This window comes from Mycobacteroides abscessus ATCC 19977, from assembly GCF_000069185.1.
In the GTDB taxonomy this organism is placed as follows: Bacteria; Actinomycetota; Actinomycetes; order Mycobacteriales; family Mycobacteriaceae; genus Mycobacterium; species Mycobacterium abscessus.
In genome coordinates, this window is record NC_010397.1 from 509206 (window position 1) to 565773 (window position 56568).

Below are 56568 nucleotides of genomic sequence, written 5' to 3' on the forward strand. Positions count from 1 at the left end.
GCGAGGGCCAGCAGCGGAAGCCCGCCCAGCAGAATCGATGTCAACCCATAGATGGGCACCCATTGTCCCGCGCGGGGCGGTCGGTAGTCGGGCCAGGGATGACGGGCTTTACCGGATTTGACGGCCGGTGAGCCCTTCCAATACTGGCCGTTCTTGACCCGCCCGACGACCCCGGAAGCCGGTGCGACGTCGGCGTTCTTGCCGACGACCGCGCCCGGCAGCAGGGTGGTGCGGGCGCCGACGGTGGCGTCGTCGCCGATGACGATGGGGCCGACGTGGAACTTATCGCCATCAACCCAATGCCCGGAGAGATCGACCTCTGGTTCGACGGAACTGCGGTCTCCCAGCTCCAACCAGCCGGTGACCGGTGGTGAAGAATGCAGATCGACGCCATTGCCGACGCGCGCCCCCAGCGCGCGGGCGTAGTAAACCATCCACGGTGCGCCGGAAAGGTTCTCGGCACCACTGGCGGTGGCGAGACGGTCGGCGATCCACACTCGCAGGTGCACGCTGCCGCCGCGCTCATAGGTGCCGGGCTTGACGCCCGACAGTAGCAATCGTGCACCGATGACGGTGATACTCATGCGCCCCACGGGGGTAATGAACAAGACGAAGGCTGCCAGCAGTACCCACCAGTTGACGGTTACCAACCATGGCACCCCGCTGAATGTCGCGAACACATTGTTGGCCAGGGCAAGCCATGTCGCCCATTGCAGGCCCGTGAGAGTGGTGAGCGGAATGGTCGCCACCAACTGAGCCAGCTCGGCAAGCCGTGGTACAGGTTTGACGACGCGGGGCTCCACCTCGATGGGAGGTGCCAGCTCATCGAGATAGGTGGCCAACGATCCGAGTCGCGGCTGGTCGTACAGGTTGGCGACGGTTACCTGCGGATAACGTTGCCGCAGCGCCGCAACCAGCTGAGCGGCGGACAACGACCCGCCGCCCAGCGCAAAGAAATCGGCCTCCGGTCCGTCGACGGGGGCGGCCAGGATGTCCCGCCATAGACCGGCGAGCCACCCCATGGTGCCGCCCAGTTCGGGTGCTTCGTCATCGGCCCCGGCTCCCGGTGGCGGCCAGGGCAGGGCGTTGCGATCGACCTTTCCGGATGTGCGCGTGGGCAGCTCATCGAGTTTGACCAGTCGCGGTACCAGCGCGGCCGGAAGCGACTCGGCCAGGCTCGCGCGGGCTGCGGCGATATCGAAGTTCGGATCCGCGCTGGCGATATAGCCGACCAGCAACGGGGTGCCGCTGGCGGTCTTGCGCACCGCGGCCGCACCTGCGCTCACACCGGGCAGGTTGACCAGCGCGGCATCCACCTCGCCCAGTTCGATGCGGCGGCCACCGACTTTCACCTGGTCGTCGGCGCGGCCCTGGAAGTACAACCCGTCCGGTTCCAGGCGTACCAGATCTCCGCTTCGGTAGGCTCTCGACCAACCCAAAGTATCGAGCGGAGCGTACTTTTCGGCATCCTTTTCTGGGTCCAGGTACTTGGCCAGGCCGATACCGCCGATGACCAGTTCGCCGACCTCGCCGTAGCCGACCTGGTTGCCGTGAGGGTCCACGACCGCCAGATCCCAACCGGGCAGCGGCAATCCGATGCTGACGGGACTCACTCCGTCGAGCCTGGCCGCGCATGCCACCACGGTCGCCTCGGTGGGCCCGTAGGTGTTCCAGACCTCGCGTGTGGCACCGTCCTCGCCGGTGGCCAGCCGTTCGGCCAGGTCGGGTGGGCACGCCTCGCCACCGAAGATCAGCAGTCGCACCGCCTCCAGCGCCTCGGCCGGCCACAGCGCGGCCAGAGTGGGCACCGTCGAGACCACGGTGACATCGCGCGAAACCAGCCATGGACCCAGATCCATGCCGCTGCGCACCAGTGAACGGGGCGCCGGAACCAGGCAAGCGCCGTACCGCCACGCCAACCACATCTCCTCGCACGAGGCGTCGAAGGCCACGGACAGTCCGGCAAGTACCCGATCGTCCGGACCGATCGGGTTGTCCTGCAAGAACATCTGTGCTTCAGCATCGACAAACGCGGCTGCGTTGCGATGAGTCACCGCCACCCCCTTGGGGGTGCCGGTGGAACCCGAGGTGAAGATGATCCATGCGTCGTCGCGGGGCGTCGGTTTGGCGGCCCGCCACCCACGCGACGATCCGGGTCCGCGAACCAGTCCGTCGGGAGTGATCACGGCGGCCACCTGTGCCTCGCCGAACACCAGCGCGGCGCGCTCGTCGGGGTCGTCGGCATCGACGGGCACGTAGGCGGCGCCCGCTGCCAGGGTCGCGAGGATCGCCACATACAGCGAGTAGCTGCCCGACGGCATCCGGATACCGACGCGGTCACCACGCCCGATGCCGCGGGCGCCGAGCCATTCGACGCTCGCTTCCATGTCGACGATCAGCTCCGAATAGGTGAGCTGAATGGTGCCGTCGTCGATGGCCGGCGCATCGGGATTCTCCGCGGCGGTGGCGTAGAGGATGTCGATCAGAGTCCGCGCCGCGGGCGCCGACCTACCGAGCAGATATTGCGGGGGTACCGGGTGCGCCGGGGCTTGCTGGGCGACGGGTTGAGCCGCGTGCTCAGGCGCCGAATCCGGTGCCTCTTGGTGCGCGCGGCTCATGGGTGACTCGTCGGGGCCGGTCACGCTGCTCCTCGTAGTTTCCGCGATCGGATGGGCTGCCGCAGCGAAGCCTATCGGTCCGGCCCCAGCGAGGCTCGTCGCCGCGCGGATGTGGGGTCATGGTCGGGGACGCCCCTCGCGCGATCGAGTTTGCGGTCGATGTGTTGGGCCTGCTGAGGGCTGTGGGGACGCCTATGGAGCCGTGCGCCGGGTCTTGTACAAGCTAGCGACCGTGGTGACGAGCAGGGTCACCACGATCACCGCAAGGCTTGCCAGCGTGGGAATCTCGGGCACGTGTACCGGCTCGCCGCCGTTGATGAACGGCAGTTCATTTTCGTGCAACGCGTGCAGGATCAGTTTGACGCCGATGAAGAACAAGATGAACGCCAACCCCTGCGATAGGTACACCAGACGCTTAAGCATGTCGCCGAGCAGGAAGTACAGCTGACGCAGACCCATGAGAGCGAACACATTGGCCGTGAATACCAGGTATGGCTCTTTGGTGAGCCCGTAGATGGCGGGGATCGAGTCGAGGGCGAAGAGCAGGTCGGTGGTACCCAGTGCGACGATCACCAAAAACATCGGTGTCATCAGTCGCGTTCCGTTTTCCCGCACCCACAAGCGCAGACCGTCCCACTTATCGGTGGTCCGCAGGTGCTTGCGGGCGAACTGCACTACGGCATTGTCGGCGTCGTCGTCGTGTTCGGTATCGCGCGCGAGGTTGATGGCGGTGTACACCAGGAACGCGCCAAAAAGGTAGAAGATCCAGGAGAACTGGTTGATGGCCACCGCGCCCAGGGCAATGAAGATGCCGCGGAAGATCAGGGCCAGGATGATGCCGACCAGCAGGGCTTCTTGCTGATAGACCCGGGGCACTTTGAAGCTGGCCATGATGATCAGGAAGATGAACAGGTTGTCCACCGACAGGCTGTACTCGGTGAGCCAGCCCGCGTAGAACTCCAGCCCGTACTGGCTCCCGTGGAAGAACCACACCCACAGGCCGAAGGCCACCGCAAGCCCTACGTAGATGCTGAGAGCGGTCGCGGTTTCGCGTGTCGAGGGCTCGTGGGGTTGTCGGCCGATCACGATGACGTCGACCAACAGGATCGCGACCGTGACGGCCAGGGTGATGATCCACTCGAGCTGGGACACCTGCATTTCAGAACCTCCGGTCGTCAAAACGCCGGAGGTCTCTTCCGCCGGCAGATGGCCGGCCCGCGGCACCGACCGGACCGCCAATGGCCGATGTGATGACGACACCGCAGCGAAGGAATACTCCCCTCCAGTAGTCAGTGTGCCCTACAGGCGTGGGTCATCGGAAATCGGGCCGGACGGCCGAGCTGACGTTGCGGGTTTGAATCATCGTGCGCAAGGCGGTTGACGGTGGCGGGGGCCGACGGGCACACTGCCGTCAGGTCATGAGAACCAGCGACAAGCCCTGGCTAGCTGGTCGGCAACCCTCCACCACGGTGGGGTGCTCCAGGTGACGACCTGGCCGCGCTCAACCGTGCGTGGCAAGCGTGGACTCGCCGGGCGGGTCCGGTGAGATGGGATGTCACATGTCAGTGTCCACACAAGCGGTGTCCGGGCAGCCATTCGCGCGGGTGGTCGGAGCCGACACCAAAGTTCCTTTGGCTCACGGAGGCTGGGTCAGATACGCAAACTTTGATTACGCTGCCAGCGCGCCCGCACTCTGCGATGTCGCGGACCGGGTCACCGAACTGCTGCCGTATTACGCCAGCGTGCATCGCGGCGCGGGCTACGCCTCACGGGTCTGCACCCGGCTCTATGAGGGGGCGCGGGAAACCGTCGGCCGTTTTGTCGGCGCCCGCGCCGACCACCACGTGATCTTTACCCGCAACACCACGGATTCGCTCAATCTGCTGGCGTCTGCGGTGCCAGGCGAGGTAGTTGTGCTCGATATAGAACACCACGCAAACCTGTTGACCTGGCAGCGATATGGCGCCCGGGTAGTGGCGCACCGAACGACCGTGCCGGATACCGTTGCCGCGTTGGACGAGGAGCTGGCGCGCCGGCCGACCGCGCTGCTGGCCGTCACCGGCGCGTCCAACGTCACCGGTGAGGTACTTCCGCTCGGCGAACTCGCGGCGGCAGCCCACCGGAACGGAGCGCGGATCGCCGTCGACGGTGCGCAACTGGCTCCGCACCGACGAATTGACCTGGCAGCAGCCGGGATTGACTACTTGGCGTTCTCCGGGCACAAGCTGTACGCACCGTTCGGTGCAGGAGTCCTTGTGGGGCAAGCTGACTGGCTTGACACGGCGCGGCCCTATCTGGCCGGTGGAGGCGCTGTCCGCAATGTGGATATCGATGAGGCGCAATGGTTCACCGGCCCGCAGCGGCATGAGGCGGGTACGCCCAATGTGGTCGGGGTCGCAGCGATTGCTGCCGCGTGTGAGGCGCTGACCGTCCTCGGCGACCTAGGTCACGCCGAGGACGCGCTCACCGTGCAACTGCGTGATGGGCTCGAGGCGATTGAAGGCGTTGATACGCTGCGTATTTGGGAGGGCGATCGCGACGTACTGGGCATCGTGTCTTTTACGGTCGCCGGGTATGCGCCGTCGGTTGTCGCCGCCTACCTGTCAGCCGAGCACGGTATCGGGCTGCGTGACGGACGATTCTGCGCGCACCCGCTGTTGGCCAGACTCGGCGCGCCGGGTGGTGCGCTACGGGCGAGTATCGGGCTGGGCACCACGGCCGGCGACATCGCGCGCCTGCTCGGCGCGATCAACGAACTCGTCCGGCGCGGACCGGGCTTGGCCTACATCGAGCGTGACGGTCAGATCGGACCGGTGGACGATCCGCGCCCGCTCCCGGATTTCCTGGCGGCCTGAATCCGCAATCCACATATCCGTAACTATTAATACGTGGTACTTTCAGTTCGACACATAACGGGTCGGACTGACAAGGACGTCTAATGACTAGTGCGCGTGTGCGGGACGGCGAAGCCCGCGGGCTTCGCCAGGGTGTTCCCGACCATGAGGTCGTGATCATCGGCGCCGGCTTCGGGGGTATCGGTGCCGGAGTCGAATTGACCAAAAGGGGGGTCCACGACTTTGTGATCTTGGAGAAATGGGGGGCTGCCGGCGGCACCTGGCACGCCAACAAATACCCAGGCGTCGCAGTCGACATACCGACTTTCATCTACAGCTTCTCCTACGACCAGAAGACGACCTGGTCGAAGTTCTTCACACCCGGAGACGAGCTAGAGCAGTACGCCAACGAACTCGTCGACAAGCATGAGCTGCGCGGCAAGATTCGATTCAACACACGGGTGGTGCGCCAGGATTTCGATGAGTCCCAGAATATCTGGGTGCTCACACTGGAGGGCGGCGGCGTGGTCACCGGCCGGCACGTCATCGCAGCCACCGGAGGGCTGGAGCAACCCAAGCTCCCGGAGATAGACGGTATCGACTCCTACAAGGGCGTGCTTATGCATACAGCGCTGTGGGACAAGGATATTGAGCTCGCTGGAAAGCGAGTAGCCGTCATCGGGACCGGTGCCACGTCGCTACAGATGGTTCCGGAGATCGCGCCACAGGTGGGTCATCTGACGGTGTTTCAGCGCACACCTATCTACGTGGGGCCCAAACCGGACTGGCGATACAACGGGTTCTGGCGGGCACTGTTCGGCTTCCCGGGCGTGGCCAAGGCCATTCGGCACGCCATCAATCTCAGCACCGCATACATTCCGGATGCCGTTTTCAAGCTTGATTCCAAATATGCCGAATCCGTATCGATGGCGCTGGCAAACAGGATTCGGGCGTGGATGCGTACCCAGGTCGACGATCCGGTGACTCGGGAAAAGTTGTTGCCCTACTACGGATTCGGATGCAAGCGGCCCTCGTTCTCCAATACCTATCTCAAAACCTTCAACCGTCCCAATGTGGCACTGGTGACCGAACCGATCCAGCGGATCACCGAGAAGGGACTGCTGACAGCAGATGGTGTCGAACATGAAGTGGACGTGCTGATCTGTGCCACCGGATTCGCCATCTGGGATCACATGCCCGCCTTCCCCACCACGGGGCGGGGCGGCAAGGATCTGAAGCAGTTCTTCCAAACCAATCGTTACCAGGCGTACCAGGGCGTTTCGATTCCCGACTACCCCAACTTCTTCCTCGTTCTGGGGCCGTACGGATACGTTTTCGGGCCGTATCACATGCTCATCGAGTCGACGACGACGCACGCGGCCCGCGTTATCGCAGAGACCAAGAAACGTGGTGCGACCACCGCCGAAGTCAAGCAGGACGTGCACGACGCGTACTTCCATAAGATGCACGAGCGCAACAAAAACCACCTGTGGCTTTCTCCTGCCTGCTCGACCGCCAATACGTATTACATCGACAATCACGGTGATTCCCCGTTCCGTCCTGGCGGTTTCGGCGAGATGTACTTCCACAACAAGTATTTCCGGCTGGACAACTACCGTTACGGCACCGAGACGATCGCGCCGGCGGTAGAGTCCGCGCCAAAGCGTAAGCGCAACAAGGAGGTTGTGAGATGAGGCTGCTACCCGCACCCAAACCAGGACTTGTGGTGGTGACCGGCGCCGGCAGCGGCATCGGCCGAGCCATCGCGATCCAATTCGCCAAGGGCGGGGCGGAGGTGGTGGCCTCCGATGTCGACCTGACGACGGCCCAGGAGACAGCGCAGATCATCCATGGGAAGGGGCACCGGGCGGTGGCCTTCCAGCTCGATGTCACCGATCCGGCCGCATGGGAACGGTTCGCTGAGCAGGTGCGGGCCGAGTACGGCGTGCCCGATGTTCTGGTGAACAACGCGGGCATCATGGTCGGCGGGCGTTTCTTTGATCTGGAACAGGAGCACTGGGAAAAACAGTTCCGGGTCAATGTCTTTGGTGTTGCTTATGGCGGCCGTGTGTTCGGTAAGCAGATGGCTGAACGTGGCCGTGGGGGCCAAATCGTCAACATCGCCTCGGCGGGAGCCATCACCCCGACGCCGCTGTTTCCCGCTTACTCGGCGTCGAAGGCTGCCGTCAAGATGTTGAGCGAGTGCATGCGGATGGAGCTGGGCCCCAAGGGGATAGGTGTATCTGCGGTATGTCCGGGTTTCATCAACACCAATATCGGTGTCAATGCCACCGTGGCCGGTCTTGATGTTCGCGACGATGTGCGTGAGCGGGCCAACAACATGATGAGGGCCTTCCAGTCCTCTGCCCCGATGCGGGTCCTCGACCAGTTGATCGGTCCTCCCCAGGTGGCGCGCGCGGCGGTCCGTGCGGCGCGATACAACTTCGCGGTGGCCCCGGTGCGCCCCGAGGCGTGGCTGGGTTACTTCCTGAGCAGGCTCCTGCCCGGACTGAATCGGCACTTCATGTATCCGATTCCGTATTGGCTCGGGCTGGATATCGACACGCTCATACCGAGGCTGCAGCGCCTGATCGATAACGTGGCCGAGCGCACCCCGACACCCCGGCTGACCGAGACCGAGCAGTCGCCCGTCTGATCGAGACTGATCCGCTCACCGGGAATTCAACGATGGCCCCGGCCGGCCCGCGTGGGTACCGTTGCGTCTGTGTCGACACAACATCAAACGTTTCGGGTCTTCACTGACGATGCCGCCGGATGGCTGGAACTGACCGGCGGAACGGGTGTCACCGCGCGTGTCAACGCCCCGGACCTCAAGCAGGCACAACGGGCCCGGCATTCCCTGCGAACCTCGCGTAAGGACGCCCCTGCCGTCATTTTGGACGTGTACGTGCATGTTGAGGCCGATTCACGGTCGGCGCGCAAGCATTTCGCGAGCCTGAGGGTACCGGCCGCGGTGTCGTATGCGGGCACACCGGAAGGGTTGGCGGGTCTGATCGCGGACATCTATCTGGCTGGGGTGGCCGATGGGGTCACGCTGATCCCGGTGTCGCCCACCACAGACATCGGATGTGCCGCTCGCCGGGTGCTGGCACTGTTACCGCAGCGCATCCCGCTGGCTGCCTAGGGGCGCGTTGTCGGGGGTCCCGATCACCACTCGATCACCAGTTGTCGTAACCGCCCTCGGGGCCGAGCATGCGTTCCAGCCGCGTGCGGTTGATCTTCGCAAGTTCATTGCGGGTCACCTTGCGTTCGGTGTCCGCGTCGTGATGCATGCGATCGGAGATGGCCCGCAATACCGATGCACCGTCCTGTCCGCACATATGCATGACGAAACGATGGCCGAAGTGATGTTCGTACCGATGGGCGGCGGCCCGTAACGCAGCCATCATGCCCGGTGTCTCATCGCGGATCGCGCACTGCTCGGCGTGTGAACGCACGCTTCCCGGCCGTTTGCCCAGCGGCGGATAGGCGGTCAGCATCTCGTTCAGCGATTCCTCTGAGAGCGCGAACAGTTCGTTGTCTGCGCATCGGAACAGCGCATCGTGGTCGGCGAATGGACGAGTCGCTGCGACCTTCCTGGCCCATGTCACGCTGCCACAACACTCGTACAGCGCATGCACGGCTCGGGTATCGGGCATCTGATTGAACGTGTCGCGGCCGATGCCCTGATGCATCAACATGTGACCATGATTCGACGGGTGACCTCTGTTCGCTAGAGGGTGACCGCCAATTTTGCAGGAGCTTAACGCGACGTAACATTGCGGCGAGCAATGCTGGGGAAGGAGCGGGGGACAGTGACGGATCCGGCCTGGCAGCAGTACCCGCAGGAACAGTGGCCCGTCGACGAGCCCATCCCTTATCCCGAGGATCCGAAGCCTCCGAAATGGCCGTGGATAGTCGCCGGTATCAGCGTTCTGGCGGTGCTGGCGATAGCGTTGACGTCGATCCTCGTCATCACCCGCCGCACCGAGGTGGCGGCGCCGACCACAGTGACCGTTACCCCGTCCACAACATGGACCGGGCCCAATGACGTCCCGCTACCGTCCATAACGACGACAGAGCCGCCGCCGCCCTCGCCACCTCCGCCGAATCCCAGCACCGGGGTGGAGACGCCGACAACCACCGAGGCGCCTCCGGTACCCACCACGACGGAAGCGCCCCAGCCGGTGCCGACGACAGGCCAGGGGCCGGGCGGTTCGGGACACGGCAGCAAGAGTGTCACCTACAGCGTCGGCGGCTCCGGCAGCCAGGTCAACGTCGCCTACATGACGGACACGGAGTACGTGCGGGTCGCGAACATCTCACAGCCCTGGGCGGTGACGGTGACGCGGACTCAGCGGGACAAGCCGCTCATCATGAATGTCACCATGGTGGGCGAGGGGACGATCAGCTGTTCGATCACCGTCGACGGAGTGACCGTGACGGAAAGCACCGATGTGTTCGCCGTCGTGTGTCAGGCGCCGATGCCGGGTTAGTGCCCCTGTGTCTTGAGACGCTCGAATGACGCGAGTACCTCGGCCTCGGCCTCGGCGCGGCCCACCCAGTCGGCGGCCTCGACGAATTTGCCGGGTTCCAGATCCTTGTAGTGCACGAAGAAGTGCTTGATCGAATCCAGCTCGAAGCTGGATACATCGCCGATGTCCTGGATGTGGTCCCAGCGTGGGTCGCCCGCGGGCACGCACAACACCTTGTCGTCGCCGCCGCCGTCGTCGACCATCTTGAACATGCCGACGGGCCGCGCCTCGACGATCACACCCGGGAAGACGGACTCGGGCAGCAGCACCAGTGCGTCCAGCGGATCGCCGTCCTCGCCCAGCGTGTTTTCGATGAAGCCGTAATCGGTGGGGTACGCCATAGGGGTGTAGAGGAAGCGGTCCAGACGCACTCGTCCGGTCTCGTGATCGACCTCATACTTGTTGCGCTGACCCTTGGGGATCTCGATGGTGACGTCGAACTCCACACCCGCTCCTTGAATGTCGGTGGTACTTGGCAGTCGTCTTCGCGCAAGCGCTCATCCAGCGCGCACCAGGATAGCGATACCCTGCAGAGCATGGTCACCGCCAGGGCACTTGATCCGCGTCATTGGCGGCGCTCTACCCACGCTCTGCTTGCCGTCGCCGTCGTATTGGCGATTGCCGCGCTGGTGCTGCTGGCGTCCCTGACCACGGGGGCCTCCACCGCGCATCAGTTGCAGAGCGCCGATCCGGAGCCGGCGCTGATTACCCCGGCGCCAGGTGTGGTGCCGGTTTCCGATTCGGCACCGATTCCGACGGCGGATGGTTTGGCTCAGGCGCTGGACAGGGCGTTGTCCGACCCGGCACTGGGCATGTTCACCGGCCGGGTTACCGACGCGCTGACCGGCCGTGAGTTGTGGCAGCAGGGCTCCACGGTGCCGATGGTGCCGGCCTCGACCAACAAGGTGTTGACCGCCGCGGCGGCCCTGCTCACTCTCGAACGCGACGCCAAGCTGACCACTTCGGTGGTGGCCGATACTGCCGGGCAACGCGGACTGGTGACACTGGTTGGTGGCGGCGATCCGATCGTCAGCGCGGCACCGGCAGGCACCGACACCTGGTACCGCGATGCCGCGCGAATCAGCGACCTCGCCGACCAGGTGCGCAAGTCCGGTGTCGCCGTCACCTCAATCACCGTTGATATCAGCCGATTCGGTGGGCCCTCGATGGCGCCCGGGTGGGACCCGGCCGATATCGAAGGCGGCGATGTCGCGCCCATCCAGGCGGTGATGCTCGATGCCGGACGTACGCAGCCGACCGACTATGACTCGCGCCGTTCCACCACTCCCGCCCTGGACGCGGGCCGGGCGCTCGCCGCCGCGCTCGGTGTGGACCCGGAGGCGGTGCGCCTTGACGCGGCCCCTCCGACGGCGAAATCGATTGCCTCCGTGCAATCGGCGCCGCTGATGGAGCGGCTGCGGGAGATGATGAACGCCTCCGACAACGTCATGGCGGAAACCATCGGCCGGGAGGTGGCCCTGGCCACCGGGCGTGCGCAGACCTTCTCCGGCACGGTGGACGCCGTGACAAGTCAATTGCGCAGTGCGGGGATCGATCTCACGGACCTGACATTGCGTGATTCCAGCGGACTGTCGGTGGACGACCGGGTTACCGCGCGCACGTTGGACGAGGTGATCGGAGCCGCCGCCGGCCCCGACAAGCCGAAGCTGCGACCACTTCTCGATGTGCTGCCCATCGCCGGTGGCAGCGGCACCCTGTCCGAGCGCTTTGTCACTCAGAACCAAACCTCGGCGGGGTGGTTGCGGGCCAAGACGGGATCGCTCACCGGTGTGAACACGCTGGCCGGGGTGGTCACTGACGTCAGCGGGCGGGTACTGACCTTCTCTCTGATGCAGAATCACGCCACCGCGCCCACCGCACGTAACGCGGTGGACAACACGGCTGCCGTGCTGCGGTCCTGCGGATGTAGCTGATGGCTGAGTCGGGACGGGTCGTGCAGAGCGGCGGCGTTGGAACCAAGAGTCCCGAGTTGACGGTTGGCCGCATGGTCAACTGGGAATTCGCCGCGACCGTAGGCGTCAAGTTGGCGCGGCCGGCACCGCCCACCACCGAGTACACCCGGCGGCAGGCCATCGCCGAGCTGTCAGATGCGGCGCGGCGAGCGGAGACACCAGTACGTGAGGTCACCGGTCTGGCGGACGGGCTGCTCGTGCCCGAGGCACGGGTCATCGATCGCCCGGGCTGGATCTCCGCCGCAGCGCAGTCCATGCGATTGATGGCCGGCGGTGGCGAGGGGGCAACCGGGTTCTTGTCGGGCCGTGTCACCGGGGCACAGACCGGTGCCGTGCTGGCCTTCGTCTCATCGGGGATTCTCGGTCAGTACGACCCCTTCACCGCGGACGGCGCGGGCGCGCTATTGCTGGTGTATCCGAACGTCATAGCCGTCGAACGCCAACTTCGAGTGGTCCCCAGCGACTTCCGGATGTGGGTGTGTCTGCACGAGGTGACACATCGGGTGCAATTTTCGGCCAACCCGTGGCTGGCCGACTACATGTCGGGGACCCTCGCGACACTCGCCCACGAGCAAGAGGAGGACGTGGCCGGCATGCTGGGCAGGCTGGCCGACTTTGTCCGCTCGTCCAGAAGTCAGGGGCACAACGGCATCGTCGAGCTACTGCGTGCCATGCAGTCCGACAGCGGTCGGGACGCCCTGGACCGTCTGTTGGTATTGGGCACCCTGCTGGAGGGGCATGCCGATCACGTCATGGATGCGGTGGGCCCGGCCGTGGTCCCGTCGGTGGCGTCCATCAGGTCCCGGTTCGAGGCCCGGCGTTCACGCAAACAGCCGCCGCTGCAGCGGATCATCCGTGCGCTCATCGGCATGGACGCGAAGATGCGCCAGTACACCCGGGGCAAGAAGTTCGTCGACCACGTGGTCGGAAAGGTCGGCATGGAGCGCTTCAACACCATCTGGCGCGATCCGCAGACCCTGCCCCAGCCTGCCGAGATCGAGGATCCGGACCAGTGGATCGACCGAGTTCTCTAGCGCTGCGCGGGGCAGTCAAAGCATTTGCTGCTCAGTACCTTCCGGACGTGACGGAAGTGGCGGTTGCTCTTTCGGGTGGTGCGGATTCATTGGCCCTGGCGGCTGCCGCCGTCGCGCGGGCTTGGTCGGTGACGGCCCTTATCGTCGATCATGGTCTGCAGCAGGACTCCGCGCAGGTCGCGGCGCGGGCACGCAGTCAGGCGCTGGCCTTGGGATGTTCTGACGCGGTTGTTCTTTCCGTGACGGTCGACGGCGTGGGCGGTCTTGAGGCGGCGGCCCGCAGTGCGCGGTATGCGGCGCTCGAACAGGCCAGGGACGGAAGACCGGTGCTCCTTGCCCACACTCTCGATGACCAGGCCGAGACGGTGCTCTTGGGGCTCGGTCGAGGATCCGGCGCGCGTTCCATCGCCGGAATGCGCCCCTGGGATGATCCGTGGGGGCGACCATTTCTGGATCGTCGTCGTACCGAGACCCGTTCTTACTGTGATGAATTGGCGATCACCGCCTGGGAAGACCCACACAATGTGGATTCCCGCTTCGTGCGGGTACGCCTGCGCCACGAGGTGCTACCGCTGCTCGAGGAGGTGCTCGGTGGTGGAGTGGCCGAGGCGCTTGCTCGTACCGCGCTCTCATTGCAGGACGACGGCGACGCACTTGATGCGCAGGCCCGTGCGGCTTTTCCGGGCGCACAGGGCCTGGCGATCTCGGATCTGCGCGGCCTGACACCCGCGGTCCGGCGTCGGGTTATCAGGCTCTGGTTATTGGCCGGCGGTGCACAGGACTTGAACGACAACCAGATTCGGGCGGTGGACGCGTTGGTCACGCAGTGGCGGGGGCAGGGCGGCGTGGCCGTGGGCGCCGATCTGCGCTACCAGCGACTGGTGGCGTCCCGATCCGGGGAGCAGCTGGTGCTTTCGGTACACGACGTCGCTAGGTGATCGCGAAGTCGCCGCGTATCGGTGACGTGAGTGTGCGGCGATAGTCCACCGGCGGCCAGGGCCACAGTTCTGGCACTCCGTCGGCGCCCAGGTACCAGCTGTCGCATCCGGTGGACCACACGGTGTTGGGCATCGCCCGGCGCATCTGGGTGTTGAACGTCTCTGCGGCATGCGCCGTCGGAGCGACTGACTGCATTCGACCGGAACGAATTTCGTCTATCCAATGCATCGCGAACTTGACCTGTGTTTCGGCGATCGAGATGAGCGAGTTGTTGCCGATCGGACTGTTGGGCCCGATCAAGAGGAAGAAGTTCGGGAACCCGGCGAGTCCCACGGCTCGATAGGCGCGGGGTCCGTCGCTCCACGCGTCACTGAGCTTGATGCCGTCGCGTCCGAGGACCTCCATCGGGCGTAGGTATGAGTGCGCGTCGAAACCAGTGGCGCACACCAGGATATCCAACTCGTGTAGGACTCCGTCGTTGGTGATAACACCCTGCGGCACAACGCGGTCGATTCCGCCGGTGAGCACCGAGACATTGGGTCGCTGTACCGCCTTGAAGAATGGCACCGACATGACCAATCGCCGGCACAGTGGTTCATAGTCGGGATGCAGCTTTTCGCGCAGTGTCGCGTCGCGGATGAGCAGCCGATGCGACGCTCGTACGAAGCCCTGGATGAGCTTGCGACGTGCGCCCGGGATCACCACCGAGCCGCCCACTCCACGTTCGAAGTAGAAGCGCCACAACAGATAGGAGATTCTATTGAGGACAGGTATGCGTGACCAGATGGATTTCGACAGCGCCGAGTAGGTGAAGTTGGGAACCGGCGCGACCCACTGTGCGGAACGTTGGAACACCGACAAGTGCTGCACCTGTTCGGCGAGTGCTCCGATGATCTGTACCCCGGAGGAACCGGTCCCAATGAGCCCGACCCGCTTGCCGATGTACGGCACCGAATGATCCCAGCGTGCGGAGTGAAAGCAGGGTCCGGCGAAACTCTGCAATCCTTCGATTTCAGGGAGGCGCGGCAGATGCAGCACTCCGGTGGCGCCCACCACGACATCGGCGATATCGCGACCGCCGTCGGAAAGTTCTAGTTCCCAATGGGATTGGCCTGGCTCATCGACCCATTCGGCGCGAGTCACGGCGGTGCCGAAGCGGATATTGCGGCGCAGGTCCTGCTGGTCGGTGAATCTCACGAAGTACTGGTGTATCTCCGATCCCGGTGAAAATCCCTTACTCCAGCGGGGGTTCGGGGCGAACGAATATGAGTAGTAGCGTGAGGGCACATCGCATTGCAGGCCGGGGTAGGTGTTGTCCCGCCAGGTACCGCCGACCTCGTCGGCCTTCTCGTAGACGGTGAAGTTGGTGATGCCGCGATGCCGGAGGGTGGAGGCCATGCAGAGGCCCGACATGCCCGCGCCGATCACCACCACGCGGATATCGCGGGATCGTGTCTTTTCGACCGCTGTGTAAGCGCCATTGCTCACGTTTCCATAGTGGCCTATTTCGTAAACAAAGTCACTAGGCAATCGGGATGAGCGGCTTGCGCGAGGACAGCCCGGGGGAGGTCGGCTTGGAGAGCTTGTGTACTCCATGGCACGCTGTCGGTCGTGACCTGCGAACAGGATCAGGCATGCGGCGAGCAATACAGCGGCGACGTGAAATCGGTACTCCTCACCGAGGAGCAGATTCGCGCCAAGACCCAGGAGCTCGGCGCCGCCATCGGCGAGAAGTACCGGGACATCGAGGGTGACCTGCTGCTGGTGACCGTGCTCAAGGGTGCCGTCATGTTTGTCTCGGATCTGGCACGCGCCATCCCGATCCCCACTCAGATGGAATTCATGGCCGTCAGTTCATACGGCTCGGCAACCTCGTCCTCCGGCGTGGTACGCATTCTGAAGGACCTGGATCGGGACATCCAGAACCTCGATGTCCTCATCGTCGAGGACATCATCGATTCCGGACTGACCTTGAGCTGGCTGATGCGCAACCTTGCCTCACGCGGCCCGCGCTCGCTCAACGTGGTCTCGCTGCTGCGCAAGCCCGAGGCCAAGAAGGTCGACGTGGACGTGGCCCTCGTCGGATTCGAGATTCCGAACGAGTTCGTCGTCGGTTATGGACTCGATTACGGCGAGCGGTACCGCGATCTGCCCTTTATCGGCACGCTGCACCCACGGGTCTACACCGACTAGTCCAGCTCCCACGCAACGGTGATCGCCGCGCTGACGGCGTGCTGACCGGCCTCGACGGGTGGTCCACTCGAGGCCCGCAGCATGGCGAACTCGGCCCGCGGATGCGGCGAGGCAGTACCGCCGGTCTCATCGATGCGCAGCACCTTGCCCAGTGTTCTGCCCGCGAGAGCGGCATACTGCTCGGCCCGGGTCTTGGCATCGGAAAATGCCCGCTCGCGTGCCAGTGCGGCGAGCGCGGTGCTGTCCTGCAGGTCGAAGCTCACTCCGGACAGCTGCGCTGCCTCGCCTCCCGCGGTGACGGCCTTGTCCAGCACATCGGAGACCTTCGAGAGGTCCCGGACGATGATCCGCACCGAGTTGTCGGCGGCATAGCCCGTGATCCGGTTGCCATCGAACTGTGGGTGCACCGACATCCACGCGGTGCGAACATCGTCGGCGGCCACGCCGGCGTCGATCACCGCGTCGATCACCGCGCGCGCCTTGGCCTTCACGTCGGCCATCACCCCGGCGATGCGGCGGGACCGCACCGACACCCCGACGGTCGCCATGAATACGTCGGGACTGCCGCTGGCCTCGCCATGGCCGACAACCGTGATGTCGCCCATGGTCTAGTCGAGTTCCCAGATGACGCTCACCTGGAAGGACACCGTCTGCTGACCGGGCTCCAGCGGTGGGGCGAATGACGCGTCGGCTTGCATGGGGGCCCGCTTGCCCATCGGCGGAGGGGGCGGAGGCACCGAACCGTGAGATTCGTCGATGCGTAGCACCTTGCCCAGCGTGGAGCCCGACAGGGCTGCGTACTGCTCGGCACGGGACTTGGCGTCGTTGAAGGCACGTTCGCGCGCGCCCTTCATCAGGTCGGCGTCGTTGTCGAGGTCGAAGCTGACACCGGACAGCCGGGCGGCATCGCCGCCGGCCTGCACCGCCTTGTCCAGGACCTCGGAGGCCTTCTTGAGGTCACGGACATTGATGCGCACCGAGTTGGTGGCGTTGTAGCCGGTGATACGGGTGGGTCCGCCCGGCGGGTACGTCTGCTCCGGCTGGATAGACAGCTCGTTGGTCTGCACATCCTCACGGGCTACTCCGGCGCCGACCACGGCGTCGATCACTGCCTGTGCCTTCTGGTTCGCTTGCGACAGCGCACCGGACACGTCCTTGGCGGTCACGGACACGCCGACGTCGGCGCGTAGTACATCCGGTGCGCCTTTGACCTCGCCCTTGCCGACAACGGTCACGTTGCGACTGGATTCCGGCCCGCCGGTGGAATCGTCACCACAGCCGGCGAGAAGAACCGCCAGCGCGGCGGCACCGGCTATGGCGGTAGTCCGGGTCAGTGCTTTTCGTGCTAGTACCCGCATGTCACTTCCTGTCCTCCCCAACCTTCATGGCACCACCAAGATCTTGCAGTGGCGCTCGGGATCGCCGAGATCGGCAAATGCCGAACCGACATCTTCCAGACCTACCTCACCTGTGACGAGCGGCGCAACATCGATCTCACCGTGCGCGATTCGACGCAGCGTTTCGGAGAACTCGGCGGGCTCGTAGGCGAGCACGAACTGCACCGCAACTTCCTTGGCGATCCCGAAATAGGGGGTGATGGCATCGGGCTCCATGCAGACGCCCACGACCACCACTCGTGCGCTGCGCGGCGCGTCGCGCAAGACCTCGTTGAGGATGCCCGGCACTCCAACGGCCTCGAAGATCACGGGCGCACCCGCGCCTATCCGGGACCAGGCGTGGAAGGTGGGCTCGATCTTGGGGTCGACCACCTGGTGCGCGCCCATGCGTTGGGCCAGATCGCGCCGGGCAGAGGAGTAGTCGGAGGCGACGATTGGCTCGATGCCCAGGTTGTGCAGGGCGGCGATCACGGCAATACCGACGGGGCCACAACCGATGACGATTGCTCCGGTGCCCGGCTGGATGGCCGACTTGTTAACGGCATGCAGGCCCACGGCCATGGGTTCGGTCAGGGCCGCGTGCCGGGGATCGAGGCCGTTGGGGATGGGCAGCAGCAGCGGCGCACTGAGCAGCATCTGTTCGGCATAGCCGCCGAGGGTGGTGTTGCTGTAGACGATGGGTTCGAGGCCCTTGGCAGACAGGAGGATTGGAATTGAGGTCACCGCGGTTCCGGAGGCGGGTGCTTGCGTCCGCGGCCCGGCCTCGATCACTTCTGCCGCGAACTCGTGGCCCATGAAAACATCGGTGCTTAAGTCGACGCCATCGGTGAGGCTGGGCATGCCCACCATCTGTTTGGACAGCTCGATGGCCCGCGCCCCGTGTTTGGCGAAATGCAGGTCGGATCCGCAGATGCCGCAAGCGGACACCTTGACCAGCACCTGTCCCTCGCCCGGTGTAGGGCTGGGCACATCATCGCGATAGACCATTGAGCCGTTGCGTAGCACCGACGCCCGCATCAGTGCGATGCCTTCTGCGCCACGTGCTCACCGATAGCCTTGGCGACCGCGTCGCCCGCGCGCCCCAGTAGTTCGCCTCGCTTGGCCTGGGCCCAGTCGTGGGATGCTTGCGCGGCGGTGAGCTGGCCGGTGAAATGTGGAATTACCTTGCGGGCGAATAGTTCATAAGACTTGAACGTCGCCTCCGGTGCTGCCCAGTCATGCCCGAGCATCAGGAAGGTGCCAAACCCGCCTGACGTGTCGAGTAGGCCCTGGATGTATTCGATGGCGTCCTCGGGCGTCCCGATGCAGCAGTTCCCTTCGTCGGCGTAAGCCTTGACGAACTCATGCGGGTCGATAGCGCCATCAGCACCGTCCGCACTGTTGGCCAGTGGCAATACCCCGACCGCGCCGAAGTAGTGAGCGTAGTCGGGCAGTCCGTAGGTGCAATCCGCGATGGCCTGATCGCGTGTCTCGGCCAGGTGCATGATGCCGAGGACCCGCCAGCTTGATCGGTCGGGTTCGGGATGGCCGTGGATTTCCGCTTGCTCGCGTACGACTTCCCAGGCGTTCTCCAGCGCGGCGAACCCGCCCGGGATCGACGCGGACAACGACAGCAGGCCCGCTCCCAGCTTGCCTGCCAGCCGTGGACCAGACGGCGAAAACATGGCGGCGGTGAGTATTTCCGGATACGGATGGGTGTACGGGCGTAGTTGTAGTTGGGCGTCCCGCAGCGTGAACCAGGACGTTTCGCGGTTGATCCGTTCTTGTGGTGTCGCGCGCAGTAGCGCGAGGATCGCCTCAAGCGACTCTTCCTGCATGCGTCTTTGGTCTACGGGATCGATGCCCATCATGTACGCGTCGGTGGGTAACGCGCCGGGGCCGGTACCGAAGATGACGCGGCCACGGGTGATGTGGTCCAACAGAATCCAGCGGTCTACCACCATCAACGGGTGATGGTAGGGCAGCGACACGACCCCGGTACCCAGTTTGATGTGCTTGGTGCGTTCGGCAGCGGTGGCGATGAAAACCTCTGGGCAGGAAATTAATTCGTACCCGCCGGAATGATGTTCGCCAAACCATGCCTCGTGATACCCCAGGCGATCCAGCGCGACCACTCGATCCAGGTCGTATTCCAGTGCCGTGGTGGGATTTTGGCCGACGGGATGAAACGGAGTGATGAAGGCGCCGAAACGCAGAGGCGGCGCGGACATCAGTGCACAACCTCGCGCAGGAACGCCAGGAGCGCGGCGTTGACCTCCAACGGCCGCTCTTGCTGGATCCAGTGCCCGGCCCCATCGATCAGGAGGTCGCCCCGGTTATCGGTCCGGTACTTCGCGCTTCCCGCATGGTCGGTGAATCCGAGTACCGGATCTGCGGCGCCCGCGATGAAGAGCGAGGGCACTACCACGTTAGCGCCCGCAAGACGCTCGGTGAGAGCCCAATTGCGGTCGAAGTTCCGGTACCAGTTCAGGCCGCCGGTGAATCCGGTTCGGGCGAATTCGGTGATGTAATGGTCCAACTCGTCCTGGCTCAGCCATTCGGGCAGCTCGCCGGGATCCGGCATGCGCTCAACGAATCCCGCGGGCCCGGGTGCGATCATCGTGGCGCCGTCGATGCGGGCCATCCCAGCCATCATGCGGCGCATCGTGGTTGCCGGGTCCCGGTTGAGATCGGCGTCGGCGACGCCCGGTTCTTGGAAGTACAGGATGTAGAAGAAGTTGTCGCCGAACAGTTTGTTCCACGCCTGTGTGGGCGGGACCTGACTGCGCCGGGTGAAGGGCACCGAGAGGCCGACCACTCCGGACACGCGTTCGGGGACGGCGAGCGCGGTATGCCAGGTGACCACGGCGCCCCAGTCGTGTCCGACGAATGTCGCCTTTCCGGCCCCCACGTCATCGAGAATTCCGAGGAGGTCATCCGAGAGCGCCTCGATGTTGTAGTCATCGATGTGCGCGGGCATGCTTGATCTGCCGTAGCCCCTCTGATCGGGAGCGATGACGTGGTATCCCGCGGCTGCCAGTGCGGGAATCTGATGGCGCCAGGAATATGCCAGCTCGGGGAACCCGTGGGACAGAATGACTGCCGGTTGGCCGGGCTCGCCTGCCTCGACTATGCGCAGGTGCACCCCATTGGTGGCGATGTCACGTTCCCGGATATCCACAGCGGCATCGGTCATGAGCGCATTCTCACCTTCCGGGGGCGTCCAACAGCCTTGTCGTCGCGCGTTGTGATTGCCACTAAACCACAACGCGCATCCCCCGACCAGGGACCGCGGCCGTCGGTCATATCGGGCCGCGGAGTTCATCGCCACCGAGACGGTGGCGGTCATGTGGGCTGGCTCGTTGGGGCCGGCCGCCTTCGGTGAGTCGATGAGTAGTCGAGTTGTTAAGCCGCGCAACGATATCTGACAAGCAGAGCACCACTGTCCGGGGCGGCGGTGGTGCTCTGCACCGGGGTCGGGGGGACGATCGCCCGGTTGACATGGTGTGCGGGTGAATGTCGAGAGGCCGCGCACTACGCCTAATTATGTCGCACACATTTGTACTCGGAATATTAGACACTCCGGCGATCTTGTCAACCGTCTCGGTGGAGACCGGTCATGCTTGTCTTCGGCGTGGTCGAATTGTGTTGAAGCGGTGGTTGTTCAGGCCGCCGCGGGTCCGGCGGCGAGAATGCGTTCGTAGTCCCACGGGGCGGGGGGTTTGATGGATGGGGGTGTCCATTCGGTGGTCCACCGACCCTCTGGATGAGCCACCTCGACCGGGCTGACGCCCAGCATCGATTGTGCCTCTCGGTATGGAAGCTCAAGCAGCTCCTCCCAGGGCGCCGCCATCAGCAGGTCGGCGCGACGTCCACGTTCGACGGCCTGCCGGTAGTAGCGCAGCTTGAACGGTATGGAGGCGCCGGGCAGGGTGAGGGCTCCGAACAGTCCGAGCTTCCCCAGCGGCCCGGCAGGTTCCATTTGTCCGCAATGGAATCCGATATTGGCCACTTCGCCGGCGACGTCGGGGCCATAGCCGCCGATGGTGTGAAACATGTCGTGCAGTGCGGTGCCCCGGATGACCATGTAGTAGAAGTCGTCATCCCAGTTGTTCTTCTCGGCGATTGGTCTGATGATGCTGGATTCGCCGAACACGCCAGCGTCGAGTTTGTTGGTATTCAGAAACGAGAGGTACGCGTGCCCCAAGCTGCCGAATGGCAGCGAGCTCAGGTAGTCCACGTCACCGAGCACCGAGAGTAGGTCTGGTTTGTGCTTGAACAGCTTGCGGCCGTTCGGGTGAGAGCGCACCTGGTAGTAGGCGCGCGCGAAGACGGGCGCCTCCATACCGAGAAATGCCTCGTAGATGTCCCCGTGGTACTTGGCGTCGATGAGCATTCGCCAGGCTTTGAGCCAGGGGGTCCAGGTCGTGCGGTCGGGCACCACCCCATCGGGATTAGAGTATTTGGCCAGGTCGTTGGGCATACGGCTAATAATAGACAGATCAACTAAAGTGTCAATATATTGTTTGAGGAGGCGGCGAGAGGATGGCCCGCAAGGCGCAGGGCGAGGACAAGGCTCCCCGCGGCCGCGGCAGGCCGCCGGGCGGCGGTAATACCGCACAGCAGGCGCAGGAGCAGCTGCTCGATGCCGCCGAACGCCTGTTCATCGCACGCGGATACGCCGCGTCCACGATGGAAGCCATTGCGCGGGAAGCCGGATACAGCCGCGCGGTGGTGTATCGGCATTTTCGCAATCGTGACGACTTGATGGACGCCCTGGTGGTTCGCGCGACCATGAACGAGATCACCAACATGATCGGACGCCTGATGGCACTGAAGAGCCTCGCCGAGATCATCCCGGAATCACTCGTGATCGTCTCGGTGGAGGTCGGTGCCAATCCGCTACTGCGGGTGCTGGCCGACCGTGACGATCGCGGCACGGTTGCGTCGCTGATTGTGGACGCCCCCAACCTCATTGATCTGTTGACGGCTATGTACGCGGGCGTATTCAGCACCCGGATGGCGGAGGTGCGTCAGGGCGTCCGGCCCGAGGACGCGGCGCGCTACGTACTGTCGGTCGCGTTGTCCCTGCTGCTGGGGCTGATACCGGGAACCGACGATCCCGAGCAGGTTCGGCGTTACGTAAGGGTCTTCGTCCTGCCCACGCTGCTCGCGGATCCGCCACAACCGGAGGCGGTCTTCATTTAGCGCGCCGTGGTCCGGGCCTTGATGAGGTCGATCACGATGTTGGGAATCTCATCCGCGTTACGTGCGACTCGGCTGCCGGCACCCGGTGTGGCGTCCGAAATCTGTTTGAGGACAGTGGCATCGGCATCCTCGGTGATGCCCAGGGTGATCAGGACGACGGGTCGTGCCGGATCCTGCTCCTTCTTGAGCGTCGCGAGTAGTTGCTCCAGTGAGATGCCGTTGGGATCCTCGTTCGAGCCGTCCGTGATGATCACCACGCTGTTGATGTAGTGGGGGTCGTAGGTCGACTGCACCTTGCGGAACGCCGCGCGCGCGGTGTCATACAGGCCGGTCCCACCGCCGACCAGTGCGTCCAGGCCGTGGCCTTCATCGGCCAGCAGCTGGCGTTGAGTCTTGTCGCCGACTTTCTCGCCGAGCGTGCGGATGGGGAGCAGTTCCTTCCAGTCCTGGCCGGGGCCACCCTTGTCGATCGAGAAGGCCCACAGGCCGATCTGCGCGTTCTCCGGAAACAACGGAAGGCCGTTGTCGATTGCCTGGCTAAGCAGGCCGACACGCGTGGTCGGACCGGCGGAGAATTTCATCGAGCCGGACACGTCAAGCACGGCAAGCATGCGGGAAGGCAAGGCCAGCACCGCGTATCGGCGCATTGCCGTATCGAATGCCGTCAAGTCGTTGACGGTGAGCGCTTCCACGGCGCCGACGCCATTGCCCTGCAGTGGTGCGAAATCCGGCCCGCGGAAACCGGCGGCCGCCAAGGCCTCTCTCCCGCGGTCGCCCGAGAGGCGTTCAGCGAGCACCTCGCCGGAGCGTTTCGCATCGGCATGCCGGTCGTTGGCGGGTTCGGTCACGGCAATCGGATAGTTCAGGGTGGGTGCGCCGGTCGCCGGAACGAGGGCGGCGAGCGTGGTGTCCGGGTGCTTGGCGTTGTAGTCGAGCAGCTGTTGCTCTGTTGAGACCGCCAGACCGCCGGTTTTGGCCACCTCTTCGAGCCGTTCCTGCACGCTGCTCTGCTTGGTGTTGGTCAGTTGCGCTTGGGCAACCGGAACGAGCGCTGCGGTGATGGCGTTGGGATCGCTCTTGCCCTGTTCGGCCTCGGCGAGGGCGCCCAGCACGGGGCCGGCCGAGACGGAGTCTTCCAGCGGATTGCCGATTCGCAGACCCGGCTGCTTCAACACGCTCAACCACGAGTCGAAGGTTGGGGTCTGACCCGGTTTGGCCGCCACCACGATCGGGGTTCTGGCCACCGATTGACTTGCCGAGTCCAGTGCTGCGCCGGTGGCACGCATCTGCCTGGCCAGCCACAGGGACGAATCGGGGAGCCACAGCGCGGGTGCGCCGCCGGGCTTGCCGATGGTCGCGGCGGTGGTGGCGGAGGGTTTGGCGGTCACGGTGAATTGTGCGCAGCCCAATTCCTTGGCACCGGCGCCGTCAATCGCCTTCGACACGGCCGGAGTGATCGCCGGGTCGGCGGAGACGGCGACGGTCCGAACGTCACCGCATCGCTCGGATAACTTCTCATAGGCGAAAAACCCAAGCCCGCCGAGCAGGAGGGCAACGGCGGCCAACGCGATCCACTTGGTCAGGCCTAAGCCCCCTGAGTGTTGTTGCCTTCTGCGATGGCGTTCACTGTGGCGACCAGGCATGACTGGACCTCTTCGTTCTCGGCCGCACGCAGACCTGGTGCCCGCGTCGTGAGGCTCGGGCGATAGTACCGTGAACAAGATCACTGTCCGAAGGGCTGAGCAGGCGGTTGACCGCTATGGAGGGGGATTGATGCGGGTGCTGGTCGGGCTGCTGCTGTGCGCGCTGTTAGCTGGGTGTTCTCTGGATTTCGGTCCGACGGATGTCGAGGTACCGGTGGCCGAGGCCCAGGCATTCGGGCGGATCGACATCCCTGCAGGGGTACAGGTGCTCAAGGTTCGGATGGATCACGGCATCGACACCATCTACAGGGTCGTAGTGCGGGCCAGCGAGCACCAGGTGGGCACGATCTTGCGGAACTCGAAGTTCACCGAGCCCTTCCGGCCCGTGCCGGACCCTTCCGCGCTGACGGTCATCGCAGGTCCTCCGTTGTCTGGGGCCGCCAACGTCACGGAAGCTCAAGACCATGTCGAGAAGCCCTGGGTATACCGCCATATCGTCCAGGACATCAGGTCGCCCGACGAGGTTTACCTGCACATGAGCCTCTTCAACACCTGACGGCGCGTGCCGCCAGGGGACTACCTCCGTTTCACCCTGGGCGTAGTGCACGCCACAGATGCGAACATGCAGGTGAGGTAGCCTGAGAGTTCTTGATGAATACCTCTATGGCTTCCTATGGCCTGCCCCATGACTACGGAAGGACCGGGCCGCTGACCGCGGCCGACGCTGTATGAACCGGACAAACGTGTTTCGCACCCTGGGCGTCATCGTGGTGGTGCTGCTGCTGGGGTGGTCGTTCTTCTACTTCAGCGACGACACCCGCGGTTACAAGCCCGTGGACACCACGGTCGCGATCAAGCAGATCGACACCGACAACGTCAAAAGCGCCCGCATTGACGACCGTGAGCAGCAGCTGCGGCTGGACCTGAAGGCCGCCAACGGTGATACCGAAGGTAAGGACAAGGTCATCACCAAGTACCCCACCGGGTACGGGGTGCCATTACTGGAGAAGCTCAACGGCAAGGGCGCGGCCGTCAACACGACGGTCAACCAGGGCAGCATCCTGGGATCGCTGCTGCTGTACCTGCTGCCGGTGATCCTGCTGGTGGTGCTGTTCTTCGCGTTCAGCCGGATGCAGTCCGGGGGCCGGGGCATGGGATTCGGTTTCGGTAAATCGCGTGCCAAGCAGCTGTCCAAGGACATGCCCAAGACCACCTTCGCCGACGTGGCAGGTGTCGACGAGGCGGTCGAGGAGCTCTACGAGATCAAGGACTTCCTGCAGAACCCGTCGCGGTATCAGGCGCTCGGTGCCAAGATCCCGCGTGGCGTGCTGCTCTATGGCCCGCCCGGCACCGGTAAGACGCTGTTGGCCCGTGCGGTCGCCGGTGAGGCAGGAGTGCCGTTCTTTACCATCTCCGGCTCCGACTTCGTGGAAATGTTTGTGGGCGTTGGCGCTTCGCGCGTGCGTGACCTGTTTGAGCAGGCCAAGCAGAACAGTCCCTGCATCATTTTCGTCGACGAGATCGACGCAGTCGGACGGCAGCGTGGCGCCGGCCTGGGCGGTGGGCACGACGAGCGTGAACAGACCCTGAACCAGCTGTTGGTGGAGATGGATGGCTTCGGTGACCGGCAGGGTGTCATCCTGATCGCCGCGACCAACCGCCCCGACATCCTGGATCCGGCACTGTTGCGTCCCGGTCGTTTCGACCGGCAGATCCCGGTGTCCAGCCCCGACCTGGCGGGCCGCAAGGCCGTGCTCAAAGTCCATTCGGCGGGCAAGCCCTTCGGCCCCGATGTCGACTTCGATGGCCTGGCCAAGCGCACCGTCGGCATGTCCGGTGCCGACCTTGCCAACGTGATCAACGAGGCGGCGTTGCTCACGGCCCGTGAGAACGGCACCGTGATCACGGCTGCCGCGCTGGAGGAGTCGGTCGACAGGGTCGTTGGTGGTCCCCGTCGCAAGGGGCGCATCATCAGCGAGCACGAAAAGAAGATCACCGCGTATCACGAGGCCGGCCACACGCTGGCTGCCTGGGCCATGCCCGATATCGAGCGGGTGTACAAGGTGACCATCTTGGCGCGTGGGCGTACCGGCGGACACGCCATAGCGGTTCCCGAGGATGACAAGGGCCTGGCCACCAGGTCGGAAATGATCGCGCAGCTGGTCTTCGCGATGGGCGGCCGGGCGGCCGAAGAACTCGTGTTCCGGGAGCCGACCACCGGTGCGGTGTCCGATATCGAACAGGCCACCAAGAAGGCCCGTGCGATGGTCACCGAGTTCGGGATGAGCGCCAAGCTCGGAGCGGTGCGCTACGGCACTGAACACGGTGATCCGTTCCTGGGCCGCACGATGGGCACCCAGGCTGATTACTCCCATGAGGTCGCCCGCGAAATCGATGAGGAGGTGCGCAATCTCATCGAGGCGGCGCACACCGAGGCATGGGCGATCCTCACCGAGTACCGGGATGTGCTGGACACCCTGGCCGGCGCACTGCTGGAGAAGGAAACGGTGGTCCGTAAGGAACTCGAGGAAATCTTCTCCGGCGTCCAGCGCCGTCCGCGGTTGACCATGTTCGACGACTTTGGCGGTCGTATCCCCTCCGACAAGCCGCCCATCAAGACGCCCGGCGAGCTTGCTATCGAACGTGGCGAACCCTGGCCCCCACCGGTCCCGGAGCCCGCGTTCAAGAAGGCCATCGCCGAGCAGGCGGCTGCGGCGGCGCCCGCCAATGGGGTGCCACCGGCGCCTGCGGGTCCGCATGGACATCTCCCCAACGGCCAAGGTGGACAGCCCGTTCCGCCTGGAGTCAACTATGGGGCTCCCGCCGGCTGGCACGCACCCGGCTGGCCTCCCCCCGGGCAGGCTCCGCACCCGCAGCCGGGCTATCAGCCATATCCGCCGCAGCCCTACCCGTACCCGGTGCCGACTCCGCATCAGCAGCCGGGCCCGGCTCCGGACGAGGGCAGCGAGAGCAAGGGCTGATATGAACTCGCCCGAGACGGCCGAGTACAACGGCCATCCGACCGGTCACGTCTTCGACCAGGCACGTGCCGAGGCCGCGGTCCGTGAACTGCTCTATGCGGTGGGTGAAGACCCGGATCGGCATGGCTTGGCGGATACACCGGCCCGCGTCGCGCGTGCGTACAGGGAGATTTTCGCCGGGCTCTACACCGATCCGGATACCGTGCTGAACACCACCTTCGACGAGCAGCATGACGAGCTGGTGTTGGTGAAGTCGATACCGATGTACTCGACGTGTGAACATCACCTGGTGTCGTTCCACGGCGTCGCACATGTCGGATACATCCCCGGCCAGCACGGCCGCGTCACGGGGCTCTCGAAAATCGCTCGCTTGGTTGACCTTTACGCGAAACGACCGCAGGTGCAGGAGCGTCTGACAGCGCAGATCGCCGACGCGCTGGTGCGCAAGCTCGAGCCGCGCGGAGTGATCGTCGTGGTGGAAGCCGAGCATCTGTGCATGGCCATGCGCGGCGTACGCAAGCCCGGTGCGACTACCACGACCTCCGCCGTACGGGGTCAGTTCAAACGTGACGCCGCTTCCCGGGCCGAGGTTCTTGACTTGATGATGAGGACATGATCGCTGGCGTGACGGAAACTCCCGCACTGACCCACATCCTGGGAGTCGTCAATGTCACCGACGACTCCTTCTCTGACGGTGGACGATTCGTCCGTCAATCGGACGCGGTAGCGCACGGCCTGGCGCTTGCGTCCGCGGGCGCGGACATCATCGATGTCGGTGGCCAGTCGACTCGGCCTGGTGCGGCGCCGATCAGGCAGAAGATCGAGATGCAACGTGTCATCCCGGTGATCAAAGAGCTTGCCAGTCATGGCATCAACATCAGTGTGGACACCATGCGTGCGGAGGTCGCGGCCGCCGCGATCGATGCCGGCGCGAACATGGTCAACGATGTCTCGGGCGGCAGGTCCGACCCGGAGATGGCGCAGCTGATCGCGCAACGAGGTGTTCCTTGGATTCTGATGCATTGGCGTTCAAAGGATTTCATCCACACACCGGCTACCCGAAACTATCGCGATGTGGTCGCCGACGTTTCTCGTGAGCTGATGGAGTCGGTGGCGGTGGCGGTCAACGCGGGTGTCTCACCGGACAAGCTCATCCTCGACCCGGGCCTGGGCTTCGCCAAAACCGCACACCACAACTGGCTGCTGCTGCAAGCGATCCCGGACCTGCAAGAACTGGGCTACCCGATCTTGATCGGTGCGTCCCGCAAACGGTTCCTGGGCTCGCTGCTTACCGACCTCAAGGGTGTGGAGCGGCCGCCCGACGGCCGTGAAACCGCGACGGCCGTCATCACCGCGCTGGGTGCGCTGCACGAGGTGTGGGGGGTACGTGTCCATGACGTGACGGCCTCGATGGACGCGTTGAAGGTGGTGCGCGCCTGGGAGACCGGCGGTGCGGAAACCGTCGAAGAGGGTGAAGAAGAAGCCCAAGAGGCAGCCGCCCCGGAACCGCCGCCCGCGCCGGAATCCCCGCCCGTGACCATCGCGCAGGATGAGGTCACCACCGAGGTGACGGTGCGCACCGCACGGCCCGAGCCCAGTAAGACCGCGGGTGGCAGGTGGCGTCGGGAGGTGGCGCAACGCGGCGCCAAAGGTGAACCGAAATGACCGACCGTATCGAGCTGCGTGGGTTGAAAGTATTTGGCTACCACGGAGTTTTTGAGCATGAGCGTCGTGATGGACAGGAGTTTTCGGTCGACATCACTGTCTGGCTGGACCTCGATACGGCGGCGGCCACCGATCAGCTGGCCGACACACTTGACTACGGAGACTTGGCTCAGCGCGCGGCCGCGATCGTGTCGGGGCCGCCGCGCAATCTCATCGAGTCCGTCGCGGGTGCGATCGCCGAGGACGTGATGACCGACTCACGAGTTCACGCGGTGGAGGCGGTGGTGCATAAGCCGAACGCGCCGATTCCGTTGACGTTCGGCGATGTGGCGGTGGTGGCCCGTCGCTCCCGGCGATCTCGGTCCGGGGCGCGGTAGCGGTGCGTGCCGTGCTTTCGATCGGCTCCAATGTCGGTGACAGGCTCGCGCACCTGCAATCGGTGGTGGACGCACTGGGCTCGGACGTGGTCGGCGTCTCGCCGGTGTATCAGACCGCTCCGTGGGGGCATGTTCCGCAGCCGGACTTCTTCAACGCAATCGTCGTCGCCGACGGACGCGAGCCCCTGGAGTGGCTTGCGGTGGCGCACCGCCTGGAGCAGTCGGCGCAGCGATTGCGCGACGAGCGTTGGGGTCCAAGGACTCTCGACGTTGATGTGATCAGCTGTCGTCGCCATGATGCTGGTGAGGTCCTTTCCGATGACCCGGATCTCACGCTGCCGCATCCGCGTGCGCATCTGCGGGCCTTCGTGCTGGTGCCGTGGCTGGCGCTGGAGCCCGGCGCGGTACTCACCGTCGACGGTGTGGTGCGCCCGGTGGCCGACCTGCTGTCCGGACTCGACGCGGCCGAACGCGAGGGTGTGCGGCGGATGGATGCCGCCCTGACCGGTCCGGTGACGTAGTGGGAACCACCCGCTTCCGCGATCTGCTGGTCGCGGGCGTCGTCACGGCGATCTTTTGCTATTTCTTTGTTTCGGCGGCTTACGGATCCCTGCCGCCGATTCCCCTGCTTGCCGGCGTCTCGCTGCTGGTGCTGGCGGTCGCGGAGGCCGGCTGGGCGTTCTACGTGCGTAACAGGGTCAACGACGGCCAGATCGGCGTGGGCGCGGGGCGTTTGCCTGCGTTGGCCGTGGCGCGTTCGGTTGTGGTCGCGAAGGCTTCGGCGTGGCTGGGCACGCTGATGACCGGATGGTGGATGGCGATGCTCGTTTACATCCTGCCGCGGCGCGCACATCTGGCCGCCGCGGCGGCCGACACTCTCGGCGTGGTGATCGCGACCGGATGCGCGTTGGCGCTCGTCGTCGCCGGGCTGTGGCTTCAGCATTGCTGTAAGTCGCCGCCGGACCCGCCCGCGACCCCCGCGAGATAGCACCCACGCATGTCGAATCGCCGATTCGAGGTCGGCCAGCACACTGCGCTGTCCAGGTACAGTCACCTCCATGACCATGCCCACCCGAGCGGCTAAGCCCCGGCGTGGCAGCAGGCGTCCCGGCTGGGCGTTGCTGACCGCGTTGCTGGTGCTCGCGATCGGGTCCGGCATCGCGCTCGTCTTCACCGATAAGGCCATATATTTGCGCGTCGGCCTGTTGCTGGCGCTGTGGGCGGCTGTCATCGCATCGTTCGCAGCACTGACCTATCGCCGGCAGAGCGATACCGATCAAGCCAAGGTGCGCGATCAGAAACTCGTCTACGACCTGCAGCTGGAACGGGAGATCTCGGCACGTCGTGAGTACGAGCTGACCGTCGAGAGCCGATTGCGCCAGCAGCTGGCGGGTGAGATCGAGGCACAGGCGGCTGACGAGATCGCGACGTTGCGGGCCGAGCTCGCCGCATTGCGCACCAACCTGGAGATCCTGTTCAACACCGATCTCAGTGACCGCCCCGCGATCGAGCACGACCCGATTCGCGCCCTCGGGCCCTGGCCCGGGGCCGAGCCGCAGCCGGTGCCGACGACGAGCACCGCCGCCTTCGCCCACTCCGTTCGCGAGCCGCAGCCCGCTGTCGCCGACGAGTACCAGGATGTCACCGCCGTCGATGAGGACAGCCGGACATCGGAGTACCCGATCATCGACGTCGCCGAAGACCCCCACCATGTGGACCAGGAACAGGCGCCCCCGACACCGCCCTATCCCACCCCTCCTTATTACGGGGCGGCTCAACCTCACGAGCCAGAGCCGTACCAGCAGCCGGTGTCCTCCGGGACGCATTGGCGCCCGCAACCCGAACCGCATGTGGCGCAGCCTCCGGTACCCGGACACGAACAGCAATTCCCGGCCGCCGCCGAGCCCACGCAGCAACCATATTGGGCTGCCAGACAAGAGGATTGGGACGCCGCCGCCGACGGTGAGGATTGGGATCCGGTCCCCGCGCCGATGGCACCGCCCGAACAGCCTGCTCCCCAGCAGGCATGGAACGCGCCGGCGCCGGAATGGCATGTTCCGCAGCCCCCCGCGCCGCCGCCCAGTGCCTGGGCCCCGGCACCGGCGGAAGGTCAGTGGTTACCCCCCGGGACTGCAGGCAGCAATTGGGCCTCCAACGAGCCTGTCGCGCCGCCGAGCCCCTATCAGGCAGAACCCGCGGCCGGCGGACGTCACTCCGGCACCCCGTCCCGGCATCAGGCCCCTGCCGCAGCCGAGAACACGGGCGGCGGACACTGGGCCCCCGAACCCTCGTACCCACCACCGCCGGCTCCCGAGCAGCCGAACTATCCGGAGAGCTCGGGTGGGCATCGGGCACCGGAAACCGAGCCGGAGGAGAAGCGCGGAAAGCGCCGGGCTCCCGAACCCGAGGAATCCGAAGAAACACGTGGTCGGCGTCGCGCGGAGGACACGGGCGGTTTCTCGGTCGCGGACCTGCTGGGACGCATCCAAACCGATTCTTCCGAGTCCGGCGGCGGCCGTCGGCGCCGCCGTGAGGACTGATCCGCGGCGATATCGTCACCGTGCGTCAAAGTGAGCAATCTAACGGCTCACGCCTCTGCCGATAGCGCAGCCGGAGGACTACTCTGCTGGTGACCGTCCGGTACCTGCAGGGCAGGACTGGAACGTATCTAGTCTGCGAGGTGTCTCGTTCAGCATGCCTGAGGCTTTCCCTGTCGATGGCCCTGTCGATGGCCCAGTCGACGACCAGTCCGACGGTCCTCTCGACGGCCTGCGGCCGGCCCGGCTGGCCGTCGGAATTATCTCCGCCGGTCGAGTGGGCACTGCCCTAGGCGTCGCGCTGGAGACGGCGGGTCACTTCGTCGTCGCATGCAGTGCCGTGTCCGAGGCCTCACGCCGACGCGCCGAGCAGCGTCTGCCGGAAAGCCAGATACTGCCTGCCCAAGAAGTGGCGCCACGCGCTGAACTGCTGATCCTCGCGGTGCCGGATCATGAGTTGGCGGCCCTGGTCGCCGGTCTTGCCGCCACCGGTTCGGTGCGCCCCGGAACGATCGTGGTGCATACCTCGGGGGCCAACGGCATCGCAGTCCTGGATCCGTTGACCGCTCTGGGGTGTATGCCGCTGGCCATTCATCCGGCCATGACGTTCGCCGGTGGCGACGAGGATATCGAACGACTTCCCAACTCCTGCTTTGGAATTACCGCAGCAGACGAAATCGGGTATGCGATTGGCACGGCCTTGGTGCTGGAGATCGGCGGCGAGCCGGTCCGGGTGCGCGAGGATGCCCGCACTCTCTATCACGCCGCCCTGGCTCACGGCAGCAACCATGTGGTGACGCTGGTACTGGATGCGGTCGAGGCGCTGCGCTCAGCGCTCTGGGGCCAGGAGTTGTTGGGGCAGGAGACAATCGGCGACGGGCCGGGCGGGCTGCCGGAGCGTGTGCTGGCACCACTGGTGCGTGCTGCGGTCACTAACGCCCTGGACCGCGGCCAGGCGGCACTGACGGGTCCGGTGGCGCGGGGAGACGGCGCTGCCATCGGACGTCACCTCGACGCACTCATGGAGGCAGACCCGGCGTTGGCCGACGCTTACCGCGCCGACGCGCGCAGAACCGCGCAGCGCGCGCACGCCCCCCAATCGGTTTTCTCTGCACTGGAACCCCGCGACGCCGGTTAAGGCAAGCTAAGGCAAGGTAAGGCAAGGTAAGGCACTGAGATGACGAGTTTGTATGGTCCGAAGGGGCCGAAGGGCTACCTTCGGGGAGAGCTGACCGTTCACCACGACCCCGAGACCATGTACGACGTGTCGAAGGCGTTGCGGCACACCGGCCGACGGATCGTCTTGGTGCCGACCATGGGTGCGCTGCATGAGGGCCATCTGACGCTGGTCCGGCACGCCCGGAAGGTGCCCGGTGCCGTTGTCGTGGTGTCCATCTTCGTCAACCCGCTGCAGTTCGGTCCGGGCGAGGATCTCGAGGCGTATCCACGCACACTGGACTCCGATGTCGCGAAGTTGCGCGAGGAGGGTGTGGAGCTGGTGTTCGCCCCGAATGCGGAGGCGATGTATCCGCATGGCCGGCGCACCACCGTGCAACCCGGTCCGCTAGGTGCTGAGCTCGAAGGCGCTTCACGTCCAACGCACTTCGCCGGAATGCTCACGGTCGTGCTCAAACTGCTGCAAATCGTGGCGCCTGACCGCGCGTACTTCGGGGAGAAGGATTACCAGCAGCTGGTGCTCATCCGACAGATGGTCACCGATCTCAATATCACGACGCGCATCGTTCCCGTGCCGATCGTCCGTGAGGCCGACGGGCTGGCGATGTCGTCGCGGAATGTGTACCTGAGCGAAGAGCACCGTGAGCAGGCGGGGGCCCTATCGGCCGCCCTGCTTGCCGGAATCTATTCCGCTTCGGCAGGGGTAGAGGCAGCCCTGGATGCCGCGCGCGCCGTGCTCGATGAGGTGCCGGCCATCGAGGTCGACTATCTGGAGGTGCGCGGTGCCGATTTGGGTCCGGCACCCGCGCACGGGCCCGGCCGCATGCTGGTGGCGGCCAAGCTGGGGAGCACCAGGCTGTTGGACAACGTTCCCATCGAGATCGGACCAACGGGGCCGACAGACCCCGACCACGAGCTTCCCTGGCGAAATTGACTGGAGGACATGATGTTCCGCACGATGATGAAGTCGAAGATCCATCGCGCCACGGTGACGCACGCCGACCTGCATTACGTCGGCTCGGTGACCATCGACCCCGATCTCATGGAGGCCGCTGATCTGTTGGAAGGCGAGCAGGTCACCATCGTCGACATCGACAACGGGGCCCGGCTGGAGACCTACGCGATTACCGGCACGCGGGGCAGTGGCGTGATCGGAATCAATGGGGCCGCAGCGCATCTAGTGCACCCCGGGGATCTGGTGATCATCATCGCCTACGGTGTGATGACTGATGAAGAGGCCCGCGCGTTCACACCGCGGGTGGTGTTCGTCGATTCGGATAACAAGCAGGTAGAACTGGGCGAGCATTCCGATGACCCGGCGTACGTGCCCGAGAACTTCGGCCTGGTGTCACCACGCGGTCTGGTGTAACCGTGCTGTTGGCGATCGACGTACGTAATACCCACACGGTGCTGGGGCTGGTTTCCGGTACGGGCGAGCACGCCAAGGTGGTTCAGCACTGGCGGATTCGTACCGAAGCGGAGATCACGGCAGACGAACTGGCCCTGACGATCGATGGACTCATCGGCGACGACAGCGAGACACTCACCGGGGTCGCGGCGCTTTCCACGGTGCCATCGGTCCTGCACGAAATGCGCGGAATGTTCGATCAGTACTGGTCGTCGGTTCCGCAGGTGCTGATCGAGCCCGGTGTACGCACCGGGCTCCCGCTGTTGGTGGACAACCCCAAGGAGGTCGGCGCCGACCGCATCGTCAATTGCCTTGCGGCCCACCACCGATTCGGCTCGGCGTGCATCGTGGTGGATTTCGGTTCCTCGATCTGTGTGGACGTGGTGTCGGCCAAGGGCGAATTTCTCGGCGGTGCGATCGCCCCGGGCGTGCAGGTGTCCTCCGATGCCGCCGCCGCCCGTAGCGCCGCGCTGCGCAGAGTCGAGCTGACCAGACCGCGTTCCGTCGTCGGAAAGAACACGGTCGAGTGCATGCAGTCGGGGGCGGTCTTTGGTTTCGCCGGATTGGTGGACGGGCTCGTGGAACGCGTGCGCCGCGATATCGACGGCTTCGGAGCCGCGGGCGTCACGGTGGTGGCCACCGGCCATACCGCGCCGTTGATCCTGCCCGAGACCCACACCGTGGACCGCTATGAGGAACACCTGACCCTGGATGGTCTGCGGCTGGTGTACGAGCGCAACCGGGCGGACCAGCGCGGCAAGGCACGCGCGACCAGGTAGAGATCCATGCGTCAGATCGGCAGCGCAGTTCAGGTGCGGAGCACTACCGCTAAGCTGCCGAGACGTGACTGATCCTGACGCGCAGACCAGCTTGCCGGAACAATTTCGCATCCGGCAGGCCAAGCGCGAGAAGCTGCTTGCCGAAGGCGTTCAACCGTATCCGGTGGAGGTGCCCAGAACCCATAGCCTCAAGCAGATTCGAGATGCCTACACGGATCTGGAAACCGATACCAGCACCGGCGACCAGGTAGGTGTCTCGGGCCGGGTCATCTTCTCCCGCAACACCGGCAAGCTGTGTTTCGCGACGCTTCAGGAGGGTGACGGCACCTCTCTACAGGTGATGATCAGCCTCGCCGGCGTCGGCGAGCAGTCGCTCGCCGACTGGAAGACCGATGTGGACCTAGGCGACATCGTCTTTGTGCACGGAGAGGTCATCAGCTCGCGCCGGGGCGAGTTGAGCGTGATGGCGGATCGCTGGCAGATGGCATCGAAGTCCCTCCGGCCTCTGCCCGTTGCTCACAAGGAGATGTCCGAAGAGACCAGAGTGCGCCAGCGCTACGTGGATCTCATCGTGCGACCCGAGGCGCGCCAGATCGCGCGACAGCGTGTCGCGGTGATGCGGGCTATTCGTGACGCTATGCACCGCCGTGACTTCTTGGAGTTGGAGACGCCGATCTTGCAGACCCTCGCCGGAGGTGCTGCCGCACGCCCCTTCATTACGCATTCGAACGCGCTTGATATCGACCTGTATCTGCGTATTGCGCCGGAACTTTTCCTGAAAAAGGCACTCGTCGGGGGTTTCGACAAGATTTTCGAACTCAACCGGGTATTCCGAAATGAAGGCGCGGATTCCACACATTCCCCCGAATTCGTGATGTTGGAAACATACGAGACCTACGGCACATACGACACCGCCGCGACAATGATCCGTGAGCTCATCCAAGAGGTAGCCGACGACGCAATGGGAACCAGGCAGGTGACGTTGCCCGATGGGTCGACCTACGACTTGGACGGCGAGTGGACGACCTTGGAAATGTATCCGTCGTTGTCAGAAGCTCTCGGGGAGGAGATCACGCCCGATACGCCGGTTGCCGAGCTATGGAAGATCGCAGATCGGGTTGGCGCCGAGATTCCTACCGACCGCGGTTATGGGCACGGAAAACTGATCGAGGAACTATGGGAACACCAGGTCGGTGACAAAATGTACGCTCCGACTTTTGTCAGGGATTTCCCAGTTGAGACGTCCCCGTTGACCCGTCAGCACCGGAGTATTGCGGGTGTCACCGAGAAGTGGGATTTGTATGTCCGTGGCTTTGAATTGGCCACCGGGTACTCGGAGCTCATTGACCCGGTCATTCAACGCGAAAGGTTCGTTGACCAGGCCCGATTGGCGGCCGCCGGTGATGATGAGGCGATGAGTCTGGACGAGGATTTCCTCGGCGCGATGGAGCACGCGATGCCTCCTGCCGCAGGAACGGGGATGGGCATTGACCGGTTGTTGATGGCGCTTACGGGGCTGGGAATTCGAGAAACGATCTTGTTCCCGATTGTGCGACCCACACTCTGATCTACGCGTCCGAATTTTTGTCACACTTTTCAACTATGAGTGTAGTGAAACGCTTGCCTTGCGCGGAACACGCGCAGCCTTGCGCGTATGTTGAACTTTGCGACAAACCGTGGCATGTTTGAGATGGACCAACGGGGGTTCCGCTTTTGGAAGGAAAAAAGGAATGGCTAAGAAGGTCACGGTCACGCTTGTCGACGACGTCGACGGCGAAGCGCCTGCCGACGAGACCGTTGAATTCGGTGTTGACGGTGTGACTTACGAGATCGACCTTTCTTCTAAGAATGCGGAGAAGCTGCGTAATCAGCTCTCTACATGGGTCGAGCACGCGCGTCGTGTGAGCGGACGTCGTCGCGGGCGGGGGAGTTCGGGCTCGGGTCGTGGCCGTGCCAGCATCGATCGCGAGCAGAGTGCGGCGATCCGCGAGTGGGCACGTAAGAACGGGCACAATGTGTCCTCGCGTGGCCGCATTCCCGCCGAAGTTGTCGACGCGTTCAACGCGGCCAACTAGTACGTTCCCGGGACAATTTCGCTTAGGGCGAAGCCGGGTCAATATCGGAAACGTTTTCACCGCATCTGGCGTTGTTCGGTTGCCTAACAAGCACCGCCGGGTGCGGTGATTTCGTGTAGTGGGGCCATCTCCAGGTATGCGAACACCGCGCCGACTACGGCCGACCACTAGAGTGGCGATTAGGTCCTAGTGCCAGCGGGGATGAGTCGTTTGGGAAGAGCCCCAAGCGGCACCATGAACCGCTTGCGCAAAGGCCGGACGAGGAAGCGAGGGAGACCGATGTTCGAGAGATTCACTGACCGCGCCAGGCGGGTGGTTGTGCTGGCCCAAGAAGAGGCCCGCATGCTCAACCACAACTACATCGGCACCGAGCACATCCTGCTGGGTCTGATCCATGAGGGCGAGGGCGTCGCCGCCAAGTCGCTCGAGTCGTTGGGCATCTCGCTGGAAGGGGTGCGCAGCCAGGTCGAGGAGATCATCGGCCAGGGTCAGCAGGCGCCGTCCGGGCACATTCCGTTCACTCCGCGTGCCAAGAAGGTGCTGGAGCTGAGCCTGCGCGAGGCGCTGCAGCTCGGCCACAACTACATCGGCACCGAGCACATCCTGCTCGGCCTGATTCGCGAGGGCGAGGGCGTTGCCGCACAGGTGCTCGTCAAGCTGGGCGCCGAGCTGACTCGGGTGCGTCAGCAGGTCATCCAGCTGCTCAGTGGCTACCAGGGCAAGGAGACCGCAGAATCGGGTACCGGTGGCAGGGGCGGAGAAGCCGGCACACCTTCTACGTCGCTGGTGCTCGACCAGTTCGGCCGCAATCTGACCGCGGCCGCCATGGAGGGCAAGCTCGATCCGGTCATCGGCCGTGAGAAGGAAATCGAGCGGGTCATGCAGGTGCTGAGCCGCCGCACCAAGAACAACCCGGTGCTGATCGGCGAGCCCGGTGTCGGCAAGACCGCCGTCGTCGAGGGTCTGGCCCAGGCGATCGTGCACGGCGAGGTGCCCGAGACACTGAAGAACAAGCAGCTGTACACCTTGGACCTGGGGTCCCTGGTGGCCGGCAGCCGCTACCGCGGTGATTTCGAGGAACGCCTCAAGAAGGTGCTCAAGGAGATCAACACCCGTGGTGACATCATCCTGTTCATCGACGAGCTGCACACGCTGGTGGGTGCGGGCGCGGCCGAGGGCGCGATCGACGCGGCCTCGATCCTGAAGCCGAAGCTGGCTCGTGGCGAGCTGCAGACCATCGGTGCGACCACACTCGACGAGTACCGCAAGTACATCGAGAAGGACGCCGCCCTGGAGCGCCGGTTCCAGCCGGTGCAGGTGGGCGAGCCGACGGTCGAGCACACCATCGAGATCCTCAAGGGTCTACGCGACCGCTACGAGGCACACCACCGGGTGTCCATCACCGATGGCGCATTGGTTGCCGCGGCGACCCTGGCCGATCGGTACATCAACGACAGGTTCTTGCCCGACAAGGCGATCGACCTGATCGACGAGGCCGGTGCCCGCATGCGCATCCGCCGCATGACCGCGCCGCCAGACCTGCGCGAGTTCGACGAGAAGATCGCCGATGCGCGCCGGGAGAAGGAATCGGCCATCGACGCGCAGGACTTCGAGAAGGCCGCGCGCCTGCGCGACTCCGAGAAGCAGCTGGTGGCCCAGCGTGCCGATCGCGAAAAGCAATGGCGTTCAGGTGACTTAGATGTGGTCGCGGAAGTCGATGATGAGCAGATCGCCGAGGTGCTGGGCAACTGGACCGGTATCCCCGTGTTCAAGCTGACCGAGGAAGAAACCACTCGGCTGCTGCGCATGGAGGACGAGCTGCACAAGCGGATCATCGGCCAGGAGGACGCCGTCAAGGCCGTCTCCAAGGCCATCCGCCGCACCCGTGCCGGTCTGAAGGACCCGCGGCGCCCCTCGGGCTCGTTCATCTTCGCCGGGCCGTCCGGTGTCGGTAAGACCGAGCTGTCCAAGGCGCTGGCCAACTTCCTGTTCGGCGACGACGACGCGCTCATCCAGATCGACATGGGCGAGTTCCACGACCGCTTCACCGCCTCAAGGCTTTTCGGCGCTCCCCCGGGATACGTCGGCTACGAGGAGGGCGGCCAGCTCACCGAGAAGGTGCGCCGGAAGCCGTTCAGCGTGGTGTTGTTCGACGAGATCGAGAAGGCTCACCAGGAGATCTACAACACCCTGTTGCAGGTTCTCGAGGACGGTCGCCTCACCGACGGCCAGGGACGCACGGTCGATTTCAAGAACACCGTGCTGATCTTCACCTCGAACCTGGGCACGTCGGATATCTCGAAGGCCGTCGGCCTCGGATTCTCCGAAGGTGCGGCCGGCTCGAACTACGAGCGGATGAAGCAGAAGGTCCACGACGAGCTCAAGAAGCACTTCCGTCCTGAGTTCCTCAACCGCATCGATGACATCATCGTCTTCGAGCAGCTGACGCAGGAACAGATCATCGAGATGGTCGACCTGATGATCGGGCGGGTGGGCAAGCAGCTCAAGACCAAAGACATGGCCATGGAGCTCACCGACAAGGCCAAGTCGCTGCTGGCCAAGCGCGGATTCGATCCGGTGCTAGGCGCCCGCCCGCTGCGTCGGACCATTCAGCGCGAGATCGAGGACGCACTCTCGGAGAAGATTCTCTTCAACGAGGTCGGTCCCGGCGAGCTGGTCACCGTCGACGTCGAGAACTGGGACGGCGAGAGTGCCGGCGAGGACGCGAAGTTCACCTTCGTCGGCCGTCCGAAGCCCGCACTGGTCGCCGGTGAGGAGCCTGCCGCCGACCTGGCCGCCTCCGCCTCGGAGTAAATCGGTTCTGATCGAACGCCCGGCTGTCGCATTATGCGGCGGCCGGGCGTTCGGCTTTTCGGGGAAGCCTTCCGCGCCGACACGCCGCGTTTGGAGCCCGTATCTCGGGCGATGCGTCAAAAACCGTAGTTTCGCCGCGTCGGTACAGGGGCGCGTCGGTACAGGGGCTCAGAATCCCTTGCTGCGCAGGTAGTTCGCCAGGGTGACGATGGCGTCGGGGTTGCGTGGCCCTTCGACGAGTGCGGCGTAGGGCAGCACGATGAAGTTTTCGTCTCGTACCGCCTGGGTGTGCCGCATCAGCGGTTGCGCCTTGAGCAGGTCGATCTTTGCCTGTGCGGTGTTGTTGGGCCCCACGCCGTAGTCGCAGACGATGATCACCTGCGGGTCTCGCTGGGCCGCGGTTTCCCAGGCGCTGGTGGTCCAACTGTCGTTGAGATCGGAGAATATATTGCGGCCGCCTGCCTTCTCGATGATCTGCTGCGGCGCCGCCGTCCTACCCGACGTGAACGGCTCGGCATCACCGCTGTCATATAGGAAGACACGTACGGGTGCCTGCTCGTGCGGGGCGTGGGACTGCACGTCTTCGATGGTCTGGCGGTATGAGGCGATCAGGTCACGCGCCCGGTCCTGGACCCCGAAGATGATCCCTAAGTTGGTGAGGTCTTCGTAGAGGGCCTCCAGGGGCGCCTTGATTCCGCGTCGCGCGGTGCCGGACTGCCGGCAGGCCTCTGTCAGCTGATAGGGCACCGCCCCGATGGACCGCACCCAATCCGGGGTCAACCCCGAGGTTTCGCTGAATCCGTAATTCCATCCGGCGAAAACGAGATCGGGCCGCGCGGTCTGCACGGCCTCACGGGTAAATCCTTGTCCCAGGTTCGTGGTGGACTCGAATTGTGCCTTCCAGGGCGATGTGCTGATGTCCCGATCCTGCCCGGAGTCCAGAAAGTAGCCTGCCATCCGATCCTGCAGGCCCAGCGCGAATAGCAGCTCGGTAACCCCGGTGTCGTTGCTGACGACCCGGGTTACCGGCACCGGAACCTGGAGAGGCGCACCACAATTGTCGACGGACACGTGATCGGTTGCGGTGCTTGCCTCGTCGATCGTTGCGCAGCTCGTCGTGAGCAGCGCCAGCGCCGCGACCGAGCCGATGAGTGCCTTCATTGCTTCTCCTGTCGTTCTGGTTCGGCGTAAAAGATGACCTGCGGGACGCCGCTGCGTGGATGTGTGATGACGTGGCAGTCGATGCCGAACCACCGGCCGACGGACTCGGCGGTCAGCACCTCGTGCGGTGATCCGGACAGCACCACGTTGCCGTCCGCCATGACATGGATCGTGTCGCAGTACTGTGCCGCCAGGTTCAGGTCGTGTAGTGCGGCGATGACCGTAATGCCTAGCGCGCGGGCAGAATTGAGTATCGAGTACTGATGGCGTACGTCGAGATGGTTGGTCGGCTCGTCGAGTACCAGCACATGTGGCTGTTGGGCCAGGGCACGGGCGATCAATACTCGCTGGCGCTCACCACCCGAAAGTGAACCGAATGTGCGGCCGCTCAGTGCCGTCACGTCCGCGGTCTCGGTGGCCCGTGCGCAGATCTGCCTGTCCAGCTGGGAAGTGCCACGCAGTGAGGCGCCGTGTGGCAGCCTGCCGGTGGCGATCACCTCGGCGGCGGTGAAATCGAAATCCAACGACATGTCCTGTGTCAGCGCCGCCACCTGACGAGCGTTCTCCCGCATGCTGATGGCCCGCACCGATACTCCGTTGACCGCAACGTCGCCGGAAGCGGGAGTCAGCGCACGGTACAGGCAGCGCAGGGTTGTCGACTTACCGCTGCCGTTGGGGCCGACAATGCCGACGAACCCGCCGGCCGCGACATTCAGATGGATATCCGAAATGATCTGCGCGCCGGCGATGCTGACGGACACGTTCCGAAAGGTGACATCCATCAGCCGACCGCCCCCGCGGACATCGCGCGGCGGCGCATCAATCCGACGAAGACCGGAACCCCGACCGCGGCCGTGATCGCACCGAGCGGAAGTTCCTGCGGCGGAATCGCGGTCCGCGCGACAAGGTCAGCGGCCACCAGAAAGCACGCGCCCAGCACCGGCGCCACGATCAAGACACGGCGATGATCCGCGCCGACCAGCAGCCGCGCGGCATGCGGAATGACCAAACCCACGAATCCGACCGCGCCACAGATGGATACAAAGCATCCTGTCATCGCGGCCGACAAGATGAACAGTGCCACCCGGAATCGCCCGGCGTCCAGGCCCAGCGACGCGCTCACCTCGTCGCCCATGGCAAGGGCGTTGAGCTGGCGGGCAAGCCCGCCAGCGCAGAGGATTCCGATCACGGTCGCGGCAAGTGCCACCGGTACCTTGTCCCAGGACGACGCGCCCAGGCTGCCCAGCAGCCAGAACATGACGCTGCGGGCGGCCTCTCCGTTCGGGGCCAAGAACACCAGGACCGTGGTCACCGCGGACAACCCGTAACCGACCGCTGTGCCTACCAGGACCAGTCGCAGTGGTACCAATCCCTGTGGTGTGCGCGCGATCTGGTAGACGACGGCGGTAGCGGCGAGCGCGCCCAGGGACGCCGACAATGAGAGCGCATAGGTGCCCAGGGTACCGAGCACGCCGTAGACAACCACTGCGGTCGCGCCCACCGAGGCGCCCGAGGAGATTCCGAGAACGTACGGATCGGCGAGGGCGTTGCGGACCATTGCCTGCACGATCACGCCCACCACGCTGAGTCCGGCGCCGACAAGGACCGCCAGCAGCACCCGCGGCAGCCTGGATTCGACCACGATCCGATAGTTCGCGGCGTCGACGGCGGGCACCGAGCCTCCGCTCGCGCCGGCCCACAAGAAATGCAGACAGTCGCGCCAGGGCACGTCGGCGGTGCCGAAGGCGAGTGCGGTCACCGTCAGTAGCACCAGCGCCGCCAGTCCGCCGAGCACCGCAAGGATCAGGGACCGTGTGTGCTGTGCTGTGGGCATCGACATTCCTGCGTCGTCGGGTTGCCGCACCAAGACATGACGGATACGCGAAAGAGCGCTATCCGCCAGGCGGTCCCTCGGCACCGGCGAATGACCGCACCTGGTGGTACGGCCGCGGTGGCAGGTCTTCGGACTCGTGGACACGAGGCGTCGCACGCCTCACCTACCAGCGGCTGCTTCCCGGGCCTGGGCCCAGTGCAATACGTGCCGCCGTCGTTTCCACTCACCGCTGCGGGGCAGCTCCGGATTCACACCGGATTCCCTCTTGCGATCCCCGGAAGCATTCCTCGGTGCTTCGGAGAAACCAACGCGGCGCCAAAACTATCACTCGAACGCGCAGACCAGGCGCGTCGACTAAGCTCAAGGCGTCCTTCGACAAGACGGGAACCTGGTGTGATTCCAGGACGGTCGCGCCACTGTGAAAGTCAGACCCCGCTGTCGAGCAGAACAGATCGGGACGCGGTATCCCGAAAAGGAGCAACATGGCACACACAACGTCCGTCAGCCGCCCGGTTGCGGTGTCTATCCCTCAGGCCGCGCTGTGGCTGAGCCTGACCACTCTCTTCGGGCTGCTGGCCTACTACTTCATCGGCATCGACCAGGGTGCGGTATCGATCTTCGGTAGCGATATGCACGTTCACGAGTTCGTGCACGATGCGCGTCACCTGCTGGGCTTCCCCTGCCACTGACGGCCAGGGCGAGCGAACCTCATGGAAAAGTCAATAATCCTGCGCGGCTTGGGCTTCGGCGCAGTTGGTGGGCTGTTGTCTTTCATCTTCGGATGGATATTCGTCGAGCCCGTCATCAATAGGGCGATCGCTTACGAAGACGGGCGGGGCGAGGTGCAGGCCGCGCTTGACGCGGCGGCCGGAGTCCACGTCCATCACGAGGGCGCGGAACTGTTCAGCCGGTTCGCGCAGGCCAATGCGGGCCTGGCCCTTGGGGTCATCGGATTCGGAATCGCGATGGGCGCACTGTTCTCGGTGGCCTACGTGGTGGCGATCGGACGGGTGGGCAACCTGAGCCCGCGTGCGTTGGCGCTCTCGGTGGCCGGTGGCCTGTTTCTGGTGCTGTACGTGGTGCCGTTCCTGAAGTTTCCGGCCAACCCGCCGGCGGCAAGTGCCGAAGGCACCATCAAGGAGCGCACCGGATACTTCGTGCTGATGATCCTGGTCGCGGCCATCGCGTTGGCGGCGGCGCTGTGGGTCGGCCGGAAACTCACCGCACGGATGGACACCTGGTCGGCCACGTTGCTGGCGGCCGCGGTGTTCGTGGTGCTGGTGGGACTCGTCATGGCAATCACGCCCGGATTTGTCGAGGCGCCGCAACCACTGCTGGACGCCGACGGGAAGATCGTCTATCCGGGATTCCCGGCACACGACCTCTACCTGTTCCGGCTGTATTCGTTCACCACCCAGGCAATCATGTGGGCCACCATCGGTATCGGCTTCGCGACGGTGATCTCGCGTAAGCCTGTCGACACCCCGGCTGCCGTTTAGCTCGCCGGAGGTGCCGGGCGCTCATGGAGTCTGCTGGTGTTCGCGCAAGCGCTCATGGAGTCGGATGGTCTTCGCGCAAGCGCTCATCCCAGCTTCTTGAAGACGCCCTTGGCCAGGCCGATGACCCATCCGGCCGCGCCAGGGCCGAAGGCGCGATCCCAATTGAGTTGGAAGCTGACCACATACGGTTGCCGGGTGCGGTCCTCGGCGTACCAGCTGAAGGTCAGGTCACCGGGTAGGTTGCCGCCCTTGGCGCCGATGTAGCGCCAGTTTTCGCTGTGCAGATCGATGCCGGGTTCCGCGGCCAGGATGTCACGTACCGGTGCTGCCGGGCCGACGGCGACCTTCTGCAAGGCCGCGTGCACACGGCAGATGTCTTCGGCGCTGCCGTACCACTCGATGCCGTATTTGGATGCGGGCGTGGTGGTCCGGTCCGGGTCCAGCTTGTAGTCGTGCGTGTCGGCTTCGGCGAGCATGCGGCCGCGCTGCTCGGGTGTCGTGGCGTCCTTCCACTGTTGACGCACATCGGGGATGCCCCAGCCGATATTGAACAGCTCGTGCATGGTGGGGAACGGAGTCATCGATGCGGGGTCATGATGCCCGGCATCGGCGAGAGCCTTCTCGATCGCGTGGCGGCCGACACGGTTGATCAACATGTCGGTGCCCATGTTGTCGCTCACCGAGATCATCTTCTGGGCGGCGGTACGTACCGACACCGTCGATCCCGTCGGGAGTTTGTCCATCGAGCTGCCGAGCGCCTTGCCGCGGTCGGTGACGGTCAGCTGGTCATCCCATCTGAGTGTGCCGGCGTTGATCGCGGTTCCCGCGGCCAACAGCACGTAAAGCTTGAAGACCGAAGCCAGGGGCATCGCTTGGGACGTGTTGGTTCCGGCGATCTGCTGGCATTGCCCGTCGACGATCTTGGAGGCCCGGTAGGAGTACCGGCCGCCGGACGCCGATAACGCGGCATCCACATCGGACCAGTTGGCAATGGTCGGTGGCTGCTGGTACGGCACCAGCCGGTCCACATCGCCCTTGTCATTGGTGCGTAGTCCGATGTCCACATTGGCGCCGTAGGGCGCGATCAAGTGGACGGTGGAGCTGTTCGCCCCGAGATCCACCGAGCTGACCTTGTAAGGACGGTCGACCCACAGCTTGGTCATGATCTCGGTGTAGTCGTCGACCTTGTTGGCGGCGGCCATCGTCGCCACACCCTGCTTGCCGATCGGCCAGTTCGAGTTGAGCATGTCGATCAGCTGTTGCGACCGCAGGCCCGGCGGCGTGCTGGTATCGACATCACCGTGGGGTACCTGGCGCAGCTTGATGCCGCACCCCGCCGTGCCACCCAGTGCCAGAGTCACCGCGGCCACCGTGCACACGGAAACGGCGCGCGTCATACGCGCGCGTAGCGAACCCTCGTTCACGCCTTGGCGGCGGCCCCGGTCACGTCGAGCACAACCTCGAACTCCAACAGGTGAGCGCCCGTGGCCACGGGTTTGGCCTGCTGGCCGGCGTGTGCTTCGACCGCCGGACCGGTGGCCCAGGCCTGGAAGGCCTCCTCGGACTCCCACTGGGTGACCACGAAGTACCGGTCCTCGCCCTTCACGGGGCGAAGTAGCTGAAAGCCCAGGAATCCGGGCTGGTTCTCCACAGCCCCGGCCCGGTGAGCGAACCGCTTCTCCAGCTCCGGACCTGCACCTTCGGGGATCTCGATTGCGTTGATCTTCACCACGGACATGGGACAAGGCTACCGGTCCGGCGAAGTGATGGAGGCAGGCATCATGAGTGGCATGCAGCGCGACCACATCACCGATCACGGCGGGCATGCCGACGGCCCCACGCTGGTGCTGGTGCATGGGCTGATGGGCCGGGGCACCACCTGGTCGCGGCAACTACCGTGGCTACGTGGCCTCGGCCGCGTCTACACCTACGACGCACCGTGGCATCGCGGTGGTGACGTCCGTGATGCACAACCGGTTTCGACGGAGCGCTACGTGGACGCGCTGGCCGAGGCGGTGCGGTCGGTGGGTGCACCGGTGGTGCTCATCGGGCACTCGATGGGTGGGTTGCACTCGTGGTGCCTGGCCGCGCAGCGCCCCGATCTGGTGTCCGCCCTGGTGGTTGAGGATATGGCGCCGGATTTCGTGGGCGGGACGACCGGCCCGTGGGAGCCCTGGCTGTATTCGTGGCCGGAGGTCTTCACCTCCGCCGGGGAATTCACCGCGCGCTTCGGCGAGATCGCGGGCCGCTACTTCCGGGAGGCGTTCGATCGCGTTGACGATGGCTGGAGGCTGCACGGGCCCATCGAGGAATGGATATCCACGGCCGCCGAGTGGGGAGTTCGCGACTTCTGGGACCAGTGGCGAGCGGTTCAGTGCCCGGCGCTGCTGCTGGAGGCCGACGACACGGTGACCCCGGCCGGGCAGATGCAGAAAATGTCCGAAATAGGGCGGCGAACAACGTATTTCAAGATCGCCGGCTCGGGACATCTGATGCACGACGATTCACCGAAGCTTTACCGCAGCGCCGTCTCCGACTTCCTCGCGGCGCCGGGTGCGCCAGGGGCGTCGGTCGTAGCCTGAAGCGATGAGCCCGCTGACCCGCCGCCGCCTGCTCACGTCGGCGGCGGGCACCGCGGCGTTCAGTGCCGCCGTCTCGCTCATGCCCGCCAACCTCCAGCGTGTCCTGGCCCAGCCGGCACCCAGAAGCGGTTCGCTCAGGGACGTCGAGCACGTGGTGGTCCTCATGATGGAGAACCGGTCCTTCGATCATTACTTCGGCACCCTGTCCGGTGTCAGGGGCTTTGACGACCCGACCGCCGTCACCCTCTCGACAGGTAAATCCGTCTTCCATCAGCCCGACCCGCAGAACCCCGACGGTTACTTGCTGCCCTTCCACCTCGACACCGCGGTGAACAGCGTGCAGAAGATCCCCACGACCAGTCACGCCTGGTCGGTGCAGCACGACTCGTGGAACCACGGGAAGATGGACAACTGGATGGCTGCTCATCGCAAGGCCGACGGTGAGCATTACCCGTATGTGATGGGCTATTACGAGCGGGCGGACATTCCCTTTCATTTCGCGCTCGCCGAGGCGTTCACCGTCTGCGACAACTTTCACTCCTCGGTGATGGGGCCCACCTGGCCCAACCGGATGATGTGGATGACCGGCACCATCGATCCCGACGCCGCGCACGGCGGCCCGATCATCCGGAATACCCCCGTGTCCGGTGGCTATGGCTGGACCACCTACGCCGAACGGCTGGAGGCCGCCGGTGTGAGTTGGCGCGTGTATGCCGAAGAGGACGACTACGGCGGCTGCAATGTGTTGAAGCTATTCAGCCGCTTTCAGCGGAGTAGACCCGGGGAACCCTTATACGACAAGGGGATAGCCCCCGTACGTGCCACGCAGTTCGAAGACGACGCGCGAGCGGGAAGATTGCCCGCGGTGTCCTGGCTCATCATGACGAGCACCGCGAGTGAACATCCGGACTATCGGCCGGCCGATGGCGCGGCGTACATCGCGAGCAAGATTGACGCGATCGCCGCCAACCCCGAGGTGTGGGCCAAGACGGTATTCATCCTCAACTACGACGAGAACGATGGCCTGTTCGACCACGTGGTGCCGCCGACGCCGCCGCCCGGTACTCCCGGAGAGTGGGTCAAGGGTGTGCCGATAGGCGGCGGATTCCGGGTGCCGGCCATCGTGATTTCGCCGTGGTCGGTCGGCGGGTGGGTGGCCGGCGAGTCCTTTGACCACACCTCGGTACTGCGATTCCTTGAAGAGTTCACGGGTGTGCGCGAGCCGAACATCTCGGGGTGGAGGCGCAAAACATTTGGGAATCTGCTCTCGGCCTTCGGGTTCGACAGCCCGGTGCGGCCGGCGCCGGAGTTGCCGGACACCGCTGCGGTGGTTGCGGCCGCCGATCGTACGGACACCCGGCCGCCGCCGGTGATACCGCCAGCGCCGCAGACCAGCCCGGTTCAAGAACCGGGCTCGCGTCCGCGGCGGTACCCACGCCGCTAGTAGCGCGTCCGGATGGCTTCCATTTCATGCCGTTGCCGCTCCAGATCGCGATCCTCGGCGAACGTGCCACCCATCGGCGCGGCAATCCGGAACTGATCGAGATGAATCCGGAATGTCTTGTTGCGCCGGGCGATCCAGCTGAGTGCGATCGCCAGGGCGAAGGGCGACAACATGACGAGGGTGGCGGCGATAATGGCCATGGCGCTCATTGTGTTCGGATAAATATCGCGCCAACAGTGGCGGAATTGACGACCTTCGATAATATTCAGCCATGTTGCGTTCGGTTGCCGCGCTGGTGCTCGATCGGGTGGCCGTATTCGAGTTCGGCGTCATCTGCGAGGTGTTCGGTATCGACCGCGCTCGAGACGGCGTCCCGAACTTCGACTTCCGGGTGTGCGGCGTGGAACCCGGCGTGCCTTTGCGGACCACCGTCGGAGCGTCATTGATCCCCGATCACGGACTTGAGGGTCTGGCCGATGCGGATCTGGTTGCGCTTCCGGCACGTCCGTTCACCGAGGGCTATCCGCAGGAGGCGCTTGACGCGGTGCGGGCCGCCTCGGAGCGGGGCGCGACCATCCTGACCGTCTGCTCGGGCGCCTTCATCGCCGGTGCGGCCGGCCTGTTGGACGGTCGGCGCTGCACCACGCATTGGATGTACACCGACACACTGGCTCGCCAATACCCAACGGCGACAGTGGATCGGGACGTGCTGTTCGTGGACGACGGTGATCTGATCACCAGCGCCGGGACCGCTGCGGGCATCGATGCCTGTCTGCATTTGGTGCGTCGTGAGCTGGGCAGCGAGATCACCAACAGGATCGCGCGCCGCATGGTGGTGCCGCCCCAACGTGCCGGTGGTCAGCGTCAATTCATCCCGCAGCCGGTTCCTGACATGGTGGCCGATGGATTCGGAGAATTGTGCGACTGGCTGATCGAGAATATCGACCAGTCCCATACGGTGGCGGAACTTGCGGCGCGCGTGCATATGTCGACCCGCACATTTGCGCGCAAGTTCACCGATCAGACCGGTGTGACGCCGATGCGCTGGATCATCGACCAGCGGGTGCTGCGGGCCCGCCGGCTGCTGGAGGAGACGGGCCTGGACATCGATACCGTGGCGGCGCGCAGCGGTTTTGGCACCGCGATCTTGTTGCGCCATCACTTCCGGCGCGGTGTGGGCATCACGCCCACCGATTACCGCAAGGCCTTTGCGGTAGCCGCGCGCTAGCCGCCCTCGCCGGCCAGCGCGAACCGGCCGTCTGCCGTCTGTTCCACCAGCCCGTCGACCAGAAGCGAATCCAGCGCCCGGTCACGCTGCGTGATATCGGAGAGCCACGCCACGTCGAGTTGGGCCCTCGTCACCGGAATGCTGCTGCCGCGCAGAACATCCAGTAGCCGCCCACGCACCTGACGATCGGTACCGGCGTATTTCTGTACGGGGCGTGCCGGGGCATCCAGCGGGGGCTGGCCCGCCTCATGCCATGCGCAAGAGCTCAGCGGACACATCGGGCATTGCGGGGTGCGGGCCGTGCATACCAGGGCGCCCAACTCCATGAGTGCCGCCGAAAAGCGGGCACCGTTCTCTGTTGGTAATAGTGCCTCGGCGTCGCGCAGGTCGCGTGCCGAGGGCGCCGAGTCGGCGACGCCGTGCACCACCCTTGCGATGACGCGGCGAACATTGGTGTCCACCACAGGAACTCGCTGTCCGTATCCGAAACAGGCGATGGCGCGAGCCGTATAAGCGCCGACGCCGGGGAGTGTCAAGAGGGTCTCTACGTCGCCGGGCACCTGGTCGTCGTAGTCGCGGGCCAGTACCGTCGCGCACTCGTGCAGACGCATGGCGCGGCGGGGATAGCCGAGCTTTCCCCATGCGCGTAAGACCTCTGCCACAGAGGTTTTCGCCATCGCGGACGGAACCGGCCACCGCGCTACCCATTCGCGCCACACCGGCTCGACCCGGGACACGGGCGTTTGCTGCAGCATCACCTCGCTGATGAGGATGTGCCACGGTGTCGCCTCGGGCCGGCGCCACGGCAGATCCCGTTCGGCAACATCGAACCAGCCCAAAAGTTCCTCAGGGCACAATGTCGGGTATGGCATCTGATCCGAAGTCCGCCTGGAAGGCACTCAAAGAGGGTAACCAGCGTTTTGTCGGGGGTTTTCCGCAGCATCCGAGTCAGAGCGTTACGCGGCGGGCGGAGTTGGCCAATGGTCAGAACCCGCAGGTCATGTTGTTCGGGTGCTCGGATAGCCGGGTGGCTGCGGAGATCATTTTCGATCAGGGTCTGGGCGATATGTTCATCGTGCGTACTGCCGGTCAGGTGATCGACTCGGCTGTGCTCGGTTCTATTGAGTATGCGGTGGCGGTTTTGGGGGTGCCGTTGATCGCGATCTTGGGTCATGACTCCTGTGGTGCGGTGGGGGCCACGCTCGATGCGCTGGATACCGGTGAGGTTCCGGGTGGATATATCCGGGATTTGGTGGTGCGGGTGATGCCCTCGATCCTGGGCGGGCGCAAGGACGGGTTGTCGCGGGTCGATGAGTTCGAGGCCCGTCATGTCGAGGAGACCGGCACCAAGTTGTTGCAGCGTTCGCAGGTGGTGGCTGATGCGGTCAAGGCCAAGAAGCTGGCCATTGTGTATCTGACCTACAAACTGGCCGACGGACGCGTCGTGCTCCACGGCCACGTCGGCGATATCGGCGAGTAGAGATATAAAACCCCAGGTCAAGGCGCTTTCGGCAAACATCACATGGCATCTTGACGCCTGTGATGGGAGAATTAGAACGAATGCAGATTTCTCTGGGGGAGGGATGGGTAGTTCGGTGTGTACGTTGCTGCCACGCGGGGGTGGCGACTGATGAGCCGCGACACGGGTCGCAGGCGGCCAAAACACGCACTACCTAAATCGAATAAGCGCTGGTCAGTTAGTAAAACCGCGGCCGCGCGGACCATTTTCGCGCTGCTGGCCTGCGGCAGTTTGGTAGTAACCGGTGCGGGCTGGCAGGTCTTCTACAAGGCGTTCAGTCATGTGCCCACCTCCGGAGCGGAGGCCGAGGGCGGCAAGTCCAGCGACGGCTCCATGAACATGCTGCTGATCGGTCTGGACTCGCGGAAGGACCAAGACGGCAACGACCTGCCCAGGGCGGTCCTGAACCAGCTGCACGCGGGCGATTCGGATGCCGGTGGCTACAACACCAACACCCTGATCCTGGTGCACGTGGGCGCGGACAACAAGGTCACCGCGTTCTCGATCCCTCGTGATGACTGGGTGCCCGCAGAAGGCATACCCGGCTACAAGCACATCAAGATCAAGGAAGCCTATGGCCTCACCAAGGCCAATGAGGCGGACAAGCTCGTCAACGAGGGCATCACCGACCAAGCGACGCTGGAGCAGCAGAGCCGTGAGGCCGGTCGGCGCGCCACGCTCAATGCCGTACACCGGCTGACCGGTCAGCCCATCGATTACTTCGCAGAGGTCAACCTGGTCGGCTTCTATGACCTGGCTTCCGAGCTCGGCGGCATCACCGTCTGCCTGAACAACGCCGTCTACGACAGCTACTCGGGTGCCAACTTCCCCGCCGGGGAACAGACCCTCAACGCCTCCCAGGCCCTGGCGTTTGTACGTCAGCGTCATGGGCTGGAAAACGGCGATCTGGACCGCACCCACCGTCAGCAGGCGTTTCTGATCTCGGTGATGCAGCAGCTCCGCAATGCGGGCACCCTTACCGACATCACCAAGCTGAACGGGCTGATGAACGTCGTCCACAAGGATGTCGTGCTTTCGAAGGGCTGGACCGAGAAGCAGTTCCAGCGCCTCGGGCAGATCGCCGACGGCAACGTGAACTTCCAGACGCTGCCCGTGGTGCGATACGACAACATCAACGGTGCGGACGTCAATATCGTGGACCCGGTAGCGATTCGGGCCAAGGTGGCAGCCGCGTTCAAGGGCGAGGACGCCGCCCCCGCCTCCGCCGCGACGACACCAACCAGCACCGTCGATGTCGTGAACGCCACCTCTACATCCGGCCTGGCATCGACGGTGTCATCTGCACTGGTCAGCCGTGGTTATACCAAGGGCGATGTGCGGGATCCGCTGAGTGGCGAATCAACCGGCACCGCCATCGATTACGGTGTCGGCGCCGACGCGGATGCCAAGGCGATGTCCACCATGTTGGGTATCGAGACAGAGCCCGTCGCGGATCCCACGTTGGCGCCCGGACGAATTCGCGTCATGTTGGGCACCGGGTACTCCGCGCCCAGTGACGTCCTGAGCGCTGAGGACAGCGGGACCGCGAGCTCGATGTCCAGCTCGTCCAGTTCGGGGGCGTCCGGAGACTATGCGCCGCCGGACTCGGGAAAGCCCGTGGTCAGCAGCAACAGCGGCGTCCCTTGCGTGAACTAGCCCGGACGACCTTAAAGCACGCTCCGGTAGCCCCCCCAAAAAATAGCCCCAATAGCCCCCAAATAGCACTGTGACGTGTGTGTAGCTCGCCGACACGCCGAGCGAGGTCGGCCATCCCAAAGTGACCTGCGCTTACCGTTGAATCGTGATGGACATGCACCCTTCAGGCCCGCTGCCTTCTGAGATCTATTGGCGGCGCCGCGCGCTCGCGATCGGCGTGGTGGTGGTCGTGGTCGCCATCGTTGCGGCGGTGATCTTCGCGTTGGTCGGCGGCAGTGCCGGAGCCGATACAAAGGCTGCCGAGAAGCCCGCCGAATCCGCCGCCCCCGCCGGCAAGCCGGTCATCTTGCCGCCCAATGAGATCAACAAGCCCGCCGACAAACCAGCGGAGGCTCCGGTTCATGACGGGCCGCCGATCGCCAAGCCGGAGTTGGTGCCGCCGGTGGCGCTGAACCCCGGGGACGACTGCCCCGACGCGACGCTCGCGGTGAAGGCCTCGACCGACAAGCCCAGCTACCTGGCGGGTGAGCAGCCCAAGTTCACCATGGTGGTCACCAATATCGGCCTGGTGCAATGCAAGCGCGATGTGGGGGCAGCGGTGTTGGCCGCCTCCGTCTTCAGCGTGGACAACAAGCGGATCTGGGCGAACTTGGACTGCGCTCCGTCACAGGAATCGTCGATCAAGAGCTTCAATCCCGGTGAGCAGGTGACCACCGAGGTCACCTGGACCGGAATGGGTTCCGCACCCAACTGCCCGCTGCCACGCCCGGCAATCGGCCCGGGAACTTATTCGTTGGTGGTGCAGCTTGGTGACCTACGCAGTGCACCAGTGCCTTTCATCATCGGCGAGAAGCCGGCCGACGCGCCGCCGCCGGCAGGGCCACCGGCCTAGCCGGTCTGCTCGGTAAGCGTCGACTCGGCAAGCCGGGACAGGCCCTCACGGATGTGTCGGGCCCACATCGCCCCGATGCCTTCCACCGACTGCAGATCGGTCGCGCTGGCGGCCAATAGTCCTTGCAAGGACCCGAATGCCCGCACCAGCCTGTCGATGTGCGCAAACTGAAGCCGCGGGATGTGTGTCATGGCCCGGTAGCCACGGGAGCTCATGGCGGTGTCCTGGGCTTCGACGGTGGACGGGTATCCGAACGTACGCGAGAGCACCGTGAGGTCCAGCAGGTCGGTGTCGGAGAGCGCGTCCAGATCCTCCAGTGTCGAGGCGATCTGCGCTTGTGTAGGTGGTTCGGGATTGGCGTGATAGTCCCTGACCAGTAACTCACGTTCGGTGTCGTTATCGCCGACCAGCTCGCCGATCTGTAGCTTGAGCTGGCGACCGTCTGTGCCGAGCTCGATGACATCGAGCTCGATGTCCTGGCTGATCCGGCGCACCAGCTCCAGACGTTGCGCCACCGTCATGACGTCGCGCAGCGTCACGAAGTCTTCGATCTCGGCGGTGGACAGCGACGAGGTCACCTCGTCCAGCCGGGTTTTGTAGCGCTCGAGGGTCGAGACCGCCTGGTTTACCCGTGACATAACCGTGGCCGAATCCATGACGACGTGGCGGATTCCGGCGGTGTACACGCTCACGATGTTCATCGAATGGCTCACAGACACAACGGGATAGTCCGTCTGTATGGCGGTGCGTTCCGCGGAGCGGTGCCGGGTGCCGGATTCGTCCGTCGGAATGGACGGATCGGGCACCAGCTGCACATTGGCGCGCACGATGCGCGAGCCATCCGTGGACAACACCACGGCGCCGTCCATCTTCGACAGTTCGCGAAGCCGGGTGGGAGCGAACGCGACGTCCAGCGAGAAGCCGCCGTCGCAGATGCTCTCCACCTTGTCGTCGTAGCCGAGCACGATCAGCGCCCCGGTGCGACCACGAAGAATGCGTTCCAGGCCGTCGCGCAGGGGTGTGCCCGGCGCCAATCGGGCCAGGGTTTCCCGCATTCGTGCGTTGGCTTCCGCGTTGTCCATCATGCCCCTCCTCTCCAGGCTCGGTTCGCCGCAGTTAGATTACGTGGTCATGTCGACGTGGATGAGCCGCTCGGGCGAAGACCGGCAGCACCGGATGTTGCCCGAGGGGCTAGAGCCGGTTAGTCGCGGCCCACAAGCGCCCGCTCCGGGCCTGGAGTTGAACCCGGGTTGGCCGCGCAGGTTCAGTCATCCAGGCACCGACGCAGACCTATGGGGCACGCGGTTCTTTGCCGGTGCGGGTGCCGCAGTGACCGGTCAGTTTGAGGTGCTGCCCGAACTCGAGGGTGGGCCGGGCGTCATTCACGGCGGTGTGATGGCTGCGATTTTCGATGAGTTGCAGGGCATTTTAGGCATCGTCACTCAATTGATTGCTGTAACAGCACATTTGGAGATCGACTATCGCAAGCCGATTCCGGTTGGTTCGACGGTGGATTTGGCCGCCGCCGTCGAAGGCCGGACCGGACGTAAGCTCTACACCACTGCGAGCGCGCATATCGATGGAGAACTGGTGGCCAGCTCGCAGGGCATCTTCGTGATCATCGATCCGGACGCCCACTATGGCGAGGGTGCTTCACGGACCCTGGGTATCAGTCCGTAAATTGTTGCGCCAAGCGCAGATTTGGGCGCTTTTCCGGTTCGATCTTGCGTGCTTCGGAGAGCACTTCGAGGGCCCTGCCCACCGTCGGGCAACGCAGCAGGTGCATACCGGCGGGGTGCAGGTCGTCGCCTTCGGGGGGAATCACCGCGTGCGTGTAGCCGAGCCGGGCGGCCTCGGAGATGCGCTTGCCCACGGCGGCGGTGCGGCGGATATCGCCCGCCAGCCCAACCTCGCCGATGAAAACCATATTGGCGGGTAACGCTATATCGGTGTACGCGGATGCCACTGCCATCAGAATGGCTAGATCGGCCGACGGGTCGGTCATGCGCATGCCGCCCACTGTCGCCATGTAGATATCGTTGTTTCCCAAGGGAAGTCGCCCATGCCGTTCCAGCACGGCGGTGACCATCGCCGAGCGTGCGTGATCGAGGCCGCTCACCGCACGCCGGGGTGATGGGTTGGTCGACGTGGTGACAAGGGATTGCACCTCACCGAGCAGTGGCCGCTTGCCGTCGAGGGTGACTGTCACCGCGGTACCGGCCGCCGCCTTCTCGCGATGCTCCAGAAAAAGCCCAGAGGGGTCGGAAACACACTCGATTCCCTTGTCCCGTAGCTGAAAGCAACCGACTTCGTCCGCGGCACCGAATCGATTCTTGATACCGCGCACCATCCGCAACGCGGAATGTTTGTCGCCCTCGAAATGCAACACCACATCGACGAGATGTTCCAGTGACCGCGGGCCGGCGATTGCGCCGTCCTTGGTGACATGCCCGACCAACACCATTGCCACACCCGACGACTTGGCGGCCATGGTCAGTGCCGTAGTCACCGCGCGCACCTGAGTCACACCGCCGGTTACGCCGTCGGCGTCGGTCGTGGACATGGTCTGTACCGAATCAATAATCGCC

At 64.6% G+C, this 56568-nt stretch carries 55 protein-coding genes and 2 riboswitches (2 of these 57 cut by a window edge); of the genes, 34 read left to right on the forward strand and 21 right to left on the reverse strand.

What is annotated here, in order from left to right:
* Both MAB_RS02740 and MAB_RS02745 read right to left on the reverse strand, forming a co-directional pair.
* Nucleotides 1–2642, reverse strand: partial view of a Pls/PosA family non-ribosomal peptide synthetase gene (locus MAB_RS02740; protein ID WP_005113120.1) — the 5' portion only. The gene continues 1387 nt to the left of window position 1, outside the view; only the first 2642 of its 4029 coding nucleotides appear in the window; the start codon lies at nt 2640–2642; its stop codon lies off the left edge, out of view.
* Between the two features lie 168 nt (nt 2643–2810).
* The gene (locus tag MAB_RS02745) at nt 2811–3776 is read right to left on the reverse strand and encodes a TerC family protein (RefSeq protein ID WP_005113122.1); all 966 of its coding nucleotides are present in this window, start codon (nt 3774–3776) and stop codon (nt 2811–2813) included.
* A 256-nt stretch (nt 3777–4032) separates the two neighbouring features.
* Nucleotides 4033–4145: riboswitch (SAM riboswitch) on the forward strand.
* A gap of 32 nt (nt 4146–4177) precedes the next feature.
* Between MAB_RS02745 and MAB_RS02750 the strand changes: the two genes are divergently transcribed.
* From MAB_RS02750 to MAB_RS02765, 4 genes are all read left to right on the forward strand, one after another.
* Entirely contained in the window at nt 4178–5473 is a 1296-nt protein-coding gene (locus tag MAB_RS02750; protein ID WP_012296326.1) for an aminotransferase class V-fold PLP-dependent enzyme, read from the forward strand.
* A gap of 83 nt (nt 5474–5556) precedes the next feature.
* Nucleotides 5557–7146, forward strand: a complete 1590-nt coding sequence (locus MAB_RS02755) for a flavin-containing monooxygenase (protein ID WP_005092149.1) — start codon at nt 5557–5559, stop codon at nt 7144–7146.
* A complete protein-coding gene (locus MAB_RS02760; protein ID WP_005113124.1) occupies nt 7143–8108 on the forward strand; it encodes an SDR family NAD(P)-dependent oxidoreductase in 966 nt (321 codons plus the stop codon). Before MAB_RS02755 ends, MAB_RS02760 begins: the two co-directional genes overlap by 4 nt.
* Nucleotides 8109–8159: 51 nt before the next feature.
* A complete protein-coding gene (locus tag MAB_RS02765; RefSeq protein ID WP_005083463.1) occupies nt 8160–8597 on the forward strand; it encodes a hypothetical protein in 438 nt (145 codons plus the stop codon).
* 34 nt (nt 8598–8631) lie between these two features.
* Here MAB_RS02765 and MAB_RS02770 read toward each other — a convergent pair whose 3' ends face one another.
* Nucleotides 8632–9153 carry a 2-oxo-4-hydroxy-4-carboxy-5-ureidoimidazoline decarboxylase gene (locus tag MAB_RS02770; protein ID WP_005064897.1) on the reverse strand — a complete coding sequence of 174 codons (522 nt, stop codon included), beginning with the start codon at nt 9151–9153 and terminating at the stop codon, nt 8632–8634.
* A gap of 114 nt (nt 9154–9267) precedes the next feature.
* On the opposite strand from MAB_RS02770, the gene MAB_RS02775 reads away from it, so the two are divergent.
* The gene (locus tag MAB_RS02775; RefSeq protein ID WP_005083462.1) at nt 9268–9948 is read left to right on the forward strand and encodes an MmpS family transport accessory protein; all 681 of its coding nucleotides are present in this window, start codon (nt 9268–9270) and stop codon (nt 9946–9948) included.
* On the opposite strand, the gene MAB_RS02780 is transcribed toward MAB_RS02775, so the two are convergent.
* Nucleotides 9945–10433: an inorganic diphosphatase gene (locus MAB_RS02780; RefSeq protein WP_005064895.1), complete on the reverse strand. Its 489-nt coding sequence runs from the start codon at nt 10431–10433 to the stop codon at nt 9945–9947. The two genes, MAB_RS02775 and MAB_RS02780, sit on opposite strands and share 4 nt — an antisense overlap.
* 90 nt (nt 10434–10523) lie before the next feature.
* Here MAB_RS02780 and dacB point away from each other — a divergent pair, with 90 nt between their 5' ends.
* The 3 genes from dacB to tilS are packed head-to-tail and all read left to right on the forward strand — an operon-like array spanning nt 10524 to nt 13932.
* On the forward strand, nt 10524–11921 hold the full coding sequence (gene dacB, locus MAB_RS02785; RefSeq protein ID WP_005113125.1) for a D-alanyl-D-alanine carboxypeptidase/D-alanyl-D-alanine endopeptidase: 1398 nt from the start codon (nt 10524–10526) through the stop codon (nt 11919–11921).
* Entirely contained in the window at nt 11921–12994 is a 1074-nt protein-coding gene (locus MAB_RS02790) for a zinc-dependent metalloprotease (RefSeq protein WP_005092152.1), read from the forward strand. The genes dacB and MAB_RS02790 overlap by 1 nt, the downstream gene beginning before the upstream one ends.
* A gap of 56 nt (nt 12995–13050) precedes the next feature.
* The gene (gene tilS / locus MAB_RS02795; RefSeq protein ID WP_005092153.1) at nt 13051–13932 is read left to right on the forward strand and encodes a tRNA lysidine(34) synthetase TilS; all 882 of its coding nucleotides are present in this window, start codon (nt 13051–13053) and stop codon (nt 13930–13932) included.
* Here the strand turns inward: tilS and MAB_RS02800 are convergent.
* Nucleotides 13925–15421: a flavin-containing monooxygenase gene (locus MAB_RS02800; protein WP_005113127.1), complete on the reverse strand. Its 1497-nt coding sequence runs from the start codon at nt 15419–15421 to the stop codon at nt 13925–13927. The genes tilS and MAB_RS02800 overlap by 8 nt on opposite strands.
* 123 nt (nt 15422–15544) lie before the next feature.
* On the opposite strand from MAB_RS02800, the gene hpt reads away from it, so the two are divergent.
* Nucleotides 15545–16126 carry a hypoxanthine phosphoribosyltransferase gene (gene hpt / locus MAB_RS02805; protein WP_005064891.1) on the forward strand — a complete coding sequence of 194 codons (582 nt, stop codon included), beginning with the start codon at nt 15545–15547 and terminating at the stop codon, nt 16124–16126.
* Here the strand turns inward: hpt and MAB_RS02810 are convergent.
* The 6 genes from MAB_RS02810 to MAB_RS02835 form a co-directional block, all read right to left on the reverse strand.
* Nucleotides 16123–16731 (reverse strand): SIMPL domain-containing protein, encoded by a 609-nt coding sequence (locus tag MAB_RS02810; protein WP_005113129.1) that lies wholly within the window; start codon nt 16729–16731, stop codon nt 16123–16125. The genes hpt and MAB_RS02810 overlap by 4 nt on opposite strands.
* Nucleotides 16732–16734: 3 nt before the next feature.
* Nucleotides 16735–17484, reverse strand: coding sequence for an SIMPL domain-containing protein (locus MAB_RS02815; RefSeq protein ID WP_005113130.1), 750 nt, complete (start codon nt 17482–17484; stop codon nt 16735–16737).
* Nucleotides 17485–17508: 24 nt separating this feature from the next.
* On the reverse strand, nt 17509–18540 hold the full coding sequence (locus MAB_RS02820; RefSeq protein ID WP_005113131.1) for a zinc-binding dehydrogenase: 1032 nt from the start codon (nt 18538–18540) through the stop codon (nt 17509–17511).
* A complete protein-coding gene (locus MAB_RS02825; protein WP_005113133.1) occupies nt 18540–19733 on the reverse strand; it encodes an LLM class flavin-dependent oxidoreductase in 1194 nt (397 codons plus the stop codon). Before MAB_RS02825 ends, MAB_RS02820 begins: the two co-directional genes overlap by 1 nt.
* A complete protein-coding gene (locus tag MAB_RS02830; protein WP_012296328.1) occupies nt 19733–20698 on the reverse strand; it encodes an alpha/beta fold hydrolase in 966 nt (321 codons plus the stop codon). The genes MAB_RS02825 and MAB_RS02830 overlap by 1 nt, the downstream gene beginning before the upstream one ends.
* A 468-nt stretch (nt 20699–21166) precedes the next feature.
* Nucleotides 21167–21985, reverse strand: a complete 819-nt coding sequence (locus MAB_RS02835; RefSeq protein ID WP_005083453.1) for a Coq4 family protein — start codon at nt 21983–21985, stop codon at nt 21167–21169.
* 62 nt (nt 21986–22047) lie between these two features.
* Here MAB_RS02835 and MAB_RS02840 point away from each other — a divergent pair, with 62 nt between their 5' ends.
* Nucleotides 22048–22710 (forward strand): helix-turn-helix domain-containing protein, encoded by a 663-nt coding sequence (locus MAB_RS02840; RefSeq protein ID WP_005086856.1) that lies wholly within the window; start codon nt 22048–22050, stop codon nt 22708–22710.
* Here MAB_RS02840 and MAB_RS02845 read toward each other — a convergent pair.
* On the reverse strand, nt 22707–24275 hold the full coding sequence (locus MAB_RS02845) for a substrate-binding domain-containing protein (RefSeq protein ID WP_005113135.1): 1569 nt from the start codon (nt 24273–24275) through the stop codon (nt 22707–22709). The genes MAB_RS02840 and MAB_RS02845 overlap by 4 nt on opposite strands.
* 208 nt (nt 24276–24483) lie before the next feature.
* Between MAB_RS02845 and MAB_RS02850 the strand changes: the two genes are divergently transcribed.
* The 15 genes from MAB_RS02850 to MAB_RS02920 all read left to right on the forward strand — a co-directional run bounded on the left by MAB_RS02850 (nt 24484) and on the right by MAB_RS02920 (nt 40165).
* Nucleotides 24484–24909 carry a hypothetical protein gene (locus MAB_RS02850; protein WP_005083450.1) on the forward strand — a complete coding sequence of 142 codons (426 nt, stop codon included), beginning with the start codon at nt 24484–24486 and terminating at the stop codon, nt 24907–24909.
* Nucleotides 24910–25081: 172 nt separating this feature from the next.
* Entirely contained in the window at nt 25082–27334 is a 2253-nt protein-coding gene (ftsH, locus tag MAB_RS02855; protein WP_005113928.1) for an ATP-dependent zinc metalloprotease FtsH, read from the forward strand.
* A 1-nt stretch (nt 27335) separates the two neighbouring features.
* Entirely contained in the window at nt 27336–27950 is a 615-nt protein-coding gene (gene folE, locus MAB_RS02860) for a GTP cyclohydrolase I FolE (protein WP_005113137.1), read from the forward strand.
* On the forward strand, nt 27947–28999 hold the full coding sequence (gene folP / locus MAB_RS02865; protein ID WP_005086850.1) for a dihydropteroate synthase: 1053 nt from the start codon (nt 27947–27949) through the stop codon (nt 28997–28999). The genes folE and folP overlap by 4 nt, the downstream gene beginning before the upstream one ends.
* Nucleotides 28996–29376, forward strand: coding sequence for a dihydroneopterin aldolase (gene folB / locus MAB_RS02870; RefSeq protein ID WP_005113138.1), 381 nt, complete (start codon nt 28996–28998; stop codon nt 29374–29376). The genes folP and folB overlap by 4 nt, the downstream gene beginning before the upstream one ends.
* A gap of 11 nt (nt 29377–29387) precedes the next feature.
* Nucleotides 29388–29897 carry a 2-amino-4-hydroxy-6-hydroxymethyldihydropteridine diphosphokinase gene (gene folK, locus MAB_RS02875; protein ID WP_005113139.1) on the forward strand — a complete coding sequence of 170 codons (510 nt, stop codon included), beginning with the start codon at nt 29388–29390 and terminating at the stop codon, nt 29895–29897.
* Nucleotides 29897–30364, forward strand: coding sequence for a DUF3180 domain-containing protein (locus MAB_RS02880; RefSeq protein WP_005113140.1), 468 nt, complete (start codon nt 29897–29899; stop codon nt 30362–30364). The genes folK and MAB_RS02880 overlap by 1 nt, the downstream gene beginning before the upstream one ends.
* 70 nt (nt 30365–30434) lie before the next feature.
* Entirely contained in the window at nt 30435–31916 is a 1482-nt protein-coding gene (locus tag MAB_RS02885) for a DUF6779 domain-containing protein (RefSeq protein WP_005083444.1), read from the forward strand.
* 154 nt (nt 31917–32070) lie between these two features.
* Complete coding sequence (locus MAB_RS02890; RefSeq protein ID WP_005113142.1) at nt 32071–33051, forward strand: Rossmann-like and DUF2520 domain-containing protein; 981 nt, start codon at nt 32071–32073, stop codon at nt 33049–33051.
* 39 nt (nt 33052–33090) lie between these two features.
* Complete coding sequence (panC, locus tag MAB_RS02895; RefSeq protein ID WP_005092170.1) at nt 33091–34023, forward strand: pantoate--beta-alanine ligase; 933 nt, start codon at nt 33091–33093, stop codon at nt 34021–34023.
* A 12-nt stretch (nt 34024–34035) separates the two neighbouring features.
* On the forward strand, nt 34036–34458 hold the full coding sequence (gene panD / locus MAB_RS02900) for an aspartate 1-decarboxylase (protein ID WP_005083440.1): 423 nt from the start codon (nt 34036–34038) through the stop codon (nt 34456–34458).
* A gap of 2 nt (nt 34459–34460) precedes the next feature.
* On the forward strand, nt 34461–35276 hold the full coding sequence (locus MAB_RS02905; protein ID WP_005065020.1) for a type III pantothenate kinase: 816 nt from the start codon (nt 34461–34463) through the stop codon (nt 35274–35276).
* 64 nt (nt 35277–35340) lie between these two features.
* Nucleotides 35341–36843: a lysine--tRNA ligase gene (gene lysS, locus MAB_RS02910; RefSeq protein ID WP_005065019.1), complete on the forward strand. Its 1503-nt coding sequence runs from the start codon at nt 35341–35343 to the stop codon at nt 36841–36843.
* Nucleotides 36844–37006: 163 nt separating this feature from the next.
* A complete protein-coding gene (gene lsr2, locus MAB_RS02915) occupies nt 37007–37351 on the forward strand; it encodes a histone-like nucleoid-structuring protein Lsr2 (RefSeq protein WP_005065018.1) in 345 nt (114 codons plus the stop codon).
* Between the two features lie 279 nt (nt 37352–37630).
* Nucleotides 37631–40165: an ATP-dependent Clp protease ATP-binding subunit gene (locus MAB_RS02920; RefSeq protein WP_005092171.1), complete on the forward strand. Its 2535-nt coding sequence runs from the start codon at nt 37631–37633 to the stop codon at nt 40163–40165.
* 168 nt (nt 40166–40333) lie between these two features.
* On the opposite strand, the gene MAB_RS02925 is transcribed toward MAB_RS02920, so the two are convergent.
* The 3 genes from MAB_RS02925 to MAB_RS02935 are packed head-to-tail and all read right to left on the reverse strand — an operon-like array spanning nt 40334 to nt 43166.
* The gene (locus tag MAB_RS02925) at nt 40334–41326 is read right to left on the reverse strand and encodes an ABC transporter substrate-binding protein (RefSeq protein ID WP_005092172.1); all 993 of its coding nucleotides are present in this window, start codon (nt 41324–41326) and stop codon (nt 40334–40336) included.
* Nucleotides 41323–42108, reverse strand: coding sequence for an ABC transporter ATP-binding protein (locus MAB_RS02930; protein ID WP_005092173.1), 786 nt, complete (start codon nt 42106–42108; stop codon nt 41323–41325). Before MAB_RS02930 ends, MAB_RS02925 begins: the two co-directional genes overlap by 4 nt.
* Nucleotides 42108–43166 (reverse strand): FecCD family ABC transporter permease, encoded by a 1059-nt coding sequence (locus tag MAB_RS02935; RefSeq protein ID WP_005113933.1) that lies wholly within the window; start codon nt 43164–43166, stop codon nt 42108–42110. Before MAB_RS02935 ends, MAB_RS02930 begins: the two co-directional genes overlap by 1 nt.
* A 96-nt stretch (nt 43167–43262) precedes the next feature.
* Nucleotides 43263–43484, reverse strand: a riboswitch (cobalamin riboswitch).
* Between the two features lie 158 nt (nt 43485–43642).
* Between MAB_RS02935 and MAB_RS02940 the strand changes: the two genes are divergently transcribed.
* Together MAB_RS02940 and MAB_RS02945 are read left to right on the forward strand one after the other, a co-directional pair.
* The gene (locus MAB_RS02940; RefSeq protein ID WP_005065012.1) at nt 43643–43849 is read left to right on the forward strand and encodes a CbtB domain-containing protein; all 207 of its coding nucleotides are present in this window, start codon (nt 43643–43645) and stop codon (nt 43847–43849) included.
* Nucleotides 43850–43870: 21 nt separating this feature from the next.
* A complete protein-coding gene (locus tag MAB_RS02945; protein ID WP_005083436.1) occupies nt 43871–44659 on the forward strand; it encodes a CbtA family protein in 789 nt (262 codons plus the stop codon).
* Nucleotides 44660–44742: 83 nt separating this feature from the next.
* Here MAB_RS02945 and MAB_RS02950 read toward each other — a convergent pair whose 3' ends face one another.
* Nucleotides 44743–46038 carry a serine hydrolase gene (locus MAB_RS02950; RefSeq protein WP_005092175.1) on the reverse strand — a complete coding sequence of 432 codons (1296 nt, stop codon included), beginning with the start codon at nt 46036–46038 and terminating at the stop codon, nt 44743–44745.
* A gap of 41 nt (nt 46039–46079) precedes the next feature.
* Nucleotides 46080–46397 carry a mycobilin-forming heme oxygenase MhuD gene (gene mhuD, locus MAB_RS02955; RefSeq protein ID WP_005065009.1) on the reverse strand — a complete coding sequence of 106 codons (318 nt, stop codon included), beginning with the start codon at nt 46395–46397 and terminating at the stop codon, nt 46080–46082.
* 52 nt (nt 46398–46449) lie between these two features.
* Here mhuD and MAB_RS02960 point away from each other — a divergent pair, with 52 nt between their 5' ends.
* On the forward strand, nt 46450–47241 hold the full coding sequence (locus MAB_RS02960; protein ID WP_005092176.1) for an alpha/beta fold hydrolase: 792 nt from the start codon (nt 46450–46452) through the stop codon (nt 47239–47241).
* Between the two features lie 4 nt (nt 47242–47245).
* Nucleotides 47246–48685 carry an alkaline phosphatase family protein gene (locus MAB_RS02965; RefSeq protein WP_005092177.1) on the forward strand — a complete coding sequence of 480 codons (1440 nt, stop codon included), beginning with the start codon at nt 47246–47248 and terminating at the stop codon, nt 48683–48685.
* On the opposite strand, the gene MAB_RS02970 is transcribed toward MAB_RS02965, so the two are convergent.
* Nucleotides 48682–48894, reverse strand: coding sequence for a hypothetical protein (locus tag MAB_RS02970; RefSeq protein ID WP_005098680.1), 213 nt, complete (start codon nt 48892–48894; stop codon nt 48682–48684). The genes MAB_RS02965 and MAB_RS02970 overlap by 4 nt on opposite strands.
* A gap of 62 nt (nt 48895–48956) precedes the next feature.
* On the opposite strand from MAB_RS02970, the gene MAB_RS02975 reads away from it, so the two are divergent.
* A complete protein-coding gene (locus MAB_RS02975; RefSeq protein WP_005092179.1) occupies nt 48957–49913 on the forward strand; it encodes a helix-turn-helix domain-containing protein in 957 nt (318 codons plus the stop codon).
* Here the strand turns inward: MAB_RS02975 and MAB_RS02980 are convergent.
* Nucleotides 49910–50785 carry an HhH-GPD family protein gene (locus MAB_RS02980; RefSeq protein ID WP_005113145.1) on the reverse strand — a complete coding sequence of 292 codons (876 nt, stop codon included), beginning with the start codon at nt 50783–50785 and terminating at the stop codon, nt 49910–49912. The two genes, MAB_RS02975 and MAB_RS02980, sit on opposite strands and share 4 nt — an antisense overlap.
* On the opposite strand from MAB_RS02980, the gene MAB_RS02985 reads away from it, so the two are divergent.
* From MAB_RS02985 to MAB_RS02995, 3 genes are all read left to right on the forward strand, one after another.
* On the forward strand, nt 50779–51393 hold the full coding sequence (locus MAB_RS02985) for a carbonic anhydrase (RefSeq protein WP_005085383.1): 615 nt from the start codon (nt 50779–50781) through the stop codon (nt 51391–51393). The genes MAB_RS02980 and MAB_RS02985 overlap by 7 nt on opposite strands.
* Nucleotides 51394–51543: 150 nt before the next feature.
* Nucleotides 51544–53088, forward strand: a complete 1545-nt coding sequence (locus tag MAB_RS02990) for an LCP family protein (protein ID WP_005092181.1) — start codon at nt 51544–51546, stop codon at nt 53086–53088.
* A gap of 148 nt (nt 53089–53236) precedes the next feature.
* The gene (locus MAB_RS02995) at nt 53237–53980 is read left to right on the forward strand and encodes a hypothetical protein (protein ID WP_005085390.1); all 744 of its coding nucleotides are present in this window, start codon (nt 53237–53239) and stop codon (nt 53978–53980) included.
* Here the strand turns inward: MAB_RS02995 and disA are convergent.
* Nucleotides 53977–55062, reverse strand: coding sequence for a DNA integrity scanning diadenylate cyclase DisA (gene disA / locus MAB_RS03000; protein ID WP_012296331.1), 1086 nt, complete (start codon nt 55060–55062; stop codon nt 53977–53979). The two genes, MAB_RS02995 and disA, sit on opposite strands and share 4 nt — an antisense overlap.
* A gap of 49 nt (nt 55063–55111) precedes the next feature.
* Between disA and MAB_RS25365 the strand changes: the two genes are divergently transcribed.
* The gene (locus tag MAB_RS25365; protein ID WP_005097725.1) at nt 55112–55660 is read left to right on the forward strand and encodes a PaaI family thioesterase; all 549 of its coding nucleotides are present in this window, start codon (nt 55112–55114) and stop codon (nt 55658–55660) included.
* Here MAB_RS25365 and radA read toward each other — a convergent pair.
* Nucleotides 55650–56568, reverse strand: the 3' portion of a protein-coding gene (gene radA / locus MAB_RS03010) for a DNA repair protein RadA (protein ID WP_005064995.1). Its footprint extends 503 nt past the window's final position; only the last 919 of its 1422 coding nucleotides appear in the window; its start codon lies off the right edge, out of view; it ends in the stop codon at nt 55650–55652. The genes MAB_RS25365 and radA overlap by 11 nt on opposite strands.

What these genes read in the sequence shown, in the direction of transcription:
- MAB_RS02760 (WP_005113124.1), top strand. Translation starts at nt 7,143, where the DNA reads ATGAGGCTGCTACCCGCACCCAAACCAGGACTTGTGGTGGTGACCGGC.
- MAB_RS02970 (WP_005098680.1), bottom strand. Translation starts at nt 48,894, where the DNA reads ATGAGCGCCATGGCCATTATCGCCGCCACCCTCGTCATGTTGTCGCCC.
- MAB_RS02930 (WP_005092173.1), bottom strand. Translation starts at nt 42,108, where the DNA reads ATGGATGTCACCTTTCGGAACGTGTCCGTCAGCATCGCCGGCGCGCAG.
- MAB_RS02850 (WP_005083450.1), top strand. Translation starts at nt 24,484, where the DNA reads ATGCGGGTGCTGGTCGGGCTGCTGCTGTGCGCGCTGTTAGCTGGGTGT.
- MAB_RS02960 (WP_005092176.1), top strand. Translation starts at nt 46,450, where the DNA reads ATGCAGCGCGACCACATCACCGATCACGGCGGGCATGCCGACGGCCCC.
- MAB_RS02925 (WP_005092172.1), bottom strand. Translation starts at nt 41,326, where the DNA reads ATGAAGGCACTCATCGGCTCGGTCGCGGCGCTGGCGCTGCTCACGACG.
- folE (WP_005113137.1), top strand. Translation starts at nt 27,336, where the DNA reads ATGAACTCGCCCGAGACGGCCGAGTACAACGGCCATCCGACCGGTCAC.
- MAB_RS02840 (WP_005086856.1), top strand. Translation starts at nt 22,048, where the DNA reads ATGGCCCGCAAGGCGCAGGGCGAGGACAAGGCTCCCCGCGGCCGCGGC.
- MAB_RS02990 (WP_005092181.1), top strand. Translation starts at nt 51,544, where the DNA reads ATGAGCCGCGACACGGGTCGCAGGCGGCCAAAACACGCACTACCTAAA.
- MAB_RS02975 (WP_005092179.1), top strand. Translation starts at nt 48,957, where the DNA reads ATGTTGCGTTCGGTTGCCGCGCTGGTGCTCGATCGGGTGGCCGTATTC.
- folB (WP_005113138.1), top strand. Translation starts at nt 28,996, where the DNA reads ATGACCGACCGTATCGAGCTGCGTGGGTTGAAAGTATTTGGCTACCAC.
- MAB_RS02940 (WP_005065012.1), top strand. Translation starts at nt 43,643, where the DNA reads ATGGCACACACAACGTCCGTCAGCCGCCCGGTTGCGGTGTCTATCCCT.
- folP (WP_005086850.1), top strand. Translation starts at nt 27,947, where the DNA reads ATGATCGCTGGCGTGACGGAAACTCCCGCACTGACCCACATCCTGGGA.
- MAB_RS02980 (WP_005113145.1), bottom strand. Translation starts at nt 50,785, where the DNA reads ATGCCATACCCGACATTGTGCCCTGAGGAACTTTTGGGCTGGTTCGAT.
- MAB_RS02945 (WP_005083436.1), top strand. Translation starts at nt 43,871, where the DNA reads ATGGAAAAGTCAATAATCCTGCGCGGCTTGGGCTTCGGCGCAGTTGGT.
- MAB_RS02995 (WP_005085390.1), top strand. Translation starts at nt 53,237, where the DNA reads ATGGACATGCACCCTTCAGGCCCGCTGCCTTCTGAGATCTATTGGCGG.
- MAB_RS02825 (WP_005113133.1), bottom strand. Translation starts at nt 19,733, where the DNA reads ATGTCCGCGCCGCCTCTGCGTTTCGGCGCCTTCATCACTCCGTTTCAT.
- MAB_RS02935 (WP_005113933.1), bottom strand. Translation starts at nt 43,166, where the DNA reads ATGTCGATGCCCACAGCACAGCACACACGGTCCCTGATCCTTGCGGTG.
- MAB_RS02920 (WP_005092171.1), top strand. Translation starts at nt 37,631, where the DNA reads ATGTTCGAGAGATTCACTGACCGCGCCAGGCGGGTGGTTGTGCTGGCC.
- MAB_RS02820 (WP_005113131.1), bottom strand. Translation starts at nt 18,540, where the DNA reads ATGCGGGCGTCGGTGCTACGCAACGGCTCAATGGTCTATCGCGATGAT.
- MAB_RS25365 (WP_005097725.1), top strand. Translation starts at nt 55,112, where the DNA reads ATGTCGACGTGGATGAGCCGCTCGGGCGAAGACCGGCAGCACCGGATG.
- dacB (WP_005113125.1), top strand. Translation starts at nt 10,524, where the DNA reads ATGGTCACCGCCAGGGCACTTGATCCGCGTCATTGGCGGCGCTCTACC.
- ftsH (WP_005113928.1), top strand. Translation starts at nt 25,082, where the DNA reads ATGAACCGGACAAACGTGTTTCGCACCCTGGGCGTCATCGTGGTGGTG.
- mhuD (WP_005065009.1), bottom strand. Translation starts at nt 46,397, where the DNA reads ATGTCCGTGGTGAAGATCAACGCAATCGAGATCCCCGAAGGTGCAGGT.
- MAB_RS02790 (WP_005092152.1), top strand. Translation starts at nt 11,921, where the DNA reads ATGGCTGAGTCGGGACGGGTCGTGCAGAGCGGCGGCGTTGGAACCAAG.
- MAB_RS02885 (WP_005083444.1), top strand. Translation starts at nt 30,435, where the DNA reads ATGACCATGCCCACCCGAGCGGCTAAGCCCCGGCGTGGCAGCAGGCGT.
- MAB_RS02750 (WP_012296326.1), top strand. Translation starts at nt 4,178, where the DNA reads ATGTCAGTGTCCACACAAGCGGTGTCCGGGCAGCCATTCGCGCGGGTG.
- MAB_RS02835 (WP_005083453.1), bottom strand. Translation starts at nt 21,985, where the DNA reads ATGCCCAACGACCTGGCCAAATACTCTAATCCCGATGGGGTGGTGCCC.
- MAB_RS02830 (WP_012296328.1), bottom strand. Translation starts at nt 20,698, where the DNA reads ATGACCGATGCCGCTGTGGATATCCGGGAACGTGACATCGCCACCAAT.
- disA (WP_012296331.1), bottom strand. Translation starts at nt 55,062, where the DNA reads ATGGACAACGCGGAAGCCAACGCACGAATGCGGGAAACCCTGGCCCGA.
- MAB_RS02890 (WP_005113142.1), top strand. Translation starts at nt 32,071, where the DNA reads ATGCCTGAGGCTTTCCCTGTCGATGGCCCTGTCGATGGCCCAGTCGAC.
- MAB_RS02810 (WP_005113129.1), bottom strand. Translation starts at nt 16,731, where the DNA reads ATGGGCGACATCACGGTTGTCGGCCATGGCGAGGCCAGCGGCAGTCCC.
- MAB_RS02755 (WP_005092149.1), top strand. Translation starts at nt 5,557, where the DNA reads ATGACTAGTGCGCGTGTGCGGGACGGCGAAGCCCGCGGGCTTCGCCAG.
- panD (WP_005083440.1), top strand. Translation starts at nt 34,036, where the DNA reads ATGTTCCGCACGATGATGAAGTCGAAGATCCATCGCGCCACGGTGACG.
- MAB_RS02745 (WP_005113122.1), bottom strand. Translation starts at nt 3,776, where the DNA reads ATGCAGGTGTCCCAGCTCGAGTGGATCATCACCCTGGCCGTCACGGTC.
- MAB_RS02985 (WP_005085383.1), top strand. Translation starts at nt 50,779, where the DNA reads ATGGCATCTGATCCGAAGTCCGCCTGGAAGGCACTCAAAGAGGGTAAC.
- lsr2 (WP_005065018.1), top strand. Translation starts at nt 37,007, where the DNA reads ATGGCTAAGAAGGTCACGGTCACGCTTGTCGACGACGTCGACGGCGAA.
- MAB_RS02815 (WP_005113130.1), bottom strand. Translation starts at nt 17,484, where the DNA reads ATGCGGGTACTAGCACGAAAAGCACTGACCCGGACTACCGCCATAGCC.
- panC (WP_005092170.1), top strand. Translation starts at nt 33,091, where the DNA reads ATGACGAGTTTGTATGGTCCGAAGGGGCCGAAGGGCTACCTTCGGGGA.
- MAB_RS02965 (WP_005092177.1), top strand. Translation starts at nt 47,246, where the DNA reads ATGAGCCCGCTGACCCGCCGCCGCCTGCTCACGTCGGCGGCGGGCACC.
- MAB_RS02770 (WP_005064897.1), bottom strand. Translation starts at nt 9,153, where the DNA reads ATGTTGATGCATCAGGGCATCGGCCGCGACACGTTCAATCAGATGCCC.